Source organism: Arthrobacter sp. cf158, from assembly GCF_900106835.1.
Classification (GTDB): Bacteria; Actinomycetota; Actinomycetes; order Actinomycetales; family Micrococcaceae; genus Arthrobacter.
In genome coordinates this window covers 57,672-114,935 of sequence record NZ_FNNR01000004.1, presented here as the reverse complement: position 1 = coordinate 114,935, position 57,264 = coordinate 57,672, and the positions used below count along the sequence as shown (strand labels likewise).

Sequence of the window (57,264 nt, the reverse complement as noted above, 5' to 3'; positions counted from 1 at the left end):
ATTCGACACCGAAAATGACTTTCCTGTCGAGCCCTCCCCTAGCCAAGGAGGGGTGCCATCAACCATGCTTGCTTCATGTACTCAACGACGAGCCCATACCGCATCATTACGGTCTGCACGGGAAACATCTGCCGCTCCCCTATGGCAGCGCTCATGCTCACCGAAGCCTTCGACGCGGAAGGGCTCGGCCACCTCGTAGTGGTGGACTCCGCGGGCACCACGGGGTACGAGGTGGGGCACCCCATAGACCCCCGCGCCGCCCGCGTCCTGACGGCCCAGCACATTGCGTCGGAAAACCACATCGCACGCAAATGGCGGCGCGAATGGTTCGCCGAACGGGACCTGATCCTGGCCTTGGACGTAGATCATTTCGGCTGGCTGCAGGAAGGCGCGCCGGACCCCGCTTCGCTGGAAAAGGTGCGGATGCTGCGCAGCTTCGATCCGCACATGACCGGACGGAGCTCCCTGGACCTGGGCATTGAAGATCCTTGGTACGGCGGCCACACTGACTTCGACAACACGTGGGCCCTCATCAAGGCAGCCATCCCGGGCATCGTGACGCACGCCAAGGCAGCGATCACCGCGGCTGAGAACGCCCAAGCCCACGAGCCCCAGCAGGTAACCTCTATGTCATGACCCCTGCACCCGTGATCATCGCTGTTGACGGCAGGTCCGGCGCAGGCAAGACCACCCTGGCTGTTGAACTGGCGGCCCGGTTGCGGCAGCACCACAAGGTTTCGCTGTTCCATCTGGAAGACATCTACCCTGGCTGGAACGGCCTCATGCCGGGGATTGAGCGCTACGTCGCTACCGTCCTGGCTCCGCTCAGCACCGGCCAGGCCGCCGAGTGGATCAGTTGGGATTGGGAGAAGCACTACGACGGCGGCCTGAACGTCACGTTGCCGGCCGAAATCGTCATTGTTGAAGGTGTAGGCGCTGCGGCGGACGCCGCCCGTCACATGCTGGACGCCGTGGTGTGGGTCGAATCCCCCGGTGACGATCGCCGTCGTCGTGCTCTCACTCGTGACGGGAGCACCTACGAACCGTACTGGGACAGCTGGGCTGCCCAAGAGGACCAGTGGCTTGAGGCGGATTCGGTGATCAGCGCCGCAGACGTCCGTGTGCAGAACCGTGCAGACGGCAGCGCCCCGGACCACGTCCTGCAGGCCCTCATGTATCTGCCCTCGCTCGCGGCGATCCTGTCACCGGAGCTCAGCGCGCGGCGTGGCCTCCAATTGCGTGCCGAGCGCCTGGACGCGGCGCCGGACGCTGCCCACCTTTTTGACGCCCTGTACGGCCGCTCCTCGAACGCTGTGTGGCTCGATTCCTCCAACGCCTCGGCCGTGGCCGGCAGATCCCAAGCTGCCGCCCGCAGCCGCTTCAGCATCCTGGCGGACGACGGCGGCACGTACGGGCAGTCCGCCTTCCACCGGTCCGGGGCTACTCACGTAACGGCCGGATCCGCCACCGTGAGCACGTCCGGACCGTTTTTCCGCTGGCTTGACTCCGTCTGGGGCCGGCGGGCGGTCCGCGCGCCCGGAGGCTACGATTGCCAGTTCACGCTCGGCTGGCTCGGATACCTGGGGTACGAACTCAAACGGGAGACCGGCGGCAATGACGTCCGCTCCGACACCCCGGACGCGGCACTGCTCTTCGCCGGCCGGGCCGTGGTGCTGGACCACCGCGAACACACCGTTTGGATACTCGCCCTGGACGCGCCCGACGCCGATGAATGGTTCCGGGAGGCCCGCACCACCGTCGAAAGTGTTGCAATCGCCCCGTCTGGTGCTGTGCTGCCGGGGACCGTACTGTCTGGCGCCGTTCCGACGGCGTCCGTCCCCGACTTTGTCAGCCGCGACTCCGCGACGGACTACAAACGGAAAATCGCGGACTCACAACAGGAAATCACGGAAGGCAACTCGTACGAGGTCTGCCTGACAACCACGCTTGAGGCGGCCGCGGGGGACTTCGATCCCTGGGCCGCGTACCTGAACCTGCGACGCCGGAACCCGGCACCGTTCGCCAGTTACCTTCGCTTTGGCGAACTGGTGGTCACCAGCACATCGCCGGAACGCTTCCTTCGGATCCTGTCCGACGGCGGCATGCGGGCCGAGCCGATCAAGGGCACCCGGGGCCGGTCTGCTGATGCCTCCGAGGACGCTGCTTTGCGGCATGATTTGGAGACTTCGCTGAAAGACCGGGCCGAGAACATCATGATTGTTGACCTGCTGCGCAACGATCTCAGCCACTTCGCCATTCCGGGGTCCGTGACGGTCAGCCGGCTGTGTGCGATCGAAAGCTACGCCACCGTCCACCAAATGGTGAGCACCGTGGACGCGCACCTTCGTCCGGGTGCTCCGCGGGCCGAAGCCGTGGCGGTCGCTTTTCCGGCCGGATCCATGACTGGCGCGCCCAAGATCAGCACCATGGACATCCTCGATCAGCTTGAGTCAGGACCTCGCGGCATCTATTCAGGCGCCATTGGCTACTTCTCGTTGAACGCTGCCACGGACCTCGCCGTCGTCATCCGAACATTGGTGGTAAACCCCGACGGTCCAGGCGGCCGGACGCTGAGCCTTGGCGTGGGCGGAGCCATCACCGCCGATTCCGTGGCGGATGATGAGTACGAGGAAATCCGGACCAAGGCCTTCGGTGTGCTGTCCGCGCTGGGTGCTGACTTCCCTGCTTGAGTTTTTGTACAGCCAACGCCGTCAAGAGCGTCTCTAGAGGGCGTTAGCCGTCCACGAACTACTGGAGCGTGGCCGTCAATCTGGCCACGTTGTCCACATACTTGGCCAGCGGGGGCCTGTCCATCCAGTCTTCCAACATAAGCTCACGGGACACCTCGCGATATGTGGACTCCACAGCACGCATGAGGTCCACGGTTTCGGAGCCCAAAAGCATCACCGAAACCTCCATGTTCAGGGAGAAGGAGCGCATGTCCATGTTGCTGGAACCAAGAACGGCCACTTCGTCATCGATGGTGAAGTGCTTCGCGTGGAGAACGTACGGCGCCCGGTACAGGTAGATGCGCACACCGGCACCCAGCAAGGCTTCGTAGTAGGAGCGCTGGGCATGGTGGACCAGGAATTGATCGCCGTTCTCGGAGACGAAGAGTTCCACGTCCACGCCTCGCTGTGCCGCGGTAGTAATGGCATAGAGCAGGGAATCATCCGGAACGAAGTACGGGCTGCAAATGGAGATCCGGTGCTGCGCCGAGTAGATCAGGGTGTTGAAGAGGCGCAGGTTGTTTTCTGTGGAGAACCCTGGGCCGCTGGGCACCACTTGGGCTGTCACGCGGCCCGGGGCGGGCTTGGTTGGCAGCCGCAACTGGTCCTCAAGGGATTCGTCAGTTTCGCTCAACCAATCCGTCGCGAACACGACGTTGAGCGTTGCTACGATCGGCCCTTCAAGCCGGGACATGAGCTCCACCCACTTGCGGCCAATTTTGTGGTGCTTGGGGTTGTTGTACGAAGGCTCGATCAGGTTCTGCGAGCCAGTGAAGGCAACCTCGCCATCGATCACCATGATCTTGCGGTGGTTCCTGAGGTCCGGGCGACGCCATTGGCCATGGATGGGGAGCAGCGGGAGCATCCGCTTCCACTGGATCTTTCCTGCCTTGAGGCGGCGGATCAGGCGGCGGTAACCCTTAACCCGCAGCGTTCCAATGTGGTCGAAGAGCAGCCTGACCGTGACGCCACGTTCGGCAGCCCTCTCCAGTTCGGTCAGCAGTTCGTCAGTCACGGAGTCGCTGCTCATGATGTAGAACTCGGCGTTGACGTAGCTCTTGGCACCCTTAACCGCCTGGGCCATGGCCTTGATGGACTCTTCGTAGCCCGGAATCAGCTCCACCTTGTTGCCATCGACCATGGGCAATGATCCCAGCCGATGGTTCAACTCGCCCGCCGACTTCACCCATTCAGGCCCGGAGTAGACACTCACAGGATCGGAGAGATCGGAGGTGACAGCGCGGACGCGCCGGTTGACTTCCTCCTGCTGCTCGCGCCTGCGCCTGGACAACTTGAAATTGCCAAAGAGCAGGAACAAGACGAACCCCACCGATGGGATGAGGAACACAGCCAACAGCCAGGCCATCGCGGTGGTTGGACGGCGGTTGCCGGGAATGATGCCCAGCAGGACGATGCGCATAATGACTTCCGCAATGGCCCACGCACCCAGCAACCAGGTCCATTCCTGGCCAAACGGAAAAGGAAAGAGCACCCGACAACCCCCACAATTCAAGAACAACAGTGACCACAGCCTATCCGGCAAAGTCGCCTCCACCGGGTCCGCACTAAGCTGGGAGCATGACTTCACCTGCCCCCACGGTCCTTGTTTTCCTGGACCCCGCCTTCGAAAACGGCCGCATTGCAGACTCCAGCCAGCCACAACTCATGGCTACGGACTTGGGCGCCACTCGCGGCGATGGCGTTTTTGAGTCACTTCTGGCCGTCCAAGGACGCCCCCGTAAAGTCCAGGCCCACCTGAACCGGCTTGTCAGTTCCGCGGCGGCCTTGGACTTGGCCCTTCCGGAGCAGGATGCCTGGCGCAAAGCGATCGACACCGCCATCAACGAATTCCGCGACGTCCACCCCGCTCCCACCCCGGAGGAGGACGAGGTAGTCGTCAAGCTGATCGTCACCCGCGGCGTCGAAGGTGCCGCCAGCCCCACATGCTGGGTCCAGGCTTCGCCGTCCCCCGCGGGCAGTCGCCGGCAGCGGGAGACGGGCATCGACGTCGTCCTCTTGGACCGCGGCTTCGACACCGAAGCCGGCGAGCGCGCGCCGTGGCTGCTGCTGGGCGCCAAGACGCTCTCCTACGCCGTCAACATGGCCGCGTTGCGCTACGCGCACAAGCAGGGTGCCGATGACGCGATCTTCACGTCCACTGACGGCCGCGTCCTGGAAGGGCCCACCTCCACTGTGCTGTTGGCACACCTTGAAACAGTCGACGACGGCGAAGGTTCCGTCAGGACTGTTCGCCGCCTCATCACGCCGCAACATGACAGCGGCATTCTCCCCGGCACCTCGCAGGGCGCGCTGTTCGCCGCCGCCAAGGCTGCCGGCTGGGAGCTTGGCTACGGACCCCTTGTCCCGCAGGACCTGTTCGAAGCTGACGCCGTGTGGCTCATTTCGAGCATCCGCCTGATTGCACCCGTAAACCACATCAACGGCAAGGAAATCGGCACTCCTGCCGTGCGGAAACAACTGACCGCCGAATTGAACGAGTTGTTCGCGGGAATCGAGTAAATCACCCGGCTTCGGAGGCATCCGCCGACGGAGCTCCGCTTGGAACCTAGCAGGTGGCAAGTAGAGTAATCGCTCGCGTGACTCATTGATTAGGAACTCTTGGCCTCAACCGAGAGCTGTTTGTGCGTTCAATCGCATTTCTTATCCTCCTTGAAATGGTCATTCGTCATGTGATGAATCTAGTTCTCGTGTTAGTTGGATCACGTCCGGCTGGTACTACTTCAGACTTTGCTGGCTAACTTCCCGGAGGGAATATGGGACTCAGCTCCCCCACAGAAGCCGAAGCATCGGCAACCGAGGCGCACCCCAAGACTGGCGCCTCAACAACAGGTCTTCGCCGGTCCATGGAGGCCCGGCACCTGGTGATGATTGCCATGGGCGGCGTTATTGGCTCAGGCCTTTTTGTTAGTTCCGGCTACACCATTGCCACGGCCGGGCCGTTGGGTGCGGTGTTGGCCTTCCTCATCGGCGCCGTCGTGGTCTACTTGGTGATGGCCTGCCTCGGGGAGCTCGCTGTTGCGTTCCCCGTCTCCGGCGCCTTCCACATCTATGCAGCCCGGACCATCGGCCCGGCCACCGGATTCGCAACGGCGTGGTTGTACTGGCTGTGCTGGGCGGTGGCGCTGGGTTCTGAATTCACGGCAGCCGGCCTGCTCATGCAGCGCTGGTTCCCGGGCGTCGACGTCTGGATCTGGTGTTTCGTCTTCGCTACCGTCTTGTTCACGCTGAACGCCATTTCATCGCGCGTCTTTGGTGAATCGGAGTTCTGGTTCGCGCTCATCAAGGTCGCCGCCGTCGTCGGCCTCATCATCCTGGGTGGCGCCGCGCTGGCTGGCTTCCACCCCCTCGCCGCAGGGGGCTACCCCTCTTTCGGCGAGAACTTCGCAACACCCAACGGGCTGTTCCCCAATGGGTTCACCGGCGTCTTCGTCACCTGCCTGGCCGTGTTCTACGCGTTCTCCGGATCCGAGCTGATCGGTGTTGCCGCTGGCGAGACCGCCAATCCCGGCGCCAACATCCCCAAGGCCATGCGCACTACGGTCATCCGGCTCATGATCTTCTTCGTTGGTGCCATTACCGTCATCGCGGCCACCATTCCCTATGAGAAAGTCAGTGTGGACGAGAGCCCCTTCGTCACGGTCTTTTCCATGCTCGGCATTCCATTTGCCGCGGACATCATGAACTTTGTGATCATCACGGCGTTGCTCTCCGCCGGTAACTGCGGGCTATTCTCTTGTGCCCGCATGCTCTTCTCGCTGGCTGACGAAGGCCACGCACCCAAGGCCTTCCGCAAGCTCACCAAGCGCGGGATCCCGATGGTGGCGCTGTGCGTCAGCATGCTGGGCGGCCTGGCTTCGCTCATCAGCAGTGTTGTGGCTCCGGCCACCGTCTACCTGGTATTGGTCTCAGTGGCGGGCTTCGCCACTGTGGGAGTGTGGATGTCCATCGTGGCCTCGCACTTCATCTACCGGCGGACGTTCATCAGGAATGGTGGCGACCTGTCAACCCTCCCCTACAAGGCTCCGCTTTTCCCGCTGGTTCCGATCCTCGCCTTCGCGCTCTGTGTGGTGTCTCTGATCGGCATAGCTTTCGACCCCAATCAGGTGGCCGCGCTCCTGTTCGGGGTTCCGTTCGTGGGGGCCTGCTACGCATTCTTCTACTTCAAGTACGGACGACGCCGCTCGCTCAAGAAGGCTGTTGACGCTTAGCACCGCGGCTTCCTGACCTCTTTTGGCGATGGATCAGCCCTTGGCCAACCAATTGCGGTTGGCCAAGGGCTGATCTGCTGTGGAAGGGCGTTGGGAAGCTTCGGGCAGGCGCCTAGTTCCTGGCCGCGCGGACCGGGTGCTCGCTCAGGATGGACAGCCGGTTGAAGGCGTTGATCCCGATCGCCGCCATGCACAGGACGCTGATCTGCCCGTCGCTGTAGTGCTGCCGGGCCTGCTCAAAGAGCTCCGGACTTGGCCTTGACGTACTCATGCGGGTGATCTGCTCGGCCATCTCCATGGCCACCACTTCAGCGGGCTCAAAGAGTTGTACTTCCTTGTAAACGGCCACCAAGGACAGACGCTGCTCGGTCTCGCCATATTTCAGGGCCCGGCGGTGGTGGAGATCCAGGCAGAAAGCGCAGCCGTTAATCTGCGAGGACAGGTAGTTGATGAGTTCCAAGGTGCGGCGCGGGATGCCCAGCCGGTCAGCTTCATCTACGAGTTGCTGGGAATAGTGGCTCAGCGTGGCGTACAGATCCGGCTGCTGCTTATCCAGATAGCCGGCCAGACGTGGTTTTGTTTCCTGTTCGGGCATGGTTGGAGCCTAGCGCACCCCGCGCGCATGCCTTGGGTGAGGGAGCGTCCGCCCAAAACACGCGAAAGGTGAGAGAGCGTCCGCCCAAAACACGCAAAAGGTGAGAGAGCGTCCGCCCAAAACACGCAAAAGGTGAGAGAGCGTCCGCCCAAAACACGCAAAAGGTGAGAGAGGGTCCTACTCGGGGGTGTCGGCGGCGAGGCGGATGCCGTTCTCTGCCAACCACACCGGGTTGAAGGCCTTGCTGAGGTAGTTCGTGCCGGCGTCGGGAGCTATGGCAACCACCACCGAACCGTGAGGTGCGGCGCGGGCCACCCGCAGGGCAGCTGCCACCGCAAGCCCCGACGATGGGCCCAGCGCGAGCCCTTCCTCGTCGAGGAGCCGGTGGACGGTGGTGTAAACCTCGTCGTTGGGGATGCGCAGGAAACGGTCCACGATGGTGCGGTCAAAGATCTTGGGCCACTCGGCCTGGGGCCAGGAGTTGCCCACGCCGTCCACCAGGATCTCGCCGGGGTGTCCTCCGCTGTAGGCCGAACCGTAGGGGTCCGCGCCCACCACTTCCACGTGGCCGCCCGGCCGCGAGGCAGCCGCCCGTTCCTTCAAGAAACGGCCGTTGCCACTGATGGTCCCACCCGTTCCGATGCCCGCAACGAAGTGGGTTAACAAGCCACCGGTCTGTTCCCAGATCTCGGGCCCGGTGGTCTGGTAGTGCGCTGCGGGATTGGCCGGGTTGTCGAACTGCATCGGCCGCCAAGCGCCCGGAGTTTCGGCAGTGATGCGTGCGGCCACGGCCCGGGCATTCTCCGGCGACTCCGACGGCGCATTCCAATCCGTCAGGATCACCCGGGCACCATAATTGTGGAGCGCCGCGAGCTTCTCCTGGGAAATGGTGTCCCCGGTGACCACCACAACCGGATGCCCGGTCAGGTGCCCGATCAGCGCGAGCCCAATCCCTGTGTTTCCGGAGGTGCTCTCCACGATGGTGGCGCCCGGCTGAAGTTCGCCGGACTTCTCCGCAGCCCGGACCATACTCAGTGCGGTACGGTCCTTGATGGAACCCCCGGGGTTCTCGGACTCAAGTTTGATGTGGATTGAGCTGCCCAGGCCCCGGCCCAGTGACTCCAGCTTCACCAGCGGGGTGTTCCCCACTTTATCCAGGACCGAGGCGTCCAGACCGTCCGGCACCGGACCTGCCGCGTGCAGCCCGTGCTTGCGGATCGCCGTACTCATCTTGATGCCCCCGTCTCCACTGCTTCCTCAGCCACAGCACTCCTCAGCACAGCCCGCGCCCGTTCCACCAGATCCGGTGCCGACGGCCGCTCTGCCAACACATCAGCCAAACGCCCCGCGACGTCGCCCGTCCCCTTCCCGAGCGGCTGCGCGGCCCCCGCTTCGAGCAGCAAGTACGACGCCGTCAGGGCTTCAATCGCCAGGAGTTTCTCCAAGGCCTCCACCGATTTCTCCAACTGCTGCAAGGCAAGCGGCGCCAGCGTTGAATGGTCCTCGACGTCGGCCGAGAGGGTTGGTGCGCCAAGGGTCGCAGGAGCTGCAAGGAACTTGAGTTCGGCCAGGAGCCCAGCGGCGGCGTACCAGAGCAGCCCGGGCAATTCTTCCTGTGCCAAGCCAGAGTCCGACGATCCGGCCGCTTGCAAGTGTTTGGCCCGGATAGCCCGTTGCGGCGGATACAACTTGGCAGTGCGCCGTTCACTGGAGATGCCCACGTGCGCCACAGCCAATCGCAGGCCTTCAAACGCCAAGGCCAGTTGCATCGGCTGGAAGTTCCCGCCTGAGACCATCAGCCCTGACTCCACATCGGCCAAAGGGTTGTCACCACGGCCGTTCAGCTCCACCTCCAAGGCCACGCCAAGCTGGGCAACGAGTGCACGGAAAGCCCCGTGCGTCTGGGGCGCGGCGCGGAATGACAAAGCATCCTGCACCGATACCTCCGGCCGGACATCTTCCAACCACCCACCACTCAACAGGCGACGAACGGCAGCGGCCGAGTCCCGCTGGCCGTCCACCGCCTTGGCCGCTTGAATGGCTGGCGAGAACGGGCTGAGGTTGCCGCCGCCGTCGTACCTTGCGATGGTCTCCAGCGAGAGGGACAGCGCGACGTCGGCCAGTTCAGCCAGGTGCTGCAGCCGCACCAAAGCGAGAGTTCCTGCCCCCACCGAGTAGGCGTTGGCGCTGACCAGGGCCAGTGCTTCGCCAGGTGCAAGGACCAGCGGCTGGAGGCCGGCCTCAGCGAGCGCTTCGGCGCCCGGAACCAGGTGTCCGGCGGAGTCGAACGCTTCGCCTTCACCGATGGCAACAGCAGCGACGGCGGCAAGCTGGGTCAGGTCGGATGACCCCACCGAGCCTTCGCGCGGGATGGCGGGAAAGACGCCACGGTTGAACAGTTCGGCATAGAAGCGGGCTGTCTCCGGGCGTACCCCGGAGCCACCGCGACTGAAGCCGATGAGCCTGGCCAGGATCACGGATCGGGCAGTGGCACGGTCCAGATGCGAACCGACTCCGCTGTTGTGATACCTGACCACCTGGACTTGATACGTCAGGAGGGACTTTTCCTCCACAGCGGTGTCCCTGCCAGAGCCAAGCAAGGTGTTCAGCCCGTAGACCCGCTGGCCCAAGGCGGCAGCTTTCTCCACCACCTCCCGAGAGCGCGATAGTAAAGACAACGCATCTTGGTTGAGTTTCACGTGAAACGAGGGGTCAGAGGCGGCCCTCGCCACGTCCACGGCACGCACAGGTGCCACACCAATCGTCAACGGCTCGGCAACAGACATCAGAAGTCCAGAAGATTCTGTCGGAACCCACCGTTCCCGTAACTCTTCCTCAACAGGCCGCGTCGCCGAAGTTCGGGGGTGAGCTTGTCCAGCACACCGTGCACGGTGACCGGATCCACAAAGCCGGAGAACAGGAAGCCATCGCCTCCCACCTCAGCCCCGGTGGACTCCAGGTAATCGGCAATTTCACCCACCGTGCCAATGATCGAGTCCCCGGCGCCGCCGCTGCGGGCCTGCAGAATCTGGCGCAGGGTGGAGCCGGGAGGCGCCGCCTTGGCGAAGTGCTCCAAGGTGCCCTGGTTGCTGTTGGTGCTCAGCTCGGGAAGTGGGGCATCGAGGTCGAACTGCTTGAAGTCGATCACGGAAAGGTAGGAGATGGAGTTGAGCTGGCTATCGATGTCGCGCTGGGTAAGCTCCCTGCGTTGTGCCCGCAATTCCTCGGCCTCTGCCGCAGACCCAACCACGGTGGGCTTGAGCACAAAAAGTACCTTGACGTCGTCGGGGTCCCTGCCGGCCTTGGCAGCCTCGGCACGGATCGAATCGCGGTAGGACTTCATACCGTCAACGCCGCGGGCCAAGGCAATCGCCACATCCGCATGTCCGCCAGCGAACGCCTTCCCCCGGGGCGACGCACCGGCCTGGACCAGGACCGGTTCCTCCGGCAGCGGTGCCGTATTCAGTGGACCCCGAACCTTGAAGAAGTGGCCCTGGTGATTGATCGGATGCACTTTGTTGTGGTCCGCGAACACCCCGGCGTCCGCGTCCTCAAGCACCGCGCCAGGCTCCCAGCTCCGCCACAGCCGCCTGACGACGTCGACGAATTCCTCCGCTTTCTCATACCGCAGGTCGTGTTCGATCTGCTGGTCCAACCCGTAGTTCTGCGCGGCCAAATCGCTGCCGGACGTCACCACGTTCCATCCCAACTGCCCCTCCGAGAAGTGCTGCAGGGTAGCCAAGAGGCGGGCGGCCGTGAACGGCGGATAGAACGATGCACTGACCGTGGGCACAATCCCGAGGTGCTCCGTGGCGGAAAGGAGGTACGGGACCAAGGCCAACGGATCATGCTTCGGAGCGAAGGACGCATGCGCCAGCGAAACCTCAGCCGTGCCGCCATACGTGTCCGGAACGGTCAGCGAATCCTCGATGATGAACAGGTCCAGACCGGATTGCTCAAACGCGCGCACGGCCTCCTGGTACAGGGCAGGTTTCTTCCAGTCATAGCCCAGGCTGTAACCCGGAGTTCCCCAACCCTGGACTCCGAATCCGTGGCCCACAAACCATCCAAAATGAAGCATGGGCTTGAGTGTAGAACTGCTCTGTCCGTTCACTGCGACCTGATTTCATGCGAAGTTACAGGGGGACGTACTGCGTCAATTATGCTCCCGGGACGTCTTATTTGGAGGGGCTCAGCGGTGCCCCGGGTTCCGCAAACAGCAACGGTCGGCAATGATCGCTGTATGAGTGCGCCTACCGCCCGCCGATCCACCATGGACCGGCTTTCCGGCGTCTTGGCACTGAAGGGTTACAAGCGTGAATGGCTACGGCACGACGTCGTGGCCGGCTCTGCATTGTTCGCACTGCTGGTCCCCGCAGGTATGGCTTATGCGCAAGCCGCCGGACTGCCACCGGTCACCGGGCTCTACGCGACCGTGGTGCCCTTGCTGGTTTACGCCGTCATCGGGCCATCCCGCGTTCTGGTCCTGGGGCCCGATTCCGCTCTTGCTCCGCTGATCGCGGCCGCGATCGTGCCTCTTGCGGCCGGCAGCAGTGAGAGAACAGTGGCCCTTGCCGGGCTCTTGGCCATCCTGGTGGGCGTCCTCATGCTGGCGGGCTCCGCGCTTCGTTTAGGGACCATTACGGGGCTGCTGTCCAAGCCCATTCGCCTCGGGTACCTCAACGCGATCGCACTGCTGGTGGCGTTCTCACAGTTGCCGGCTTTCCTGGGGATTGAGGCAGACGGCGACGCCTGGCAGAAGCTCGCGAAGGTCACGTCCGGAGTTCTGAATGGCGCGGTCAGCCTTCCGGCCGTACTGCTGGGGATCGGCTCGCTGGCCCTCATCCGGGTCCCCCGACTCCTGAAATGGAAGGTTCCCGGCGTTTTGCTGGCGGTGGTTGGCTCGTGCATCGTGACGGCGGTCTGGGGCCTCGGCGACGCCGTTAAGGTCACCGGTGTCCTTCCACAGGGCCTGCCAATGCCAGCTCTCGGCGGAATCTTCTGGACCGATGCACTGCTCCTGCTGCCGGCCGCCGCGGGCATAGCACTCATGGCCTTCGCTGACACCGGCGTCTTGTCCCAATCGCTGGCCGCCAAGGAGGGCAGACGGGTCTCCGGCAACCGCGAGATGGCGGCACTCGGCGCGGCGAACGCGGCAACCGGCTTGTTGGGCGGCTTCCCCATGTCCGGAAGCGCTTCCCGAACCCCTGTAGCTGTTGATGCCGGCGCCAAATCCCAAATGACCGGTGTGGTGGGTTCGGTGCTGGTGCTGGCGTTCATGCTGCTGGCTCCCGGAGTGACCCGGTATCTACCGTCGGCGACCCTTGCCGCCGTCGTGATTGCCGCAGCCGTCGCCCTCGCGGAACCGGCAGGGGTGCGCAGGCTCCTGCGCATGAGCCGCAGCGAATCGGTGGTGATGCTGGCCGCGTTCCTTGGGGTCCTGACGGTGGGCGTCCTGCAGGGCATTCTGGTGGCCATCGCTTTGGCGCTTCTGGACTTCGTCCGCCGGGCATGGGACCCTTACCGGGCCGAGCTGGGCTCCGAAGAGGGGCTGCCCGGCTATCATGACCGAGCCCGTCACCCTAAAGCCATCCGCATTCCCGGGCTCCTGATCCTCCGTTTCGATGCCCCGTTGTTCTTTGGGAACGGGCACGTCCTGGGAGCCTTCGTCCGTGAGCTCCTGGACGAAAGTCCGGAGGGGATCTCCCACGTGGTCCTCGCCGCCGAACCCATCACGGGCATTGACACCACAGCTTTGGACGACTTGGTGACGCTCGACGAGTGGCTGTCCAGTAAGGGGGTGGGCTTGGTATTCGCCGAGCTCAAGGGACCGGTCAAGGACAAGCTGCTCCGCCTCGGGACGACGGCCAGGTTCACGCCCGACCACTTCTTTCCCACGATCGGTGCTGCCGTGCGTGCGCTCAGGAACGGCTAGCGCCAACAACCGCCGGTTACGCAACATGACGGCCTCGATACCCCCGCCACATGCAGCTCAACGGTCGTGGATGTTACGTTTTTCTTGAGTAATGAGAACCAGCGCAAAGCCCTGACTTGCTGGTCGGCAACCCTCTCTCCGGCGGGGTGCCTCAGGTGACTACTCGGCGTATCGACAACTCGAACTGCAAGCGTGACTGAGGAGCACCAGCAATGCCTGAACCCACTGAAGAAAAACTCTCCTACCGCCTGATTACAGGCCCGGACACCCGTGATTTCTGCGAGCGGATCCACAACGCCCTCGCCGAAGGCTACGTGCTCCACGGCAGCCCGGCCGCCACGTTCAACGGCACTGATGTGATCGTGGCCCAGGCCATCGTGCTGCCCGCCGCGATCGCCAACGCAGATGCCGCTGTGGCCAACGCCGTTGACCAGCTGGAGAACGACGACGAAGAAGCATTCGAGGGCCACGCATGAGCTACGCAGGTGACCTGACCCCGCAGGATGCGTGGGCAAAGCTTGAAGAAGGCGCCATTCTGGTGGACGTCCGCACCGAGGGCGAGTGGGCCCACATCGGCATTCCGGACACCAAAGCCACCGAGAACGATCCCCTGTTCATCCAGTGGAACCTCGCCGGCGGCATCCCGAACTCCCGGTTCATCGAGGACCTGCAGCAGCAGGCCCCGCAGGACGACAAGGTGGAGCTCGTGTTCATCTGCCGCTCAGGCCAGCGCTCCGTCTCGGCCGCTATCGCGGCAACGCAGGCCGGCTTTACCGCCTACAACGTCCTGGAGGGCTTCGAAGGCGAACCGGACCGCTACGGTGAGCGCACCGTGAATGGCTGGAAAAACCGTGGCCTGCCGACGAACCTGGGGACCGAGTAAGTGACTTTCAATCCTGACGCCGCCGGCTGGAGCCCTGACACCCAGGCCGTCCGTGGTGGCCTTGACCGCACCAATTTCCAAGAGACAGCTGAGCCCGTCTTCCTGAATTCCGGCTTCGTCTACGAATCCGCTGCTGCTGCCGAACGCGCTTTCACCGGCGAGGACGAACGCTTTGTCTACTCCCGCTACGGCAACCCGTCCGTGGCAACGTTCCAGGAGCGGCTGCGCCTGCTCGAAGGAACCGAAGCGTGCTTCGCGACGGCGTCCGGCATGTCTGCCGTGTTTACCGCCTTGGGTGCCCTGCTGGCTGCCGGCGACCGCGTTATTGCTGCACGCTCCCTGTTCGGCTCCTGCTTTGTGATCCTCAACGAGATCCTGCCGCGCTGGGGTGTGGAGACCGTTTTCGTAGATGGACCGGACCTGGAGCAGTGGCGTGAGGCCCTCTCCGAACCCACCACCGCTGTGTTCTTCGAGTCTCCGTCCAACCCCATGCAGGAGATCGTCGACATCGCGGCCGTCAGCGACCTGGCGCATGCCGCCGGGGCGACTGTCGTCGTCGACAATGTCTTTGCCACTCCCCTGCTGCAGCGCTGCGGTGAGCTCGGCGCTGACGTGATCGTGTACTCGGGCACCAAGCACATCGACGGCCAGGGACGGGTCCTCGGCGGTGCGATCCTGGGCACCAAGGAATTCATTGACGGCCCGGTCAAGCAGCTCATGCGGCACACAGGACCGTCCCTGTCAGCGTTCAATGCCTGGGTCCTCACCAAGGGTTTGGAGACCATCGGGCTGCGGGTGAACCACAGCTCGGCATCCGCGTTGAAGATTGCGGAATGGCTGGAGCAGCAGCCTGCCATCAGCTGGGTCAAGTACCCGCTGCTGAAGTCCCACCCGCAGTACGATTTGGCCGCCAAGCAGATGAAGGCCGGCGGCACCGTGCTGACCTTCGAGCTGCTCCCCTCCGCCGGACGATCCGCCAAGGACTCCGCATTCGCCCTGCTTGACGGCTTGCGCGTCATCGACATCTCGAACAACCTGGGCGACTCCAAGTCACTCATCACCCACCCCGCCACCACCACCCACCGGGCAATGGGTCCCGAGGGCCGCGCGGCGATCGGGCTCAGCGACGGCGTGGTCCGTTTGTCTGTGGGCCTGGAAGATGTGGACGATCTCATCCTGGATCTGGAGAAGGCCCTCAAACAGGTCTAACCTTGCTGCCATGAGCGGGAAGTATCCCTATCGCCGTGCCGGAGCGGTTATCGTTGCCGGCACGGTGGTGTGGTTTGTGGGAATCTCCCCCGTCAGCCGTGTTTATCTCACCCCGGACGCCCAGGAACGGCTGCGGATGCTGCTGGCCGGCCAACGCGGGTGGATCCTTGGGCAACACCTCGCAGCCGCGGGAACCGTAGCAGTGCCGGTAGGTTTCGCGGCGTTCGCGCGGGCTGTCCCGGGCAAGGACCCTTCGAGCGGACGGGCAAGGAAATGGGCTCTTGCCGCTGCCGGGGCGTTGCTCGCCGGAGCCCCGTTGTTTGTGTACAGCCTCTCCCGCCGTGCCTCTGACCTGGAGCGCTTTGCCGATTTCCGCGGATCCAACGCGCCCTTCCTGATGTACTCCGCGTTGCATGTCGTGGCCTTGGGCGCCTTGGGTGGGAGCCTTCTTTCCTCACCTGCCAAGCGCTGGATCGGTTGGACCGCCGCGGCCAGCGCTCCGCTGTTCGGCGGCATCCTCCTCGCCAAGAAGGACATCCCGCCGCTGGTGTTCTACCTGGTTGAAGGAACCACCGGGGCCTACCTGATGACGTGGGAAGAACCCAAAAACTAAGGCCGCCGGACCCGCGTCAGTGTTGGCGAGGGATCCCTGCGCGCATCGGCCGCGGCACCCTGCACAGTGACTCTCGCTGCGTGCCCAACCACCGCTGCCAAGGCTTCATGGTCCGGCGGACTTCCCGGCGGGTGGTGCCGCCTGTTGTTGTAGCGCACGGCAGCTGCACGTTGTTCAGTGGCCCCGTTTCCGCGCTCCAGAATCTCAGAGATACCCGCCTTGACGAGCTTGAGCTCGCCTTGGTCGTCCAACACTGGACTGAGGTAATCCACCAGCGCCCACACCACATCCGCGGCCGGCTGGGGCCGGAAATCGCCAAAATCCAGCAAATCTCCCCGCAGCCCTGAATTGCTGGCCTGCCAACTCGCCATCCGCAGGAGTGCCGTGGGCACGGCGGTGGGCTCAACGCCGTCGAGCATTTCCAAGGAAGCCGTCTCCACCAAAGCCCGCACCAGCACGGCAATCAATGCGGCGTCCTCGGATCGGAGGCAGACATCAGCCACGCGGACCTCCACGGTGGGATGGTTCCTGGAGATCCTGGCATCGAAGTAGATCATCCCCTCATCCAGGATCACTCCCGTCTCCAGGAGGCGCTTCACAATGCGACGGTAGGCGGTGAGCGAGCCGAAAACAGCCGATGGGCCTGACGTTGGCCATCTGTTCCAGGCCTGCGTCCGGTAGCTGTCGAAGCCGGTGGGGAGCCCGCGCCAGTACGGAGAGTTGGCGGTGAGGGCCGTCAGCACAGCCAGTTTGTCGCGGATATGGTCCAGCACCACTACCCCTTCCTCGGCTGACTCCACCGAGGTGTGTACATGGAATCCACAGGTCAGCTGCTCTGTGGCAATGATCCCGAAGCGGTCCAGCATCGCGGCATACCTGGGATCCGGGGTGGTGTGCGTGGTGGAGGCCAGCGGGGAGGTAGCGATCGCCGCCACCCGGGCACCATGCTGGCGGGCGGCCTGGTTGGCCATGGCCCTGCCCCGGCGGACCTGCTGCAGGAGTTCGGTGTAGCTGTGGCACGGGCGGGTCTGGGTTTCGATCTGCTCCAGTTTAAGTTCGTGGCTCAGACCCGTTCCGGCGGCGGGCTCATCATGATCGGCCAGCAGCGCATCCGCGAGAGCAAGAGGCCCGCCCGTCACAGGATCGACGATGAGCAGCTCTTCCTCAACCCCGAATGTCCGCATGCTCCATTTTGCGCCCCAGGACCCAGTGAGGACAGAGCTGCACCCGGCGCTGAAAATTCTGTTGGATCATCGCCGGGGGCACCAAGAGGAAAGCCCGGGATGATGGGCTTTCCTCTGCTTGGGCAGGCCGATGATCCAGCAGAAATTCCGGGTCCTTGTCCACATAGAGCAAAGTCCCAGCTCTGAACACCTCCACATCGTGGCTAGCTGGCTGCATGGACACCTTCGAATTCCTGATGTCAATGGGTGGAGTGGCAAGGGCCGGTCTCCTCAATCAATACGGCCATGCTCCGGCTGAGCTCCGAAAAATTGGTGCGTACCAACCCCGGCATGGCATTTGGGCCCTACAGTCAGCCGACCAGGAGTACCTTGTGGCGCTGGTGAACAACGGACAGCTGACCTGCGCCAGCGCCGCGGTCCGCTATGGGCTTTGGCTGAAGGACCGCCCAGTTGGACTCCATTTGGCAACCAAGCACAACAGAGGCCGGGGGTTTGTCCGGCACAGTGGACTCCGGTTGGGAGCCGAGGCTCTCTTGCCTGTTGCTTCCGTGGAAGACACCGTCATTCACGCGCTGACCTGTCTTCCGGACGTTGATGCCATTGCGGTAGCACAGTCGGCGATGCAAAAGCATGGAGTTGTTCGGAGCGTTCTGGAAGGCGAGCTGCGGGCCAACTACTTTGGGAACGCGAGGAAACTACTACGGATGGCCGATGGTTTGTCCGAGTCCGTTCCGGAGATCAGCGCACGCCTGCTCTTCGAAGCACAGGGACTCTCATTCCGCCGCCAAGTGCGTATCTCTGGAGTGGGCCGGGTGGACGCGCTGATTGACGGGTGGTTGATCGTGGAGGTCAACGGTTATCAATTCCACAGCTCACGGGCCGCATGGCGAAAGGACATGGACAGATTGAACGCCGCTCAGGCCAGGGGTTACCAGGTGTTGTCCTTTGCCCCGGAACAGGTGTGGAATTCCCCGGATGAGGTGATGGCCCAGATTCGCTGGCTCCTGGCACAAGGTAATCCGCACGCCCGGCGCTGAGAATTCTGCTGGATCATCGCCGGGGGCAATAGGAGGAAAACCCGGAATGACGGGCTTTCCTCCTATTGCGCGGGCGGATGATCCAGCAAAAAAGCGTGGAGCCTAGTCCTGGAAGTACTCGATCTTCGCGCCGATGGTGTTCAAGCGCTCGGCCAGGTCCTCGTAACCGCGCTCGATCACGTAGATGTTGCGCAGCTCAGACGTACCCCGGGCAGCCAGCATCGCCAGGAGCAAGCAGGCTGCGGGGCGAAGTGCGGGAGGGCAGCCGATTTCTGCGGCGCGCCACTTGGTTGGCCCGTTGACGTAGATCCGGTGCGGGTCCAGGAGCTGTACTTGTGCGCCGAGCTTGTTCAGCTCCGTCAAGTAGATGGCGCGATTCTCGTAGACCCAGTCGTGGATCATGGTCTGCCCCTCGGCGTTGCCCGCAATGACGGCGAAGAACGGCAGGTTGTCAATGTTGAGGCCCGGGAACGGCATCGGGTGGATCTTGTCCTGGGGGGCCCGGAGCTCGGATGGTTTGGTGGTCACGTCCACCAAGCGGGTACGCCCGTTGCGTGCCGTGTATTCGCCGGAGATCTCCAGATTCTGGCCCATCTGCTCCAAGGTGGCGAGCTCGATTTCCATGAACTCGATGGGGACCCGGCGGATGGTCACCTCGGAATTGGTGACAATGCCCGCAGTGATCAGGCTCATGGCCTCGATGGGGTCCTCTGATGGGAAGTACTCGATGTCCACGTCGATGGCCGGACGGCCCGTGATCTTCAGCGTGGTGGTTCCCACGCCTTCGATGTCAACGCCCAGGCCCTGCAGGTAGAAGCAGAGGTCCTGGACCATGTAGTTGGGGCTCGCGTTGCGGATGACCGTTGTACCTTCGCGGTGCGCGGCGGCCATGATGGCGTTCTCGGTGACGGTGTCGCCGCGCTCGGTCAGCACGAAGGAGCGGTCGTGGCCATCGGCGGGCGGAGCAGTGACGGAGTAGAAACCGGACCTGGCCTCCACGGACAGGCCGAACTGGCGCAGTGCCTGCATGTGGGGTTCAACGGTGCGCGTTCCCAGATCGCAGCCACCGGCGTATGGCAGCAGGTATTCGCTGGTCTCGTCCAGCAGCGGACCGAGCAGCATGATCACGCTGCGGGTACGGCGGGCCGCGTCCACATCCATGGATTCGAGGTCCAGGACCACGGGGCGGCGGATGCGGAGGTCGCTCCCGTTGAGCCAGGTGCACTCGACGCCAATGGACGTCAGCACTTCAACAATCCTGTTGACTTCTTCGATGCGCGCAAGCCGACGCAGCGTGGTGGTACCCCGGTTGATCAAGCTGGCGCACAGAAGGGCCACGCCAGCATTCTTGCTGCTGTTGACATCCACCTCGCCAGACAGGGTGCGGCCACCCTCCACCCGGAGGTGGGTCATTTGGGGTTTGCCCACTTTGACGATCGATCGGCCGAAGATCGCTTCAAGGCGTTCGATCATCCGGAGGCTGAGATTCTGTTTGCCCTGCTCCATCCGGGCGATTGCGCTCTGGCTGGTTCCCAGCTCAGTAGCCAACTGCCCTTGCGTCCAGCCTTTTTCACCACGGGCGTTGCGGAGCAGAAGGCCTACATGTTCGGCGGTAGGTTGCGTCATACCCAAGAAATATCACAAATGAGTTAGAAGTCGCGCTCAAAACGCCGTTACAGCGGCAAACATCACAGTGGAAGCATCCTGCGTGATATAAAAACCCGACGCCGGTCCTAGTCGGGGGCGTGACAGGCGCAGCCGTGCCTAGACCCGCCAGTACCCCAGAGCATCGATACGGTGCTTGTCCACGCCGAGTTCCTTGCGCAGATGTTTGACGATCGCACGCGTACTGGAGGCTTCGCAGGCGATCCAGAAGAAGTCCTCACCCACTGAAACAGTGTCCGCCGTGAGCGCACTGCAGACCTCCTCCACCAACGCAGCACCATCGCGTTTGCGCGGAATCCACGTGACCACGTCCTGACTGGACGTCCGCACTGTGAGTGAGGGGTCGGCGTCGTGCTGGTATTCAAGCCAGGCTGTCACGGGAGCCGCGCCGTGAGCGGAACGCTGCCGTTCATCCAGGAGGGAGTTGATGGCCGGGATGGACGCGGGATCCCCCACCACCCAGATCCGGCGCGGAGCGGGTTGCGGGAACGTGAAGGAACTCCCTTGGACTGTGGCGTCAATGGTGTCTCCGGGTTGCACAGAACGGGCCCAATCTGCGGCGACCCCCTTGTGCATCGCGAAGTCCATGCTGAACGTCCCGGCGGTCGGGTCGGCGTCCACCAGAGTATAGGCGCGCTGGTGGGCCTTGCCGGAATCGTCAAACCAGAGCCGGATCCACATGGTGGGATGCAGGCCGCTGCGCTCCAGGAGCCCACCATCGCGCACGTGGACGCGGAGGAAATCAGGCGTGATCTCCTCCCGCCCGGTGACTTCCAAGGTGAAGTCCTTGGCGCCCATCACTTTGAGGACGACGCCTTCCCAATTGCGCTTCAAGCAACACTCCTTCACGAACGGCCACGATTTGTGAACCGGGCCAAAGCCATTTATCTTGAGCTTAAGTAAGCCTAACCTAAGCTCGAAAGCGGCCTGAGATTATGACGCCTGCCCCGACGCACCATCCCGCCCCGGCAGGCGGCCCCGGCACGTACCGTGATCAGTGGGGGATCCCGCACCTGTGGGCCGAATCTGCCGATCAACTGGCCTTCCTGCAGGGCCACAATGCCGCCAGCGACCGGTCATGGCAGATCGAGTTGGAACGCTGGCGTTCAGAGGGCCGCACCGCTGAAATACTCGGTCCCGACGCTGTGGTCTGGGACAGGTTCGCCCGGCAAGCCCGGCTGGATGACACCGCGCGCCGCTGCTTCGAAAACCTCGACGACCCCACTCAACGCTGGTGCGGGCAGTACGTGGCCGGGGTCAACCAAGCGTTGGCAGAGGGCCTTCGGGGCGGCCCTGAGTTCGACGCCTCCGCCAGCGCGCCTGAGTCGTGGAATCCCTGGACTCCCTTGGGCGTCTTCCTGGTCCACCACGTCCTCTTCTCCACTTTTCCCAACAAGATGTTCCGGGCTCACGTCGCACGGACGTTGGGGGATGACGCCGTGGGTTTGTTCAGCATCGAGGCCCCCGTCTGGTCCGGCAGCAACGCCTGGGCGGTCCACGGTTCAAAAACAGTTAGTGGCCTGCCGCTGATCGCCGGCGACCCCCACCGCCTCATGGAACTCCCCGGCGTGTACCAGCAAGTGCGGCTGGCGTGCCCCGAATTCGACGCGATCGGGTTCGCGTTTCCTGGTGTGCCTGGGTTGCCGCACTTCGCCCACACCGGCCACACCGCCTGGGCCATCACCAACGCCATGGCCGACTACCAGGACCTCTTCGACGAAGAATTGCGCCGGGTCAGCGACGCCCACGGCAACCACGTTGAGGCGCGGGGAGCAGAAGGCTGGGAAACCGTCGTCGTGAGTTCCGAAACCATCACCGTCCGCGGCGGGGAGCCGGTGTCCGTTGAGATTATTGAAACCGCGCGTGGTCCGGTCATCTCCGAAACGCCCGACGGCGGCGCCTTGAGTTTGCGGTTTCCCGCCCGGGTTGAGGGCCGCTTGGGATTCGAAGCCCTCCCCGCACTGCTGCGGAGCCGGAACGTCTCCGCAGTGGAGGCCGCGTTCGATGCGTGGGTCGAGCCGGTCAACAGTGTGGTCGCCGCGGACGATTCCGGGGCTGTGCGGCACTTCGTGGCCGGGCTGGTTCCACAGCGGAATCCCGCCAATCGCCGGCTTCCGGCGCCCGCCTTCTCAGCCCGCCATGCCTGGGATGGCCAGTACGTGGTTTTGCCCCGCACGGAGGTCCAACAGTTTGCCGTCAGCGCGAACGACCGCGCCGCAGGGGGCGGCGACCCCGTGGCCATGGAGTTTGCACCGGCACACCGGGCATTGAGGATCCGGGAGCTGCTGGAATCCACCCCCACCGGAGCGTTGACGCTGGATCACATGCAGGCCATCCACACCGATACGCTGCTGGGTCCTTGGCCGCTGTTCCGCTCGCTCCTCGCCGGCCTGGACGCTGACGACCTGTCCCCGGAAGCCAAAGAGCTGCGCGCCCCACTGCTGCGCTGGGATGGCCGGATGGACGCCGCCAGCCGGGAGGCCGCCGTCTTCGCCGCATGGCGGGGTGCACTGGTCCAACGGATCGCCCGGCATTCCGCTCTTGCACCACTGGCCGAACCCACCGGATACTCCCCCTTGTTCGGACCTTGGTTGTCCGTGGCTTCACGGATCGGATTTGCACTTGAGACGCTGCTGGCGCGCGGCCCGGAACTTGGCATCAGCGTCACAGTGGAAGCCGCAGCAGCCTTGGAGGTGGTGGCGCTGGAGGAAGCCCTCCTCGACGGAGCCACCTGGGCGGACCGGCACCAACTTCTGGCCGTTCACGTCCTCCCGGGCATCCTGGCCGATGCAGCACCCACTGCCGGCCTGAGTGGAGATACCGGATGCGTGCTCTGCACCGAAAGCCTTCCCGGCGTGGATGATCGAAGTTTCCGCGGCCCCGTGGCGCGCTATGTCTGGGACCTGTCGGACGTGCGCAACAGCCGCTGGATCGTCCCCTTCGGTGCCGCCGGAACGCCCGGACACCAGCATTTCTCCGACCAACTGCCGCTCTGGACCGCGGGGCAGCTTGCCTCTGTGGTCACGGATTGGTCCGTTCTGATCAAAGACACCCCGTAATACATCCCGTTCGCAGTACCAGTCCCCGAAGGAAACCATGACTACCACCACCCAGGACTTCTCTGTCCGCACCACCGTCTACTCGGAAGAACTCGAAAGCTGGGGCGCCTTGCGGATTGTGCCGCTGATCCCCAGCGAGGACATAGGCCTCATCTATGAGTGGGTCACCCAGCCTCGCGCCAAGTTCTGGGGAATGACAGAGCATTCCCGCGAGCACGTCCAGGAGATCTACGAATTCCTTGACTCACTGGAGACCCACCACGCGTTCTTGGTGGTGCTCGATGGTGAGCCGCTGGCGCTGTTCCAGACCTATGAGCCCCTGCACGATCCCGTGGGCGAGGCATACCCGGCCCGCGAAGAAGACATCGGCATGCACCTCCTGTTGGCTCCAGCCACCCGGCCCATCCCGCACTTCACACCGAAGCTCGCAACATCGCTGATCAAATACATGTTCTCCCTGCCGGGTAAGGACCGGATTGTGGTGGAACCGGATTCCCGCAACGCCAAAGCACTCCGTCGCCTGGAGGCAACCTGCTTTGAGTTGGGACCCATCATTCAACTTGCCGAAAAAGAAGCCCAGCTGGGGTTCCTGACGCGGGCGGGATTCGACGAGATCCAGGAGCAGCGGGCCGTCTGAGCCCACCTCACACGCGGAGGCAAAGTGCCGCCGGCGGCCCCCAACGCTACCGGCGGCACGTCTTGGTGCCCAGCTCTTGGCGCAGGAGCGCTAGCGCCAGACGAAGCTCCAGGTCCCGGCGCCCACGGCCGTCAGGACGGCACCGGCTGCGATGAGCAAACCTCCAAGGACCACCCAGGCATCCAGCAGCGAGTACGTGGATTCGCGCGCCCACGTGCGTCGACCGCCGCCGAAACCGCGCGCTTCCATGGTCACTGCCAGTCGCGATGCCCTCCGAACAGCCTGAACCAGAAGCCCGAAACTCTGGCCGAGCGTAGCCTTCAGCCGCTGGAACGGGTTGCCTTGGGATCCCACACCCCGGGCACGGCGTGCCATGCCGATGGTCTGCCACTCTTCGGCCATGAGGCCCACCAACCGCATGGCGGCCAGGGAACCCAGGACAAACCGGTGCGGCAGCTTGGCCTTCTGCGCCAGGGCATCAGCCAAATCGGTGGGATCAGTGCAGGTCATCAGGAGGATCGCCGGGAGGGCGATCGCCAAGCCGCGCAGCATGAAACCCAGCCCCAGCTCAAGGGAGCCTTCGCTGATGGACCAGAGGCCGACGTCGAGCAGCACAGCGCCGCTGTCCGCCGCCACGATCGCCGTGCTCCAGCCGCCGATCGCCGCCGCGATGATCAGCGGCCACGCACGCTGCCACAGCAGCCGAAGGGTGAGACCGGCCAGCGGGAACAGGGCCAGCTCGGCAACAATCGCGGTGGATGCGGAGACCCAATCGATGGACAGGGCCAGCACCAGCGATATGAGGAAGACGGCCACAAACTTCGCCAAGGGGTTGGCTTTGGTCAGCAGGGCATGGTTTCCGCCGAGGTTCAGTTGGTTCCTCACACGGCACCTGCTTCCTGGCGGTCCGGCTGGGCCCGGTTTGCTGGATCCAACCGCAGCTCAGTCCCGCCAAGCACAGCGCTGAATTCCTGGTCGTGGGTCACAGAGACCACGGCCGTTCCGGCGTCCAGAAGCTCTGACAAGAACGAGGCCAACTCTGCCCAGGTGTTGGCATCCTGGCCGAACGTTGGCTCGTCAAGGACAAGGATTTTGGGGTGCGCGGCGAGCACCGTGGCTACAGACAACCGACGTTTCTCACCACCGGACAGGGTGTACGGGTTGGCATCCACAAGGTGGGTGAGCCGCAGCCGCTCCAGGAGCTCGTCCACGCGTTCTCCGCCGTGGCCAAGATGCTTCGGACCAAACATGAGCTCGTCCAGGACCTTGCCCGTGACGAACTGGTGCTCCGGCTCCTGGAAAACGGTTCCGATCCGGGAAATCAGCTGATCTGCTTTCCATCTGAACGGGTCAATGCCCGCACCTTCTGAAAGCTCGACGGCGGCGCTCACCTTGCCGTCCACCGGCGCCAGAAGGCCGGCCAACGTGAGCGCGAACGTGGACTTTCCAGCACCATTCGGACCCGTAATGGTCAGCGCCTGGCCTGCCCTGACCTGTGCACTGATACCCGTTTGAACAGGAATCGGCGGGATGGTCTTGAAGCCCTTCCTGCGCGGCTTCTCCCGCGAAACCGACAGGTCCTGGGCCGCCAGGAGGAGTTGCGCCGCAGGGGTTTCGTTGCTGCGCCCGCGTGTTGCCGGGACGTATCCGGGAACCCAAACACCGGCTGCCATCAACATGCTGCGGGCCTCGGACAGCACTTTGTCCGGCGGGCCGTCCAAGAGGACACCAGTACCTGGGCCTGTGCCCGATCCTGCGCCTGCCGAGCCCGGCTGCAGGACCACAATCCTGTCCACTACGTCCTTCCACACGGACACCCGGTGCTCAACCACCACCAGCGTGGCGCCCGTCTTGTCCAGGCACCGGTTCACGGCATCGCGGACTTCCAGCACGCCTGCAGGATCGAGGTTGGCTGTGGGCTCATCCAGGAGGATCAGCCCCGGCCGCATCGCCAGGATGCCGGCAAGGGCAAGGCGCTGCTTCTGGCCGCCGGAGAGTGCCGCCGTCGGGTGATCCAGCGCCAAACCTCCGCCAGCCGCCGTACGCAACCCAACGTCGTCGAGCGCTTCATGGACGCGGGCCCAGATCTCGTCCCGCGGCACGGCCAGGTTCTCGGCGCCGAAGGCGACGTCGTCACCCACACGTGAGAGGACCACCTGGGTTTCGGGGTCCTGCTGCATCAGGCCGGCGCGGCCACGCTGCTCGCGGGGAGTAGCGCCGTCGATCAGCAGGGAGCCTGTCTCGTCGGAGTCGTCTTCCTCGTCTCCCAGCACGCCCGCCAAGGCATGCAGGAGCGTCGACTTGCCGGCACCCGAAGGACCCAGCAACAACACCCGTTCGCCGGGTTCGATCCGGAGGTCGAGGCCCTGAATGGCAGGCTGGACCCGGCCGGCATGCCGCCAACCCCAGCCCTCGGCTGAGATGGCGGCGGGCCTCACCGTGCCGCTCGTGGTGGACGGCATCAGCTGAAGACTGGCTCCGAAGCGGCCTTGCGCGACGCGAAGGAGCTCAGGACGCCTGTCTTCGCCAGACCGCGGGTGGCGATCCAGGACAATGCGCCTGCGATGATCGCGCCGGAGATGGTGGTGAAGGTGATGTAGGCCAGCTTGTCGATTGCCTCGTAGGCGATGTTCCAGCCCCACGGCAGGAAGGAATCGTTAAGGCCGCAGAAGAGGCCTGCGCCCGCACCGGCAAGGAGTGCCGTGGGCAGGTTGAACTTCTTGTAGCGAAACGCGGCGAAGATGAGCTCTGCACCGAGGCCCTGGAGGATGCCGGAGATGAGCACTGTGGTGCCGTACTGCGAACCCATGATGAGCTCGCCGGTGGCAGCAACAGCCTCGCAGAACAAGGCTGCGCCGGGCTTACGGATAATGAGCATGCCCAGGACCGCCGGAATCATCCAGCCACCGGCAATCAGGCCGGTGAGCGGCGGATACGTCGCGTTCATGGGAATGGATACCAGCGCGGCACCCTGGGACCAGGCCCAGAAAATAACGCCGCCGGCGATGGCGATCAATGCCGCCACCACGATGTCTACTACGCGCCAGGTATAACCGGTCTTCTTCACGTTTACCGTGGTCATTTTTCTGCCTCCTGAGGTACAGGAGGGGAAAGTGCTACCCGGATATCCCAGCCGGCCTGCGCCGCCCGGATCCGGACACTCTGAGAAGCTCGACTCCCTTGCGCCGGTACTAACCGGATCAGGTTCGAGGGTCTGCGGCTGTCCGCACTCTCAGCGCCCTCGCGTCACCTGCATCGCTGCAAGGTCCGACGGCGGCGCTCCCCTGTCGTTATCAATCTGCCCTGATGGGCGGGTTCAGTTTACACCTGCGGGCGTGGCGGGCGCTGCTGTCCAGTCACAATCGCTTGCCGGTGCTTGCCGGGGGTGTCGGGGGCACGTTGCGGGGCGCCTTGCAGGGCGCCTTGCAGGGCCCATTCTGCGCCCCAAACCCACCCCCAACCACGCACACCGGGCCCCACAACCCAACGTGGGCACGTTGCGGGGCCCACTCTGCGCCCCAAACCCACCCCCAACCACGCAGACCAGGCCCCACAACCCATCGTGGGCGCCTTGCGGGGCCCACATTGCGCCCCAAACCCACCCCCAACCACGCACACCGGACCCCACAACCCCATCGGCACGCGTTGCAGGGCCCACTCCGCACCCCAAACCCACCCCCAACCACGCAGACCAGGCCCCACAACCCAACAGCACACCTTGCGGGGCCCACACTGCGCCCCAAACCCACCCCCAACCACGCAGACCAGGCCCCACAACCCATCGTGGGCACCTTGCAGGGCCCACACTGCGCCCCAAACCCACCCCCAACCACGCACACCAGACCCCACAACCTATCGTGGGCACCTTGCAGGGCCCACACCGCACCCCAAACCCACCCCCAACCACGCAGACCAGGCCCCACAACCTATCGTGGGCACCTTGCAGGGCCCACACCGCACCCCAAACCCACCCCCAACCACGCAGACCAGGCCCCACAACCGGACCTGAGAGAATGATCCAGCAGAATCCACGCGGCAAAGGGGCACATTTCTCATGACGGACCTACCCAAGCAGGAGTTTCCTAACCACACCCCCGTGGCGGAGCCGCGCCTTGCCGCCAGCGTAATCCTGCTTCGCGACGCTCCCGGGGGCCTCGAGGCCTTTGTCCAGCACAGGGTGAGCACCATGGACTTCGCCGCTGGAATGGTGGTGTTCCCGGGAGGCCGGGTGGATGCTGCTGACAAGTCCGGCTGGGACTACCCCACGGAACTGCTCCAACGCCACGTCGCCGACTGGCACCAGAGCTCCATCGGGGCGGACGCGAACGTTGCTGCAACGAGCGCCGGAACCGTGTTGGCGGCAGCAATCCGCGAAGTCAATGAGGAGGCCGGGCTGAGCATTGACGCCGACAACCTCCGTCCATGGGCCAACTGGATCACCCCCACGGACATGCCCAAGCGCTTCGACACCTACTTCTACGTCGCCAAGCCAGCCCCAAGGGCTGAACCCCAGCACCAGACCACTGAAGCCTGGAAATCATTGTGGATGCCGGTGGACGGAATTCTCGCTGCCGAGGCCGCCGGAACGCTGAAACTGATGCCGCCCACGTACTTCCTGCTGAAGGAAATCGCTGGGTTCACCTCAGTGGAAGCTGTCTGGTCCGCCCCGCACACGGTGGTTCCCGTCCTGGCGCCGGTGGGTTCCCTGGCCGCTTTTCTTAAGGAACGGGAAAGCCGCCGCTGACAATGCCGGCCAGCCTTTACAGCTAGGCTGGGCACATGAATCTCTTCCTCAAGCTACTGGGTACCGGAGTGAGCCTCGGAGCGGGCTTCGTCGGAACCAAACTCGTCAACAAAGGGTGGGAAAAAGCCACCGGCAACAAGCCACCCACAGGCAACGATGACATGGAGACGAGCCTTCGCTCGGCCCTGACCTTCGCATTGATTTCTGCGTTTGTGAGCACCCTTATCCAGGTCCTGGCCAACCGCGGAACGCAGCGCGCAATCGCCCGCTTCGCCAAATCCCAGGACATCGTCTAGGAAGCACCCGGACAACAGACAAGCGCGGGGCCACTGAGGTGGCCCCGCGCTTGTTTTGCTTCACCAGCCGTTCGGGTCGCACCAGCCGAACGGGTCGCACCAGCCGTTCGGGTCGCACCAGCCGAACGGGTCGCACCAGCCGAACGGGTCATGCAATCAGTTCAGCGATCGTCCCCGGGTTCTTGCCCCGCGGCCGCCCTCTGGACGACGGCCTCAAGTTCATCCTTGGTGAGCATCTCTCGGTGGCCGTGCTTGGTGCGGTAGGCGGAGCGGCCCACCATGTGGGCGGAGACGGGTGCCGTCAGCAGCTGGAAGATCCACGCCACCAGCAGGACCGGCCACACCCACCAGGTGCGCATCTGCAGACCGATGGCGGCAAGCATGAGGAACAGCCCAAGGACCTGCGGCTTGGTGGCAGCGTGCATGCGGCTCATGAGGTCAGGGAATCGAAGCAAACCGATGGCCGCTCCGAGGGACATCAAGGCACCTACCACCAGGAACACGGCTGTCACGGCATCAATGACGGCATCCACGCCCGTTGCGTCAGGACTCATTGTTCTGTTCCCTCCGCTCAGCAACGAACCGGGCAACCGTGACCGAGCCGATGAAGCCAATCACGGCCAGGGCTACCAGGAGCATGAGGTTGTTGAGGTGGTGGTTCAGCGCCATGTCAATCGCCAGTGCGGCGCCCAGGATGGCCAGCAGGACATCGGATGCCAGCACGCGGTCCAACAGGGATGGTCCGATGGCTATGCGAACAATCGCGCCTGCCGCAGCAAGGCTAAGGATCACTGCCGTGACAATAAGAACGATTTCCTTCACAGCGTTGCCCCTTCCATTCCGGGACGCTCTTCAGCTGTGAGCGCCTCAACTTCCTCGCGCGTGCCCATGATGCGGATCAGGCCCGCTTCAATGTTCTGGACTTCCTGACGGATCTTGTCGATGTCAGCTTCTTCGTAGATATTGAGCGCGTGCAGGTAGAGCGTGGACGTCGATCGGTCCACTTCCACCACCAGTGAGCCCGGGATCAGCGAGATGACATGACCTGTTGCCGTCACCATGAGGTCGGAGTGGCTACGCAAGGGAACGGCGACGACGGCGCTGCGCACCTTGGGCCCTTTGGTAACAGCCAGGAACAGCACGGCGAAGCTCGCTGCCACCACTTTCGCGAGGAACATCAGGGCGAAAGGAATGGCGCGCAGAATGTTGAACCTGCCGCTGAGCTCCACTGGCGGGAGGTAGAAGAACTTCGCCACCAACACCGCAATCAGGGCACCGAACAGCAGGTTGCCGGGGCTGAAGTCCCGCCACAGAGCGCCCCAAACAATGACCAGCCAGATGAGGAGCGGGAGCTCAGTGCGGAATGAAATCGGCTTGCGGCTCATTTGGCATCTCCCGTCTGCTCTTCAACTGTTTGTGCAAGCGGCGGCACCTGGACGGAGTCACCCAACACTGAATGGATGTAAGCCGAGCGGTCAAGCATGATTCCCGCAGATCCGTCGGCCACCCGGAAGAGCGGACCGGCGAAGACAGTCAACGCGACGCCGAATACCACCAGTCCCGCTGTCGAACCGACCATGGTCCGGGGCAGAACGCCAACATTTCCCTTGGCCAGAAGCACAGGATCCGGGTACTCGGCGTCTTCGGGCTTGCGCCAGAAGGCCCTGTTCCAAACACGCGCGATCGCCAGCAGCGTCAACAGGCTGGTGACCACACCGCCTACCACCAGCGTGATGGCCAGTGGTGTCCCCAGTTCCACGCCAGCCTGCAAGAGGCCCAGCTTTCCGAGGAAGCCGGAGAAGGGCGGAATGCCCGCAAGGTTCATTGCTGGAATGAAGAACAGCAGCGCCAGCAGGGGTGAGAGCTTGGCCAAGCCACCCAGCCGGTCAATGGAGGAACTGCCGCCGCGGCGTTCTATGAGACCTGTCACCAGGAACAAGCTGGTCTGGACGGTGATGTGGTGCGCTACGTAGAACACTGCGGCGCCCAGGCCGGCCACGGAACTCATCGCGAGGCCGAACACCATGTAGCCGATGTGGCTCACCAAGGTGAAGGACAGGAGACGTTTGATGTCGCTCTGGGCCAGGGCACCCAAAATGCCCACCACCATGGTTAGTAAAGCCACCACCATGAGAGGCACGTTCAGGGTGTCCCCTGGGAAGAGGAGCGTCTCTGTGCGGACCATGGCGTACACGCCAACTTTTGTCAGCAACCCGGCGAACACGGCCGTGACCGGGGCCGGAGCGGTTGGGTACGAGTCAGGGAGCCAGAAGGACAGGGGGAAGACTGCCGCCTTGATGCCGAAGGCTACCAACAGCATCACGTGCAGGAGGTTTTGTGTACCTTGGTCCAGTTCGGCCAGCTTGATGGCCAGATCTGCCATGGTGATGGTTCCAGTCGCCCCGTAAATCATGGCGATGGCAATGAGGAACAACACGGATGACACCACGGAAACCACAACGTAGGTGACTCCGGCCCGGATACGCGGACCTGTCCCGCCGAGGGTCATAAGGACGTAGCTTGCCGTCAGCAGGATCTCGAAACCAACGTAGAGATTGAAGAGGTCGCCGGTGAGGAACGCGTTGGATACTCCCGCCACCAGGATCAGGTATGTGGGGTGGAAGATTGAGACCGGCGCTTCATGGTCGCCGTCGGCCATGCCCTGACCGGTGGCGTAAATCAAAACCGCCAGGCTCACCACGGTGGAGACCACCAGCATGAGCGACGAGAACTGGTCCACCACAAGGACAACGCCCCAGGGCGGCAGCCATCCGCCCAAGGTGACGGACGTGGTGCCGCCATCCCACACGGACATCAGGAGCAGGCACTCGAGCAGCAGGGTGGCACTCAGGATGCCAATGCTGACCACCCGCTGGGCACTCTGGTGCCGGATCAAAAGGAAAGCCAGGGCAGCACCCAGAATTGGCAGGAGGACAGCTAGCGGCGACAGGTTTGCGAGATTCACGCGCTGCCTCCTTCCTGGGTTGTTGCCGTTTTGGGGGTCTCGGTGGAATCCGTGGTGTCCCGTTCCGCAGCGCTGGATGGGGTGATTGCGAACTCCGAGGTTTCCAGCGGCACAATGGCGTCATCCTCGGCGTCGAAACTCGGCGTCTTCGCCACGCGGACGTCCTCAAGGTCGTCCTGGATCTCATCCTGCCGGGCCAGGACCCACGTGCGGTAAATGATGCCGAGCATGAAGGCCGTTACGGCGAAGGAAATGACAATCGACGTCAGGATCAATGCCTGCGGCAGGGGGTCGCTGTACGCCTCAGGGTTTGTTTCCTTGGTGAACAAGGGCGCAAGGCCGGCGTAGCCGCCCGTGCTCAGGATCAGAATGTTGGTGGCGTTGGCCAGCAACATCAGGCCAAGAAGCACGCGCGTCAGGCTGCGTTCAAGGATCAGGTAAATGCCACAGGCGTAGAGCACACCCATAATGATCAGCAGGGTCAGGTTGATGCTCATGCGGTACCTTTCCCGGACGCAGCGGATTCGGCGGCTTCTTCAGCCAGCACGGAATGGTCAGCGGCATCTTCTTCTGCAAGGGGTGCGCCCTTGCCCTCAAAATGCTCGTCGATTTCGGCACCCAGGCTGCGGAGGACGTCAAGCGCCAATCCCACCACCACGATGTACACGCCGATGTCGAAAATGGTGGACGTGACGAACTTGATATCACCGAACACAGGCAGCCAGAACTCGATAATGGCGCTCTGGAACACCTGGCCGCCCAGGAAGAGCGGAACCACGCCGGACGCTGCCGCCGTCGCAAGTCCCGTCCCCAGAAGGGTTCCGGCGCTTACTGTCGCCGCCTCGCTCAACTCGAACCGGCCACCGGCCAGGTAGCGGATGGTCAGCGCCAGGCCTGCCGTGAGGCCGCCCGCGAAGCCGCCGCCGGGGAGGTTGTGTCCGGCGAGGAGGAGATAGATGGAGAAGACAATCATCGAGTGGAAGATCAGCCGGGTGACCACTTCGAAGATGATCGAGCGTCGCTCCGGGGCCAACGTACGGCCCGCCACCAGCCAGGCGTCACGGGTGACGTCAGTGAACTTCTTGGCCACCGCCAGTGTGGCTCCGTCGCGGGAACCGCGGTCGACGCCGGTGCGGCGCCCCACGCTGCCTTCAGGCACGGCGTCGGCGGTCTTGATGCGATCACCGCGGCTGCGGACGAAGATGAGACTGGCAACACCCGTGGCGGCGATCGCGAGGACGGATATCTCCCCGAAGGTGTCCCAGGCGCGGATGTCCACGAGCGTCACGTTGACCACGTTCAGGCCCCCGCCGCCTTCATAGGCCAGCCGCGGGAAGTCGAGTGAAATGGGGGTGGCGACGCGGGCTCCCATGGCATAGATGGCCACGAAAATCATGGTGACGCCAAAAGCTGCCCCGATGATCACGCGGATCACCCTGAGCCTGCCTCCGGTCCGGTCCCGCAGCTCCGCGGGCAGGCTGCGCATGGCGAGCACGAAGGCCACCAGCACGATGGTTTCCACCAGCATCTGCGTCAGGGCAAGGTCCGGAGCGCCCTGCAACGCGAACATGAGGGCAATGCCGTAGCCCGTAACGGACACCATGAGCACGGCCAGGAAGCGCTTGTTGGCGCGGACCGCAGCCAGCGCGCCCACCACGATTCCGGCGCCCGCCACCAACTGCAGCGGAGAGTTGGGGTCAATGAAGTAGATGCCTTCCGGCAATGGCTTGTTCGCCATGATCAGAGCCGTAGCCGGCACAGCAAACGCTACCGTCAGGATTACTGCCAGGTAGAAGTACAGCGAACCACGCTGAGTGCGGCCCGTGACCCACACGGCAACATCGTCCAGGGCACCAATAGTGTGCTGGTACGCGCGGTCGCCATCCACCCAATCCGGAACCAAGCCCTGGGCTCGGGACACGAGGTTGCGTCCGTAGAACATTGCCGCACCGGCCGCGAACGTGATGGCTGTCAGCCCCAGCGCTGGGGTGAGGCCGTGCCACAGAGCCAGGTGTCCGGCGTCGACCGCGTCCGGGCGGTCGGCGAACAACGCCGCATAGGGCTGGATCCAGGTATCCACAGGCGCCGGCCACAGGCCGTACACGATGGTCAGCACGCTGAGGATAGCCGGGGCGGCGAGGAACGCAGGCTTGATGGGCTTGAACGGCGTGGGTTCAACGCCCGGCTTGGTGGCGAACGCACCCCACATGAAACGGGCACTGTAGGCGAAGGTGAGGATGGAACCGATCACCAAGCCCACCAGAATCCAGATGCCCCACGCGGGAGCATCATGGCCCGTGCCGTAGTGGACGAAGGCCTCGAACACCGACTCTTTCGCTACAAAACCGGCCAACGGCGGCACGCCAGCCATGGAAGCGGCGGCAATTGCGGCCACAACACCCAGGGCTCGTGACGAGCGGAAGACGCCGGAGAGCTTTCGGATATCGCGTGTCCCCGACTGATGGTCGATGATGCCCACCACCAGGAACAGCGCGGCTTTGAACAAGCCGTGGGCCAGCAGCAATCCAAGCCCGGCCAGGGCAGCATCAGGACGGCCGAGCCCCACCACCATGGTCAGGAATCCCAACTGGCTGACCGTTCCGTACGCGAGGATCAGCTTGATGTCCGTCTGGCGAAGGGCCCTGTAGCCGCCCACAAGCATCGTAGCCAGGCCGAGTCCCAGGACCACCGGCAGCCAGAATTCCGACTCCGAAAAGCCAGGCGCCAGGCGCGCAACGATGTAGATGCCCGCCTTCACCATCGCTGCGGCGTGCAGATAGGCGCTCACAGGCGTGGGGGCTGCCATCGCTCCAGGCAACCAGAAATGGAACGGAACCAGCGCCGACTTGGTCACCGCACCTGACAGGACAAGCACGACGGCGGCAGTCACCGCCCCCTGCATGGGTCCGGTCATGAGCGTCCCGGCTTGGTCCAGGATCGTCGAGATCCTGTAGGTACCGGCGGCCTGCCCGAGGATGATGAGGCCTACAAGCATCGCCAGACCACCTGCCGTGGTGACCATGAGCGCCTGCAGGGCCGAGCGTCGTGCCGCCAAACGCGTGCGGGCATAGCCGATCAGCAGGTAGGACAGGATGGTGGTGAGTTCCCAGAAGATGAACAGCATCAGGAGGTCATCGGAAGTCACCAGGCCGAACATGGCGCCGGCGAAGGCCAGCAACTGCGCTCCGAAGCCCCCGAGGTCCGCGTCCTTGTTCTTGAAGTACCGGGCGCAATAGACCAGCACCAGGGACCCTACGCCAAGGATCAGCAGGGACATGACCCATGCCAAGGGATCCATCCGGAAGGCCAGCTCAAGTTTCAGGCTTGGAATCCATGGCAGAACTTCTTCTATGCCACCACCGGAATATACGGGTCCGTACTGGAAGAGCAACCAGATGAATGCGGCCGCGGGGACCGCTGCCAAAGCGTAGAACGCGTTCCGGCCCAGTTTGCGGAAGATCAAGGGCGCCACAGTTGCCGCTACAAAGGTGATGGCGAGAACTGTGATCACTGTTATCTCCGCAAAGTCAGGAACGAATTGTCAAAAGTTGGAGCAGGCGGTCATACGTTGGGTTCGGTTTACCTAGTTTATCAAGGGGGACAGACAGTTTTTGGCCACTTTTCCGAAGGACCCGTGACGTTTCAATCGGTGTTCTCCACAACGCGGTCTGTCATCTGCACGCTGTTCCCTCCGCCCCTATAGCATTCAAGCTATGAACGCGGCCGCAGTCCCCGAAGCCTCCCAACCCACATCCGAGCTCGCCTCTGGCCCCGTCGCCTCCAAAAAGGGACAAATCCTTGCCTGGGCATCCTGGGACTGGGGTTCCGCTGCCTTCAACGCGGTCATGACAACGTTCGTTTTCACCGTGTACCTCACGTCCAATGCCTTCGGCGGAGAAGATGCAGCCTCTGCAGCCCTCGGAGCCGCCCTCGCCATCGCAGGCCTGGCCATCGCACTGCTGGCTCCCGTGACAGGCCAACGCTCTGATGCCGGAGGGCGCCGCAAGCTGTGGCTGGGCGTCAATACGGCCGCCACCGCGGTGCTCACGGCCTTGTGCTTCTTCGTGTTCCCGCAACCCGAGTTCCTGCTGCTCGGTGTTTGCCTCATCGCCTTGGGCAACGTTTTCTTCGAGTTTGCCGGCGTGAACTACAACGCCATGCTGGCCCAAATCTCCACACCCCGGAACATCGGCAAGGTCAGCGGCTTCGGATGGGGCATGGGGTATCTGGGCGGGATCGTTGCGCTCCTCCTGGTGCTGCAGCTGTTCGTCCAGCCCTCTTTTGAGTGGTTCGGAGCATCAACACAGGACTCCCTGAACATCCGGCTGGTTGCCGTCTTCTCGGCCCTCTGGTTCTTTATCTTCGCGCTCCCCGTGATGTTCGCCGTTCCCGAAGTCTCCGTTAAAAAGGACACCGCTTCCCTGGGCTTCCTGGCCTCCTACCGGTTACTGATCCGCCGCATCGGCGCCATCTATCGAACCAGTCCGCACACCATCTACTTCCTGCTCTCCAGCGCCATTTTCCGCGACGGACTGGCTGCCGTATTCACCTTTGGCGGGGTCATCGCGGCCGGTACGTTCGGTTTCGAGCTCAAGGACGTCATCTTCTTCGCCATCTTCGGCAACGTCGTGGCGGCCGTCGGGGCCATCATTGGTGGCTTCCTGGATGACAGGATCGGCCCCAAGGCCGTTATCATCATTTCCCTGGTGGGCCTCCTGGTGGCAGGTACGTTCATCCTGGTCCTTGGCAACGGCGATTACGTCTTCTTGGGAAATGAGTGGCCAGGTGCAGCAACTTTCTGGATCTTCGGCCTGCTGCTGTGCCTGTTCGTGGGGCCGGCCCAGTCATCCTCGCGGGCCTACCTGGCCCGGCTTGCACCGGACGGCGAATCGGGCGAACTGTTCGGCCTCTACGCCACCACCGGGCGGGCCGTCAGCTTCCTGGCTCCCACCCTTTTCACGCTGTGCATCGCCATTGCGGCACCTCTTGTTGCTGAAGGTGAAGCGCAGCGCTGGGGCATCCTCGGGATCATGGTGGTCCTCTTGGCCGGGCTCTTGGTGATCCTGCCGGTTAAGCCTCCTGCCAAAGTGGAAATAGCAGTGGTACCAGAGCGTTAACTACATAGGACTGGCTTAGCATGAACGCCGTACCAGACCCATACAACAGAGTTAGGGTGTAGCAATGAACGTGGATGAGACTGAACTTCCGGGCCTCGGGATCCGCAAGGATTTCGTCACGGCTTCGGGCCGTCGCATCGGTGTAGTGGAACTTCGGGAAGGTGAGACCGAGCTGTTCGTCTCCACCTGGGATGACCCGGACACCTGCCAGGCCTCCATCCCGTTGACCGCCGATGAAGCGTCTACCTTGGGGAATCTCCTGGGTGGCCAACATATCGCCATGCGCTTGGCGGAAGAGCACCGTGAAATACCTGGCATTGTCACCAGACAGTTCTCCATTACGCCGGAGTCCCCCTTCGTGAACCAGCCCATGGGCAAGGCGCAGATCCGCACCCGGAGCGGTGTGTCCATCGTGGCGATCATGCGCGAAGGCGAGGTTGTCCCGTCGCCGGCACCCGACGTCGTACTTCACACCGGTGATTTGCTCGTAGCGGTCGGCACGCAGGAAGGTCTTGACTCGGCAGCCGGCATCCTCCGCAACGGCTGACCGGAATGGATCCGCTCGCACTAGCCCTCGTTGAACTGGGGGCCGTCGTCTTCTGCCTCGGTCTCCTGGCTCGATTAGCGGGCCGAATCGGCATGTCCCCCATTCCCCTGTACCTTGTGGGCGGCTTGGCCTTCGGTGCCGGCGGATTCGTCAAGCTGGACGGCATGCACGAGTTCGCCCATCTCTCCGGCGAAATCGGCGTCATCCTCCTCCTGCTCATGCTCGGTCTGGAATATACGGCGTCGGAACTCGTCACCGGGCTGCGACGGTCCTGGCAGGCCGGGGTTCTGGACTTCATCCTCAACTTCATTCCCGGGGCCGGCATAGCTGTGCTGCTGGGCTGGGGACTCGTGGGTGCCATCGTGATGGGCGGCGTCACGTATATTTCGTCATCAGGCATCGCGGCCAAGGTCATTACCGATCTGGGCCGCATCGGTAACCGTGAAACGCCTGTGGTCCTGTCCATCCTGGTTTTCGAAGACCTTGCCATGGCCATCTACCTCCCGATTCTCACAGCCATCCTTGCGGGCGTCGGGTTCCTTGGTGGATTACAGACTGTGGGCATCGCGCTGGCCGTGGTCACCGTGGTGCTGGTCATCGCCCTCAAGCACGGTCACCGGGTCTCGCAAGCGGTTCACAGTGAGAACTCCGAGGTTTTCCTTCTGAACGTCCTGGGGCTTGCTCTGCTGGTGGCCGGTATCGCCTCTGCCCTGCAGGTGTCCGCCGCCGTGGGTGCCTTCATGTTGGGCATCGCCATTTCCGGTGCGACGGCCCACAACGCCACCCGGATCCTGGAACCGCTGCGGGATCTTTTTGCCGCCATCTTCTTTGTGGCCTTCGGGCTGAACACCGATCCCACGTCCATTCCGCCAGTGCTCGGGTGGGCCCTTGTGCTGGCTGTCCTGACGTCCGCCACCAAGATGCTCACGGGGTTCTGGGCCGCCAAGCGGGCCGGGATCGCGGTACCGGGCCGTTTCCGCGCAGGTGCCGCCCTCATAGCCCGCGGTGAGTTCTCCATCGTCATCGCGGGATTGGCTGTTGCCTCCGGCGCAGTGCCCGACGAACTCGCTGCACTCGCCACGGCATATGTACTCATCATGGCCATCCTGGGTCCGCTGGCCGCTCGCTTCGTGGAGCCCGTGGTCAAAGCCTTCCGGCGAACCCCCAAAGCTCCCCCGCGAACCACCGAACGCGCCCCGGCTTAGCCCTCGGCAAAGAGAAGCAGCCCCTCGGCGCGACGCAGCAAGAAGGCTAGATGGACGTCCGGTGGAAGTTCTGGTGGCTGCGGCTGGCGGTGGGGCCGCGCTGGCCTTGGTAGCGGTTGCCGTATTCACCCGAGCCGTAAGGGTGCTCGGCCGACGACGTCAGCCGGAAGAAGCAGAGCTGGCCAATCTTCATGCCGGGCCACAGCTTGATGGGCAGGGTGGCCACGTTGGAGAGTTCCAGCGTTACGTGACCGGAGAAGCCGGGGTCGATGAAGCCAGCCGTGGAGTGGGTCAGCAGGCCGAGGCGGCCCAGGGAGGACTTCCCCTCAAGTCGGGCAGCAATGTCGTCGGCAAGGCTGACCGTTTCATAGGTGGAGCCCAAGACGAACTCGCCGGGGTGCAGGATGAAGGGCTCGTCGCCTTCCACCTCCACCAGCCGGGTCAGCTCAGGCTGTTCCTCGGCGGGGTCAATGTGGGCGTATTTGTGGTTGTCGAACAGCCGGAAAAACCGGTCAATCCGGACGTCCACGGAAGACGGCTGCACCATCGCGGGGTCGTACGGCTCAAGAACAATCCGTTGGGAGTCTATTTCGGCACGTATATCGCGGTCAGAGATCAGCACAGCATCAAAAATACCCCATGCCTCCAACACCGCATGCATTGTCCGGGCCGCCCCGTGGGACTATAGTTCCCGGACATGTAGAACCGCGCCCGTACCTGGGGGCAACGAGCATTCGCGGGGTAATTGTGAAAAAACTGGCAGTGCCGGCCGCTATTGTGCTGGCCGGAGCGCTGGCCCTTGGCGTGGCCGCCTCCAGCCAGATCCTGCCGGCCAACGACGCAGGCACGGGTGGCCTGACCTCCCCCTCTGCCGGCGTCCCGTCCGGTCTGACGGCACCGGAAGAGAGTACGACGACGGACCCCGCACCGTCCGCGGGCACGCCCGCGCCCAGTGACGCTTCCCACCCCGCCACGGTGCCGGCCCTGGAACCGGGAACTGAAAGCGAAGCGCCGAGTAGGCCCATCGCCGTGGATCCCATCATCGAGACACCGCCGCCTGTGCCGAACATTGGGCCGTCTTGGGGGCCGGATGATCCCTCGGCGGAAGGCACAGAACCAGAGGCACCTGGCACCAGCGCCCCGGTCGTTCCCGATCCCGTGGAGCCGGCTCCCCCGCAGCCTGAGTCGCCGGCCGCAATCCCGACGCCGTCAGCACCCGCCGCGGGACCACTTCCGTCGGCCTCCCCCTCAGCCTCGGCCTCAGCAACAGCCACCCCGGAACCCAGCGTCACCCCCTCGCCGTCGGCCTCAGCAACAGCCACCCCGGAACCCACCGTCGCCCCCTCGCCGTCGGCCTCAGCAACAGCCACCCCGGAGCCCAGCACAGCCCCTGCACCAACGCCCACACCGTTCCCCGGCAAGACCCCCAGCAGCGATCCGAACCTCGACAACGGCGCCCTGGCACTCCTGCCCGACAGCAACAGCGCCGCAATCCTCACTGTGTTCAACGCGATTAACAGTTACCGCGCGTCCCTGGGCCTGGCACCCGTGAAGTACCACGCAACGGTGGCCGGCCTGGCCCAGGAGTGGTCCAACAACATTGCGACCCGCGAGGTCATCCAGCACCGCGCCAACTTCTGGACAGACCCGCGTGCCCTCAACCCGAACAACGGCGCAGGCGAGGTCATCGCTGTGCGCTGGGACCGGGACGCGGCGCAGCTTGTTGAGTGGTGGAAGGGCTCGCCCGGCCATGATGCCCTTCTGCGCGATCCCCGTTTCAACGTCATGGGCATCGGCATCACCTACACGGACGGCAACTGGCAGACCACCCCCAACCGGTACACGCTCTGGGGCGTGGTGAATTTCTTTGGTTACACCACTCTCCCGGCCGGCACCACCAACAGCCCGGGTGGAACAGTGACGCCGCCTACGGATCCGGTGGCCGTTTGCCAGCCCGGCGACAAATACCAGCCACCAACTGTGAACCTGAGCGCCGCATCCATCCGCAGCGCCGCTGATCTTGTATCTGTCAGCTCGGACGGAACCGTGTACTCGTACCAGTCCTTGGGCAACGCGAAGTACGGCGCGGCCCGCAAGATCGGGATTGGTTTCACCGGACTCAAGGAGTTATTCGTTTCCGATTGGGATCGTGATGGCGTTTTCGATCTCATCGCCCAGCGCACAGATGGTGCCCTTTTGGTGTACCCGGGCCGGGTGTCAGGCGGTTTCGGTTCCCCCGGGGTCCTGGGCCACGGCTGGCAGTCGTTGAACATCGCCGTCGGCAACTGGTGTGCCAATAACCGCCTGCCACAGATCGTCGCCATGGATGCGTCGGGTGGGCTCTGGCTGTATAAGAACGCCGGTATGACGTACATCCGTTCTCAAGCCGCTATTGGTACGGGTAACAAGGCCATCCGCCTCAGCATGGTGGATTACAACGCTGATGGGTTCCAGGATCTCCTGACCGTGGAACCGAATGGCTCCTTGCGTTTGTACCGCGGCAGCGGCCTGGGCACTCCCAAGCAAGAGGCAAGGCCTGTGGTGGGCGCGGCCTGGACGGACTACTCCGGTCTGCGTTCCTTGCAAGGCGTCACCGGGTCAGGCACCACGGGCGTCGCCGGACTGGGAACCAACGGGGTACTCGAGTACTGGGATCTCACCTCTGGAAGGCTAACAACGCCGGTAACGGTTGGCGGCGGGTGGAGCGGCTTCAAGCTCGCCCAGTAGGGCTCACACCCTCGCCCAGTAGTGCTCACACCACCGAGCGCGACTCCATGACGGTTTTGAGCTGCTCCAGCTGCGCCACTTCGGCTTCCATGGTCTTCTGGATCATGGCGTTCATGAGCTTCTGAAGGCCCTTGGGATGGTATTCCAGGGCGAACCTGAGCCGGGTGGTCTGGCCCTCGGTGCTGAGGTAGTAGCCCCCGGTGGGTCGGGCCGGTCCCGCCACCACGGCGAAGCGTACTTCCGCGCCTGGCCGTGCTTCGGTGATCTGGAAGTCTGCGGCAATGGGACGTCCGCCGGGACCGATGATTGTCTGCTGGTAGAGCGCGCCTTTTTGACCACGGTTACCGGAGCGGAGTGAGATGCTGCGGATCCCGGACCGCCAGAGGGAATTGTTCATCCCGTCCATGAGAAATCCGTAGACGGTCATGGCGTCCCTGCCTATCACCACTTCGTAGTCTGCGAATGCCACGGAAACCTCTTTCGGCGTACGGTCCAATGTCGTAGCCCGGTTCCCCATACGCTGCAGCTAACATCTTCAGAATAGTCAGCGGACACCTCCCGGCACACCCAACTGACCAGCCTTGACCGAATGGTTATCTGGCGCTTCACAAAAGTCACGGCTGACACAAACGGCCCTGCACGGTAGAGTGCCCCAGGCTGGCAAAACCGAATTGGGGGCGTTATGCGGGTTCCGGAACATCAATCTTTTGCAGGAAAAGCTCGACGACGGGTGGCAGCGTGCGCGGTTTTCCTCGCCGTTGCGGTGGCTGGCGGCTTAATTTCCGCGGTTCCGGCCTCGGCCGTCGCAGCACCTGTTTCCGCCCATGCGGCCCTTGCTGAAACGGCCACCACGTTGGCCGTTCCCGCTACGGTGAACCCGCTGCCGAGCGTGGATCCCATTGGTGATCCCGCCAGCTTTTCGGTCCTTGTCAACAAATCGCGGCCACTGAATCCGGCGGGCTACGCGCCGTCGGACCTTATCAACGCGCGCGGCTCGGGTCAGTACATGCGCGCCGAAGCTGCCGCGTGGCTCAACGGCTTGTTCCAGGGAGCAGCCGATGCCGGTACGGGCGGCTTGTCGATCGTCAGCGGATACCGCTCGTACGCCCAACAACAGCAGGTCTATTCGTATTACGTCAGCATTTACGGCCAAGCGTACGCAGACACCATCTCGGCCCGGCCCGGTTACAGCGAACACCAAACCGGCCTGGCCATGGACATTGGCAACGCGGCCGGAAACTGCGGGCTCAGCACGTGCTTCGGCGATACTGCGGCGGGTAAGTGGGTTGCCGCCAACGCGCACAAATACGGCTTCATCGTCCGCTACCCCAACGGTTACACGGGCACCACGGGCTACAGCTACGAGCCTTGGCATTTGCGCTACGTGGGCGTTGCCCTGGCCACCGATATGAACAGGCGTGGCTTCCCAACCCTGGAGCACTACTTCGCCGGCAATACGGCGGCCGCGGCCAGCATCAAATCCGGCGCTGACCTGGTGGCCGCTGACGCTTCTGGGCGCTTGTTGCGCTACCCCGCGACGGCGGCGGGTGGCTATTCGGGAGCCATCCAGATTGGCTCGGGCTGGACAGCCTTGAAGCAGGCTTTCGTGGTGGACTGGGACATTGATGGCGTGTACGACATCCTTGCGCAGTGGAACAACGGAAGTCTGGGTGTGTATCGAGGCCTTCCGGGCGGCGGTTTTGCCGGCCAGGTTGTTGTGGGCAACGGCGGTTGGGACCGTATGACCATCACCGTGGGTAAGTGGACCCACGCGCATGGCCGGCCCGGCGTCGTCGGATACTTCCCCGATGGAGTGCTGCGCTACTACCCCAACACCTTTGGTGGCGCCCTGAGTGCACCGCAGGTTATCGGCAAGGGCTGGAACGGCATGGAACTCACCATTGCCGACTGGGAGGGCGACGGCGCCAACGATATTCTGGCGCGGACCCCGTCCGGTTCCCTGATCAATTACCGCGGCGACGGTTGGGCCGGCTTCTTCGGGCCGGCCACCACCGTGGGAACGGGCTGGCAGTACATGCGGGTCCTGGCCCCGGGCTTCGGACTGACCGGCGCCGGGACACGAGGCATCACGGCGCAAACGGCGGACGGCAACCTCTACAACTATGGCCTCGGCCGTGGCCAATGGACTACGTACGGCCAGGTGGGCTCCGGATGGAACAGTTTGAAGCTGTTCAAGTAGGCCGGCTCCTGCCAGCGGTGTGCCTGTCATGAGGGCCGCCGCAACTGCGCTAAGCTAGGACTCGCTCGGTGCAATTTTGCCGGGCATTGCGGGCGTAGCTCAATGGTAGAGCGCTAGCTTCCCAAGCTCGATACGCGGGTTCGATTCCCGTCGCCCGCTCCACGAAAACCCCGGATCCAACGATCCGGGGTTTTTTGCGTCCAGGACAAAATGCTCGACGGCGCCGCTCACCGCACGGGGCCGCGAACCCGTCGACCGGGAGGCCTCCCGAGCCTACACTCGTACGTACATCCACTTATCCGGGAGGTCCTCCAATGACTCTCACCGACGATGGTGAGGCGGGTCCGCTCGCCGTCATCAACCGCCTGCTGGAAGCCACCAACAAGCACGATCTGGAAAGCCTGGCGGCGTGTTTCGCTCCGGGTTACGTCAACGAAACACCAGCCCACCCCACCCGTGGCTTCACCGGCCGGGACACTATCCGCAACAACTGGGAACAGCTCTTTACGGGTGTCCCTGATATCAAGGCGCATCTCCTGGCGCACAGCGTCAGCGGCAGCACCATATGGACCGAACTGCAGTTGAAGGGGGCGTGGCGGGACGGCACACCCCACGAGATGACCGGCGTCATCATCTTCGGTGTGGACGGCGGCATCATCAACAGTGCCCGCTTCTATCTGGAGCCTGTGGAGAAGGCAGCCACCGTGGACGACACCGCCGATCGAGTGACCCACCGGGTCACGCATGGCCGCCCGGCGGCACAGCCGGCCCAGTGACCCCTGCCACTGCCTCTCCCGGGGAGGTGTATGGTCAGGAGTCAGGAGTCATGTCGACTCCGCTCTAAGGGAGCCATCATGGGCGACAAATCACCGCGCCAAACCGCATCGAAGAAATCCAGTAAATCCATCAAGGAAAAACGTGCGGATAAGCGGGCTTCCGAGTCCTCCGCCGCCGAGGCCGCAAAGCCCTCTACCGGCAACAAGAAGTGACCGTGCCAACTGGCCGGCAGAGCATAGGCGTCCTGGCTTCCTCGCTGAAACCCAACGAACAGCGCCTGCCGATTCATCCGCAGCACTTGGAGCGCATCGCCCCGGACGTGCGCCGGCAGCTGCGTTTCGAGTTGGGCTACGGCGAGCGCTTCGGCGTCGCGGACAGCACACTTGAATCGCTGGCAGGTGGTCTTGGCACGCGCCAGGAGCTGATCGCCACCAGTGACGTCATCCTCCTGCCCAAGCCGCAGGCCCAGGACCTCGCCGAACTCCGCGACGGCCAAACCTTGTGGGGCTGGCCGCACTGTGTGCAGGACCGGGCCATCACCCAATTGGCCATCGACAAGAAGCTCACGCTGATCGCCTTTGAGGCCATGAACCACTGGGCCGGAGACGGCGGCTTCGGACTCCATGTCTTCCATAAGAACAATGAGCTCGCCGGGTATTGCTCCGTGCTGCACGCGCTGGCTCTGACCGGTTCAACCGGCGACTACGGACGCAGGCTCAGCGCAGTGGTGATTGGTTTCGGGGCCACTGCCCGCGGTGCCGTCACGGCTCTGAACGCCCACGGTGTCCACGATGTCCAGGTCCTGACCAATCGGGGCGTCGCCGCCGTCGGATCCCCCATCCACTCGGTGCGGATCGTGCAGTTCGACCACGACAGCAATGCCCCTTATCTCAGCGAAGTCATCACCAACAACGGGCGCAAGCCGTTGGCACCGTTCCTCGCGGCGGCGGACATCGTGGTCAATTGCACCCTGCAGGACCCGAATGCTCCGCTGACATATCTTCGGACGGAGGACCTGACGGACTTCAAGCCGGACAGCTTAATCGTGGACGTTTCCTGCGACGAGGGCATGGGGTTCAGCTGGGCCCGGACAACTACTTTTGATGAGCCCATGTTCCGAGTGGGCGGGCACGTCAATTACTACGCCGTGGACCACAGCCCGTCCTACCTGTGGAACTCGGCCAGCTGGGAAATCAGCGAGGCCCTGCTTCCTTTCCTGGAAACCGTGGTGGCGGGACCGGCCGGTTGGGATGCCAACGAGACCATCTCCCGCGCCATCGAAATCCGCGACGGCGTGATCCGCAACCCGGACATCCTGCAGTTCCAGGGCCGTTCCGCGGAGTACCCGCATTTGGCGGCAACAGCGCGCATCTGAGAACGTGGCCCACCGCCATTCGGCGGGTAATTGGGTCAATTGGCCTGCGGTTGGCGGGTGTTGGGCAGACATCGTGGCTGCGAGACTTGTGTGACCTTCCACAGACAATGGAGTCACGAAAATGTTTCACGACACCCCGCCGCGGCCCCCGTTCGATCCTGAGTTGGCAGATGCCCTTATAGGACTCAGGCAAGCACAACCTCCCCTGACCGTTGAGACGTTGCCCCAGATGCGCGAAGCCTTCCGCACCGCAGTGGAGACCGGGGCATTTGGCACGGCCGATCTGACGGTCGGCGGCAAGGTAACAGTGGAGGACGTATCGGTTCAGCGCGGGGATGGCGAACCCGATGTACCTTTGCTGGTGCTCCGCCCGTCTTCCGGCACGGGAGCATGGCCTGCGATTTATCACACCCACGGCGGCGGAATGGTGGTGGGCTCACCCCGCACCACCGTCTCCGGCCTCCTGCCATACGTTGCTGAAGGGCTGGCCGTGGTGGTCTCGGTGGACTACCGACTGGCTCCGGAGGCTCCGGACCCTGCACCGGTAAACGATTGTTATGCGGGACTGGTTTGGGTGGCCGAGCACTCGGAACAGCTCTCGATCGATCCTGGGCAGATCCTGATCACCGGAGAAAGCGCTGGCGGCGGGCTGGCGGCAGGAACTGCGCTCATGGCCCGGGACCGCGGGTACCCGACACTTACCCACCAGATCCTGGTGTGTCCCATGCTCGATGACCGGCTTCAGACACCCAGCAGCAGGATGCTGGAGGGCGAAGGCATCTGGGACAGGAATGACAACCTGTTCGGGTGGACCGCCTTGCTCGGCGAGCGACGCGGCGGCCCTGGGGTTTCACCCTATGCCGCCCCGGCCCGGGTGGAGGACCCTTCGGGGCTCCCCTCGACGTTTATCGATGTGGGGGCAGTTGAGTCATTCCGTGACGAAGCACTCGACTACGCTCGACGCCTGGCCCGGGCCGGCGTGGACGTCTCTTTCCATATGTGGGGTGGCGGATTCCACGGCTTTGACGGGCTTGCCCCGCACGCCGCTGTGAGTCAGGCTGCAACATGGGTGCGGGACAACTACTTCCGGCGTGCACTGACCGCCGGAAGCATGGCCACAGCGCGGTGACTTACACAGTGCGGTGACTTAACCGGCTCCGTCCCCTGCTGCGGACAGGGACGGAGCCGTTCACTGTGCTCCGTGATTCAATGGAAAATCATGGGGTTGGTGACGTGAGGAGCCCGGATGAGAGAACTTATCGGTCGTCTTGCAGTCACCGATGGCGATGCTGCCAGTGCTTTGCGGGTCATCGCGCATTTCGACGCCCTCTCTGATCAACGTGCCCCAGCCATCTCCTTTCTGAGGGCTGCAGCCGCACTTGCCGATTGTTCGGTTGGCCTACGGGATGCGGCCCAAGGGTTGGCGTCACGCGTCGCATCGACAGGATCGGCGTTGCCGGATATACCGGCGGAACTGGCCAGCAGCTGGCCGCGCATCCTGGTTGACCAAAACCGCGCCGCGACTGTTTGGCTGGAGCGTTCCAGCGATCCTGGACCGCTGGATCAGTTGATCCTTGAGCGCTGCGCCCATGGTCTGCGACCACTGCTCCGCGGTGCCGGGCACCAGCGGCCTGACTCCGCGGCTGCCGTGAGAATCGCCTGTGACCGGCACGTGTCCGGGGATGAACGCAGGGCCGCTCTCCGGAGCCTGGGTGTGGGCGAGGCACCCTTGGTGGTAGCCGCCCCGGCCTCCCATCCGCCCACGTCCGGACCTCGCGCACTCATCGGCGCAAGTTGGGCGTTGCTGCTGCCAGGCCACGCCACCGTGGACGACGTCCTTGCGCCGGGCTCAAGGGCTGGCCTGGCCCATGCCAGAGGCGGTGATGTGCCTGAGGCGTGGTTGAACGCGGCGAGGGCGCTCAGCCTCGCTGTTGACGAAAGCGCTGGAGGCCCCCACCAGGTCCGGTTCGAGGACCTTGGCGACCTTGTAGTGTTGGCGGAGGTGGTGGGCAAGGCTGACCTCACGGGCGCAGCGGACGCCCAGACGGTCGAAAGACTGCGTCAATCGCATCCTTGGGTTCCGGCCACCATCTACCAAGTGGTTGGGCACCAGAGCGTGCGGTCCGCCGCTGTGGGGCTGCATGTTCACCACTCCACCCTTCAACAGCGGGTGGAGTGGTTGGAACGCGAACTGGGTTACTCGCTTCGCGAACCTGCGGGCAGGTTCCGGGCCGCCACCGCGTGGACACTCTGGCGTTGCTCCGGCGCGGGAGCCCAGGCCCCACACCGGGGCCGGTGACCTAAGCTGCCGGTGACTTAGGCTGCCTGTGCCCGGTCCACAATCCGCAGCACCCGGCGCCGGTCACGCAGGTCCACCTTGAGGTGCAGGGAAGACTTACGGGCCAGAACGACGGCGACTACCGCAGCTGCGATGGCCGGCACACCGCCGGACACCAGGATGGCCAGGTGCGGACCCAGGTGCTCGGCCAGCCACCCCATCATGGGACCGCCGATCGCCTGGCCACCGATGAGCACCACCAAGTAGAGGCTCATGACGCGGCCGCGGATGCTCATGTTGGAACTGGTCTGCACCATTTGGTTTGCTGCCGTGAGGAACATGAGGCACCAGAAGCCGGCCAGGACCATGGTGACGCTGAACCACACCATGGACGGCATGAGCGAGGATACGCAGAGCATCAGGCCATACAACCCGGCGGACGTCACTACTGAGCGCAACCGCAACTGACGACGGCGGGTGGACGCCACCGCGCCGGTCAGTGCACCGAGCGCAACCATCGCGTTCAGCAGGCCGTAGCCTCCGGCACCGGCGTCGTACACGTGGTCCGCGAAGGCGGCCAGCAGCACGGGCAAGCTCATGGCGAAAACTGCCACGAAGCCGGCCATTAACCATGGCCAGTAGATGGTGGGCTTGCTGAGCGCGTAATTGAGACCTTCGCGCAGCATTCCCTTCTTGCGGGGAGTCGGCTGGCTAAGGTGCAGCTGGTCCTTGCGGAGAATCAGCAGCATGGCCACCGTGGAGCAGCATGCCACCGCGTTGGCGGCGAAGGCCCAGCCGGCACCCACTGCGGTGAGCAGCACACCGGCAAGGGCGGGCCCAATCAGGCCGCCGAGCTGGAAGGTGGTGGAGTTCACGCTGATGGCGTTCCGCAGGTACTTGGGGCCCACGAGTTCGTTGACGAACACTTGCCGGGCCGGCTGGTCCAGAACTGTCACGAAGCCCAGGACCAAGGCAATGACGTAAACGTGCCACACTTCAACGCGACCACTCAGGGAGAGCACTGCCAACACTGCGGCCAGCACAGCCGCCGCGGATTGGCAGATGATGAGGATCTTTCGCTTGGCGAAGCGGTCGGCGATCATTCCGCCCCAGGGGCCAAGGAAAAGCGACGGCATGAACTGCAGCGCCACCGTAATTCCGACGGCGGTGACGGAACCGGACAGCTGGAGCACCATCCAGTCCTGGGCGATGCGCTGCATCCAGATGGCGATCACCGCGATGAAGTGGCCCAGAGCGAAGATCCTGAAGTTGGGCACCTTCAGGGAGATGAAGGTATGCCGCCAGGGCAGCTTTTCACTCACGACGGCGAGTGGCTGGGTGACGGTGTCCGCGGGCTGAGGTGCGGAGAGGGAATCAATGACGGGCTGGCTGACGTTTGCCGCTGCAGGCGGTGGGGGTGCCAAAAGTAGTCCTCGGATCGAGAGTTTCGGTGGGATGCGTTTAACGCTATGGTTGCCAGCAGCAATTATGGAAGCGTATTGCGCCTATAACTAGCATTGCGGAACGCAATGAGCTGCTTGCAGCACGAGGGGAAGCGGCGCAGTACCTCGGCCCGGCGCTGACCTGCGCCTGAGGAGTTTCGTGTTCGAACCTGTCCAGCTCCGCTCCTTCCTGGCCGTGGCCGAAACGTTGAGTTTCACCAAAGCGGCGGACCGCCTGGGGCTCGCCCAACCAACCGTCAGCCAGCATGTCCGGAAGCTGGAAGCCGCCGCCAAGCGCGTCCTCGTAGCCCGCGATACGCGCGAAGTCAGGCTCACCGATAATGGCGATGCCATGGCCGGCTTTGCCCGCAGCATCCTGGCCGCCCACGATTCCGCCGCCCGCTACTTTTCCGGTTCGGCAATGCGTGGGCGGCTTCGCTTTGGTACCGCGGACGACCTCGCCATTACGGGCCTCCCCCGGATCCTCCGCGAGTTCCGGCAGCTGTACCCGCAAATCAACCTGGAGCTCACGGTCAGCCAGAGCGACCAGCTCTACAAGCGGCTCAACGCCGGGCAACTGGACCTGGTATTCGTGAAATGGGTGGCCGGCGCCAAGGAAGGCACCGTGGTCCGGCACGACAACTTCGCCTGGGTTGGCGTCGAGCAGACCGTTTTGGAGCCCGGCGCCCCCGTCCCGCTCATCGCCTACCCGGCGCCCAGCCTGAGCCGAAAACTGGCTATCGACGCCTTGGAAGCAGAGGGCCGGACGTGGCGGATCACGTGCAGCACCAAACAGATCAGTGGTGTGCTTGCAGCAGTCCGGGCAGGCATTGGCGTGGCGGTGATGCCGGCGTCGCTGGTTCCCGAGGACCTGAAAGTCATCACCCAGCGGTTTGGCCTGCCACCCGTGGGGGACGTCGACTTCACCCTCATCCGCAACCCGCTGGCCAACGCCGAAGTGATCGATGCCTTGACGCAGGCCATCATGGGCAGGACCTTGAGTAAATCGACCTAGTGGCCAGATGTGCCCGGCCCGTTAAGGCGACGCCGCCTGGTCCACCACCTGACAAGCCGGAGGTCCGCGAGGACAAATCGTCCATCGGGCAGCGCAGCGCGGATTCGTTCGTCATCGAAAGGAAGCACCGGACGGAGGACATCGGGAAGCCCGGGGGCAAACGGCGCAGGCTCGCTGACCCCTTCAGCGAGCATCTGCGCTTGGGCCTTCGCCACGAGCGGCACCACCATCGTCCACTCCGTGAGGCGCGCCAGCACCCGAATGGCCCACACCGGGACGGGGACAAACAGGGGTTGCCTGCCCGCCACGCGGGCGATCCTGCGTACAGCCGATCCAAGTTCAAGCTCTTCGGCTCCGACAACAGCGACCGTCGGGGTGGGTACGCGACCCTCAAGGGCGGCGATCAGGGTATTGACAGCCTCTTCCACCGGTATGGGTCGAACAGTCCGCTCCCGGTAACCAACCGTTGCGAAAACCGGAAAAGTCCGCACGGCCTTGGTTACGTGATCCACCATATGGTCGCCCGGGCCATAGATCATTCCGGATTTGAGGATCGTGTAGGCACTGCCGGATTGGCGCAGGAGTTCCTCGGCAGCCCACTTGGTCTCGTGATAGGCCGAACCGCAGCCGGGCCTGGCCCTGAGGAAGCTCAACATGACGATCCGCTGGACGCCCGCCCTTCGGGCGGCCTCTATGACAGCGCGGGTGCCGTCGACGTGGACACGATCGAAGGTCTGGTCACCGATTTCCCGATTGATGCCGGCACAATGAGCCACCACGTCACAGCCACTGAAGGCAGCCGCCAAGGCATCCACATCATTGATCTGCACGCCCGTCCGCCTGGAGACGATGACAGTGTCCTCGCTGTTGAGCCGCTCTGCAAGGTGACGTCCCACAAAGCCCGTACCGCCGGTGATAGCTACACGCATGATCTTGCTCCTTCGCTTATTAGCAATGAAGCTAAACTGTATATAGCCACTGTGCTATATTGCAAACATGGCAGATACAGCATCAGACATCTTCGCCGCACTTGCGCACCCCACCAGGCGTCAGATTCTGCAGGACCTCAAGGATGGCGAGTTGGCCGCCGGCCAGATCGCTTCGAGGTTCAATGCCACAGGTCCCACCATCTCGCGGCACTTGAGCGTGCTGCGCCAGGCCGGCCTGGTCACGGAGCGCCGCGACGCAAACCGCATCCTGTACTCCCTTGCAGGTGAACGCCTGGCCCTTTCAGTCGGCGACTTCTTGTCAACCGTCTGCCCCGAGCAGATAGTGCTGCGTGAGGTCCGGAAGCGCACCACCACCCGCCCGGCCGCCCCTTCCTCAGAGGCGTGATTCACGGCCGTAATACGCTCACCCAATGGAATCAGGCCCAGCGCCAGGGGGCCGGAGCCTGGCCAAGCTGGCCCTCAGAGGCGCCCTCCAGGAGGGCGCACCCTCGGATTGGAGCGCGTCTTGGTGACGTGCAAAGAATCCAACCCCGCCTCAGCCCGCACCATCGAAGCTTGCGGCGGCGCGCTGGAGAGTGTCCGCCCGCCCCAGAGTTTCCCGCCGGAGCTGGGAGTGACCGAGCCGATCCGTCGATACTGGATAGCTCTGTAAACCAGTAGCGTTCATTTGTGTTCAACAGACGATACACCCTTACCGGGTAAGCGCATTCCCGGTATCCTGTGAAGCATGATCGACCTCACCACTCCGGCTGACCTCACGCCCGGCATTTGTTCCGTCACCCTGCGATCACGCGGGATTGACGACGTCGTCCGCATTTCCTCGGACGCCGGCCTGGCTGGCATCGAATGGGGCACTGACGTCCACGTCAGCGATGCTGAATCAGCCGCGCACGCCAAGAGCGCCACGCAAGCCGCTGGGCTGACGGTCCTATCCCTCGGCTCGTACTACCGCTGCGGCGCCTTTGGAGACTTCGGCCGCGTCCTGGACCTCGCCACCCCGCTTGGCGCCCCAAGGATCAGGGTATGGGCCGGGGAACTCGGTTCGGCTGGCGCCAGCCGGGAACACTGGGACGCAGTGGTGAAGGACACCCGTCGCATTGCCGATCGGGCTGCCGAACGCGGAATCGCCATCGCTTTCGAGTATCACGGGAACACCCTCACCGACTCTCCTGCTACCACCCTGGACCTCTTGAACCGGGTTAACCACGCCAACGTCGGCACTTACTGGCAGCCCGCCGTCGGGCTTTCCGATCAGCAAGCACTGGACTCGCTCCACCACGTCCTCCCGCATGTCATGGGCGTGCACTGTTTCTCGTGGGGGCCCGAGGCCGAGCGCTTTCCGCTGCGGAACCGGAAGCTGCTGTGGCAGACCGTTACCGATGTCCTGCGGGGCAATGGCAAGGACATGGACATCATGCTGGAATTTGTGGAGGACGACCTTCCGGACAACGTGCTCAACGACGCCGCCTTCCTGCACACGATCACGCTGGGCGAAGACTAGGCCCACCTTCGGCTGAGCCACGCGGTACAGAGAGCCGTCCACTGCTCCGCGCCCGGCGCCCCAACAGCCATGCCGATGCCGTGAACACCATGCGGGAACACATGCAGCTCCGCAGCAACTCCGGCCCTGCTGAGCGCTCCTGCGTAGAGGAGACTGTGGCTGACAGGAACGGATTGGTCATCGGCCGTGTGCCAAACGAAGGCGGGCGGAGTCTCCGGGGAAACGTGCAGCTCCGCTGACAATTCCTGCAGTACATCCCTGCCTGCATCCACGCCCAGCAAGTTGTCCACAGACCCCTGATGTGCGGAGTCCACCAGGGAAATCACTGGATAGCAGAGGATACTGAGGTCCGGCACAGCCGCGGAAACGTCCAACGCGGTGTCGCCGGTGGACACCGCCACGGACAGGCTGGCAGCAAGGTGCCCGCCTGCGGAAAATCCCAGGACACCCACGCGCGACGAATCAACAGCAAGGCCGTGCCCGCCAGAGCGGATCCACAACATGGCTTGCTTCGCGGCGGCCAGCGGCGCCGGGTGTCGATGCGGCGCCACCGGATATCGCAGCACGAACGCGTGGATTCCCAGCGAGGCGAGCCATTCAGCCACGGGCTCGGCCTCATGGCCGGCCACTTTTGCGTAGCCCCCTCCGGGCAACACCAGCACAGCGGGCGCCACCGCGCCGGAACGCCCGACGGCGGGAATGACCGTGAGTGCCCCGGGCGCCGTGATGTGCGGCAGAGTCATGCCTGCGATTCCACCGGCGTTTCCGTGCTGCGGCGGAGCTTGACCACGCCGCTGACGGGAGGGGTGTCGGGATCTCCGGCAGCAAGACGCCCGATGTCCTCGAGTGGCAGGTGGACGGTAGACAAGGCCGGCCGGAAGTCGCGCAGGGTTTCAATATCGTCAAAGCCGGCAATCGTGGCATCGCGGGGTATCCAGACACCCTCGGGGCGCAGGGCCGCCGTGACGCCAATGGCCATGACGTCGTTGACGGCGAAGATGCAGAGCCGTTCCGCGGAAGCCTTGATCCGGTCTGCGAGCGCCAATCCGGCCTCGTAGCCCCCGGCACGGTTGAAGCCGGTGCGAATCACCTCTGCAGCGGGCTTCCCGGCGTCGGCGAGTCCACGTTGGAAGCCGCGGACCCGGTCGTCGGAGGTGTACAGGCCCTCCGGGCCGGCAATGATCAGGAAGTCACCGTGGTGCGTGGCGGCCAAATCGGCAGCAAGGCCGGCGGCGAGTTCCTCATTGGGGACCTTCACCACGTGGTAACCCTCGGTAGTCGAGGCCCCAACTACCGGGTGGCCAACAACCCCCACGTGTCCGCCATTGCGGCAGTAGCGATCCAACTCGGCGGCGAGCTCGATGTTGCCCTGCTTGTCCTCGGCGCGCACGGAACGCGAGCCGGCGATCACGATGGAATCGGCACGCCGGGCGGCAAAGGCGGCCACTGCCTCTTTCTCGTCCTGCGCGGCGCCGGATGTACTGGCCAGCAACACCATGCGGTTCTGCTGGCGGGCTGCTTCCTGGACGCCACGGGCGATGGCCGCGAAGTAGGGATCGGCGATGTCGTGAACAATGAGGCCGATCAAGCCCGAACTGGACTTTGCGAGCGCCTGTGCCTGCGCGTTGGGAACATAGCCGAGCTTGTCGGCGGCTTCCCGGACGCGCTCTGCGATGTCCTCAGCCGGCTTTCGGGATGAGCCGTTCAGGACTCGGGACGCCGTGGCCAGGGAAACCCCGGCCAAACGGGCAACTTCACTCAGTGTGCTGGCGGCCACGGGGGCCCTCCTTTTCTGCAAGCGTCGGGACTGGCGCTAAGGAAATTATGGCAGTTCCCTTCCGATTTTCGGGAAAGCGCTTGCCAACCCGGCGCGCCATGGTGCATGATCGATTGCAACGGGAATGCGCTTTCCCACATGACATCAGCAAGCACCGGCATCCGCACAGCGACCGGCACACAAGGCACTGGAGAAAACATGGGCTTCGAAACAAAGACGATCCGTATCGCCATGAACGGCATCACCGGCCGTATGGGCTACCGCCAGCACCTGCTGCGGTCCATCCTCCCCATCCGCGACGCCGGCGGCTTCACCCTGGAAGACGGCACCAAGGTTCAGGTTGAACCCATCCTGGTTGGCCGCAACGAAGCCAAGATCCGCGAGCTCGCCGAGCTCCACAAAGTCTCCGAATGGTCCACCGACCTGGACGCAGTCATCGCCGACCCCACCGTGGACATCGTGTTTGACGCTTCCATGACCAGCCTCCGGGCCGCCACCCTGAAGAAGGCAATTCGCGCCGGCAAGCACATCTTCACCGAGAAGCCCACGGCCGAAACCCTGGAAGAAGCAATCGAGCTCGCCCGGATCGGCAAGGAATCCGGCGTCACCGCAGGCGTCGTGCATGACAAGCTGTACCTCCCCGGCCTGGTCAAGCTCCGTCGCCTGGTGGACGAAGGCTTCTTTGGCCGCATCCTGTCCATCCGTGGCGAATTCGGCTACTGGGTCTTCGAAGGCGACGTCCAGGCTGCACAGCGCCCGTCCTGGAACTACCGCAAGGAAGACGGCGGCGGAATGACCACGGACATGTTCTGCCACTGGAACTACGTCCTTGAAGGCATCATCGGCAAGGTCAAGAGCGTCAACGCCAAGACCGCCACCCACATCCCCGCACGTTGGGACGAGGCCGGCAAGGAATACAAGGCCACCGCCGACGACGCCTCCTACGGCATCTTCGAACTCGAAACCCCGGGCGGCGACGACGTCATCGGCCAGATCAACTCCTCCTGGGCCGTCCGCGTCTACCGCGACGAATTGGTTGAGTTCCAGATCGACGGTACGCACGGTTCCGCCGTCGCCGGTTTGAACAAGTGCGTTGCGCAGCAGCGTGCCCACACCCCCAAGCCCGTCTGGAACCCGGACCTGCCCGTTACCGAATCCTTCCGCAGCCAGTGGCAGGAAGTCCCCGCCAACGCTGAACTGGACAACGGCTTCAAGCTGCAGTGGGAAGAATTCCTGCGCGACGTCGTCGCTGGCCGCGAGCACCGCTTCGGCTTGCTCTCCGCAGCCCGCGGCGTTCAGCTGGCCGAGCTCGGCCTCCAGTCCTCGGCCGAGCGCCGCACCATCGACATCCCGGAGATCAGCCTCTAATGACGTCACTGATTCTTCCCACTGACGACGGCGGCACCCGCGAGTACCGCCTCCAGCCCGCCACTGCGTGGGTCAAGCCCACAGCCCCGCTGACTGCCCGCCGCGCCTACGCCGCAGCGCACGTCATCCCCGAGGTCGCTGCGGACAACACCCCCGGCGCCCCGGCGCAGCTCGACTGGGATGCCACCCTGGCTTACCGGCACGAATTGTGGTCCTATGGCCTGGGCGTCGCCGATGCCATGGATACGGCGCAGCGCGGCATGGGCTTGGACTGGGCCGCTACCCAGCAGCTCATTAAGCGCACCGGCGCAGAGGCCGCTTCCGTCGTGGCAGCGGGCAACGCCGCTATCGCCGGTAAGTCCGTTCGCGACCTCGTGTCCTGCGGCGCGGGCACCGACCAGCTGGACATTGCGACGCTCCCTGAGGGTGCGGCCGGAATCCAGGCCGTCATCGACGCTTACCGTGAGCAGATCGCCGTCGTCAGTGAGGCCGGACCCAAGGTCATCCTCATGGCCTCCCGCGCCCTGGCCAAGGTTGCCAACGGTGCCGACGACTACCTGCACGTCTACTCGACGCTGCTTCAGGAAGTTGACCAGCCCGTGATCCTGCACTGGCTCGGCACCATGTTTGACCCCGCACTGGCTGGCTACTGGGGCTCCGACGACGTCTCCGTCGCCACCGAAACGTTCCTCAGCCTGATCCGTGAACACGCGGACAAGGTTGACGGCGTGAAGGTTTCGCTGCTGGATGCCTCACACGAGGTCGCCCTCCGCGCCAACCTGCCGGAAGGCGTCCGCCTCTACACCGGCGACGACTTCAACTACCCGGAATTGATCGACGGCGACGAAACCCACCACTCGGACGCTCTGCTGGGCATCTTCGCGGCCATCTACCCGGCCGCTTCGGTCGCCTTGCAGAAGTACGACGCCGGCCAAGGTGCGGAAGGGCGCGCCATCCTGGACTCCACCCGCGAGCTCGGGAAGCACATCTTCAGCGCACCCACGTTCTACTACAAGACCGGCATCGCCTTCATGTCCTGGCTCAACGGCAAGCAGCCCGGTTTCCAGATGGTGGGTGGCCTGCACTCGGGCCGCTCGGTACTGCACTTGGCCAAGACGTTCGAACTGGCAGACCAGGCCGGCCTGTTGAAGGATCCGTCACTTGCCGCGTTCCGGATGTCTGACTTCCTGCGGATCAACGGGGTG

Annotated in this window: 52 protein-coding genes, 1 tRNA gene, 1 pseudogene and 2 riboswitches (1 of these 56 cut by a window edge); of the genes and pseudogenes, 31 read left to right on the top strand and 23 right to left on the bottom strand. The window is 63.8% G+C overall.

Going from position 1 to position 57,264, the window contains the following annotated elements; genetic code table 11:
• The first annotated feature begins 75 nt into the window (after positions 1-75).
• A complete protein-coding gene (locus BLW08_RS09335; RefSeq protein ID WP_091324656.1) occupies positions 76-636 on the top strand; it encodes a low molecular weight protein-tyrosine-phosphatase in 561 nt (186 codons plus the stop codon).
• The gene (pabB, locus tag BLW08_RS09330; RefSeq protein ID WP_091324654.1) at positions 633-2,690 is read left to right on the top strand and encodes an aminodeoxychorismate synthase component I; all 2,058 of its coding nucleotides are present in this window, start codon (positions 633-635) and stop codon (positions 2,688-2,690) included. Before BLW08_RS09335 ends, pabB begins: the two co-directional genes overlap by 4 nt.
• Positions 2,691-2,748: 58 nt before the next feature.
• Here pabB and cls read toward each other — a convergent pair whose 3' ends face one another.
• Positions 2,749-4,221: a cardiolipin synthase gene (gene cls / locus BLW08_RS09325; protein ID WP_091324653.1), complete on the bottom strand. Its 1,473-nt coding sequence runs from the start codon at positions 4,219-4,221 to the stop codon at positions 2,749-2,751.
• An 86-nt stretch (positions 4,222-4,307) separates the two neighbouring features.
• Between cls and BLW08_RS09320 the strand changes: the two genes are divergently transcribed.
• Together BLW08_RS09320 and BLW08_RS09315 are read left to right on the top strand one after the other, a co-directional pair.
• Complete coding sequence (locus BLW08_RS09320) at positions 4,308-5,249, top strand: aminodeoxychorismate lyase (RefSeq protein ID WP_091324651.1); 942 nt, start codon at positions 4,308-4,310, stop codon at positions 5,247-5,249.
• A 254-nt stretch (positions 5,250-5,503) separates the two neighbouring features.
• Positions 5,504-6,958: an amino acid permease gene (locus BLW08_RS09315; protein ID WP_091324649.1), complete on the top strand. Its 1,455-nt coding sequence runs from the start codon at positions 5,504-5,506 to the stop codon at positions 6,956-6,958.
• Between the two features lie 112 nt (positions 6,959-7,070).
• Here the strand turns inward: BLW08_RS09315 and BLW08_RS09310 are convergent, their stop codons facing one another.
• From BLW08_RS09310 to BLW08_RS09295, 4 genes are all read right to left on the bottom strand, one after another.
• A complete protein-coding gene (locus tag BLW08_RS09310; RefSeq protein WP_091324648.1) occupies positions 7,071-7,553 on the bottom strand; it encodes a carboxymuconolactone decarboxylase family protein in 483 nt (160 codons plus the stop codon).
• Between the two features lie 177 nt (positions 7,554-7,730).
• On the bottom strand, positions 7,731-8,783 hold the full coding sequence (locus tag BLW08_RS09305; protein WP_091324646.1) for a PLP-dependent cysteine synthase family protein: 1,053 nt from the start codon (positions 8,781-8,783) through the stop codon (positions 7,731-7,733).
• Positions 8,780-10,339 (bottom strand): aromatic amino acid ammonia-lyase, encoded by a 1,560-nt coding sequence (locus BLW08_RS09300; protein ID WP_091324644.1) that lies wholly within the window; start codon positions 10,337-10,339, stop codon positions 8,780-8,782. Before BLW08_RS09300 ends, BLW08_RS09305 begins: the two co-directional genes overlap by 4 nt.
• Complete coding sequence (locus BLW08_RS09295) at positions 10,339-11,667, bottom strand: NtaA/DmoA family FMN-dependent monooxygenase (protein WP_091324642.1); 1,329 nt, start codon at positions 11,665-11,667, stop codon at positions 10,339-10,341. Before BLW08_RS09295 ends, BLW08_RS09300 begins: the two co-directional genes overlap by 1 nt.
• Before the next feature lie 129 nt (positions 11,668-11,796).
• Here BLW08_RS09295 and BLW08_RS09290 point away from each other — a divergent pair, with 129 nt between their 5' ends.
• The 5 genes from BLW08_RS09290 (at position 11,797) to BLW08_RS09270 (ending at position 16,193) form a co-directional block, all read left to right on the top strand.
• Positions 11,797-13,488 (top strand): SulP family inorganic anion transporter, encoded by a 1,692-nt coding sequence (locus BLW08_RS09290; RefSeq protein ID WP_091324641.1) that lies wholly within the window; start codon positions 11,797-11,799, stop codon positions 13,486-13,488.
• Positions 13,489-13,575: 87 nt separating this feature from the next.
• Positions 13,576-13,687, top strand: a riboswitch (SAM riboswitch).
• 13 nt (positions 13,688-13,700) lie between these two features.
• A complete protein-coding gene (locus BLW08_RS09285; RefSeq protein ID WP_090822850.1) occupies positions 13,701-13,964 on the top strand; it encodes a DUF1737 domain-containing protein in 264 nt (87 codons plus the stop codon).
• Positions 13,961-14,371, top strand: a complete 411-nt coding sequence (locus tag BLW08_RS09280; protein ID WP_090822848.1) for a rhodanese-like domain-containing protein — start codon at positions 13,961-13,963, stop codon at positions 14,369-14,371. Before BLW08_RS09285 ends, BLW08_RS09280 begins: the two co-directional genes overlap by 4 nt.
• A complete protein-coding gene (locus BLW08_RS09275; RefSeq protein ID WP_091324638.1) occupies positions 14,372-15,580 on the top strand; it encodes an O-succinylhomoserine sulfhydrylase in 1,209 nt (402 codons plus the stop codon).
• A gap of 10 nt (positions 15,581-15,590) precedes the next feature.
• Entirely contained in the window at positions 15,591-16,193 is a 603-nt protein-coding gene (locus BLW08_RS09270; protein ID WP_091324637.1) for a hypothetical protein, read from the top strand.
• Here the strand turns inward: BLW08_RS09270 and BLW08_RS09265 are convergent.
• The gene (locus BLW08_RS09265) at positions 16,190-17,377 is read right to left on the bottom strand and encodes a glutamate--cysteine ligase 2 (RefSeq protein ID WP_091324635.1); all 1,188 of its coding nucleotides are present in this window, start codon (positions 17,375-17,377) and stop codon (positions 16,190-16,192) included. The two genes, BLW08_RS09270 and BLW08_RS09265, sit on opposite strands and share 4 nt — an antisense overlap.
• A gap of 215 nt (positions 17,378-17,592) precedes the next feature.
• Here BLW08_RS09265 and BLW08_RS09255 point away from each other — a divergent pair, with 215 nt between their 5' ends.
• Positions 17,593-18,414 (top strand): endonuclease domain-containing protein, encoded by an 822-nt coding sequence (locus BLW08_RS09255; protein ID WP_091324632.1) that lies wholly within the window; start codon positions 17,593-17,595, stop codon positions 18,412-18,414.
• A 102-nt stretch (positions 18,415-18,516) separates the two neighbouring features.
• Here the strand turns inward: BLW08_RS09255 and BLW08_RS09250 are convergent, their stop codons facing one another.
• Positions 18,517-20,040: a UDP-N-acetylglucosamine 1-carboxyvinyltransferase gene (locus BLW08_RS09250; protein ID WP_091324630.1), complete on the bottom strand. Its 1,524-nt coding sequence runs from the start codon at positions 20,038-20,040 to the stop codon at positions 18,517-18,519.
• Between the two features lie 138 nt (positions 20,041-20,178).
• Positions 20,179-20,913 (bottom strand): siderophore-interacting protein, encoded by a 735-nt coding sequence (locus tag BLW08_RS09245; RefSeq protein ID WP_090822836.1) that lies wholly within the window; start codon positions 20,911-20,913, stop codon positions 20,179-20,181.
• Positions 20,914-21,014: 101 nt separating this feature from the next.
• Here BLW08_RS09245 and BLW08_RS09240 point away from each other — a divergent pair, with 101 nt between their 5' ends.
• Positions 21,015-23,138, top strand: a complete 2,124-nt coding sequence (locus BLW08_RS09240) for a penicillin acylase family protein (RefSeq protein ID WP_091324628.1) — start codon at positions 21,015-21,017, stop codon at positions 23,136-23,138.
• 37 nt (positions 23,139-23,175) lie between these two features.
• Positions 23,176-23,775, top strand: a complete 600-nt coding sequence (locus BLW08_RS09235; protein ID WP_090822832.1) for a GNAT family N-acetyltransferase — start codon at positions 23,176-23,178, stop codon at positions 23,773-23,775.
• A 90-nt stretch (positions 23,776-23,865) separates the two neighbouring features.
• On the opposite strand, the gene BLW08_RS09230 is transcribed toward BLW08_RS09235, so the two are convergent.
• Genes BLW08_RS09230 through BLW08_RS09220 form a run of 3 tightly spaced genes read right to left on the bottom strand, consistent with a single transcriptional unit; the run spans position 23,866 to position 26,857 of the window.
• Positions 23,866-24,660 (bottom strand): energy-coupling factor transporter transmembrane component T family protein, encoded by a 795-nt coding sequence (locus BLW08_RS09230; protein ID WP_090822830.1) that lies wholly within the window; start codon positions 24,658-24,660, stop codon positions 23,866-23,868.
• Positions 24,657-26,237 (bottom strand): ABC transporter ATP-binding protein, encoded by a 1,581-nt coding sequence (locus BLW08_RS09225; protein ID WP_091324626.1) that lies wholly within the window; start codon positions 26,235-26,237, stop codon positions 24,657-24,659. The genes BLW08_RS09230 and BLW08_RS09225 overlap by 4 nt, the downstream gene beginning before the upstream one ends.
• A complete protein-coding gene (locus BLW08_RS09220) occupies positions 26,237-26,857 on the bottom strand; it encodes an ECF transporter S component (RefSeq protein ID WP_091324624.1) in 621 nt (206 codons plus the stop codon). Before BLW08_RS09220 ends, BLW08_RS09225 begins: the two co-directional genes overlap by 1 nt.
• Before the next feature lie 77 nt (positions 26,858-26,934).
• Positions 26,935-27,071: riboswitch (TPP riboswitch) on the bottom strand.
• Between the two features lie 758 nt (positions 27,072-27,829).
• On the opposite strand from BLW08_RS09220, the gene BLW08_RS09215 reads away from it, so the two are divergent.
• Positions 27,830-28,519 (top strand): NUDIX hydrolase, encoded by a 690-nt coding sequence (locus BLW08_RS09215; RefSeq protein WP_090822824.1) that lies wholly within the window; start codon positions 27,830-27,832, stop codon positions 28,517-28,519.
• Positions 28,520-28,554: 35 nt separating this feature from the next.
• The gene (locus tag BLW08_RS09210) at positions 28,555-28,815 is read left to right on the top strand and encodes a DUF4235 domain-containing protein (protein WP_090822822.1); all 261 of its coding nucleotides are present in this window, start codon (positions 28,555-28,557) and stop codon (positions 28,813-28,815) included.
• Between the two features lie 161 nt (positions 28,816-28,976).
• On the opposite strand, the gene mnhG is transcribed toward BLW08_RS09210, so the two are convergent.
• Genes mnhG through BLW08_RS09180 form a run of 6 tightly spaced genes read right to left on the bottom strand, consistent with a single transcriptional unit; the run spans position 28,977 to position 35,291 of the window.
• On the bottom strand, positions 28,977-29,369 hold the full coding sequence (gene mnhG, locus BLW08_RS09205) for a monovalent cation/H(+) antiporter subunit G (protein WP_090822820.1): 393 nt from the start codon (positions 29,367-29,369) through the stop codon (positions 28,977-28,979).
• The gene (locus BLW08_RS09200; RefSeq protein WP_090822818.1) at positions 29,359-29,637 is read right to left on the bottom strand and encodes an MrpF/PhaF family protein; all 279 of its coding nucleotides are present in this window, start codon (positions 29,635-29,637) and stop codon (positions 29,359-29,361) included. Before BLW08_RS09200 ends, mnhG begins: the two co-directional genes overlap by 11 nt.
• On the bottom strand, positions 29,634-30,200 hold the full coding sequence (locus BLW08_RS09195) for a Na+/H+ antiporter subunit E (RefSeq protein ID WP_091324621.1): 567 nt from the start codon (positions 30,198-30,200) through the stop codon (positions 29,634-29,636). The genes BLW08_RS09200 and BLW08_RS09195 overlap by 4 nt, the downstream gene beginning before the upstream one ends.
• Positions 30,197-31,780 carry a Na+/H+ antiporter subunit D gene (locus BLW08_RS09190; protein ID WP_091324619.1) on the bottom strand — a complete coding sequence of 528 codons (1,584 nt, stop codon included), beginning with the start codon at positions 31,778-31,780 and terminating at the stop codon, positions 30,197-30,199. The genes BLW08_RS09195 and BLW08_RS09190 overlap by 4 nt, the downstream gene beginning before the upstream one ends.
• Positions 31,777-32,277 (bottom strand): Na(+)/H(+) antiporter subunit C, encoded by a 501-nt coding sequence (locus BLW08_RS09185; protein ID WP_090822811.1) that lies wholly within the window; start codon positions 32,275-32,277, stop codon positions 31,777-31,779. The genes BLW08_RS09190 and BLW08_RS09185 overlap by 4 nt, the downstream gene beginning before the upstream one ends.
• A complete protein-coding gene (locus BLW08_RS09180) occupies positions 32,274-35,291 on the bottom strand; it encodes a Na+/H+ antiporter subunit A (RefSeq protein WP_091324617.1) in 3,018 nt (1,005 codons plus the stop codon). The genes BLW08_RS09185 and BLW08_RS09180 overlap by 4 nt, the downstream gene beginning before the upstream one ends.
• Before the next feature lie 202 nt (positions 35,292-35,493).
• Here BLW08_RS09180 and BLW08_RS09175 point away from each other — a divergent pair, with 202 nt between their 5' ends.
• The 3 genes from BLW08_RS09175 to BLW08_RS09165 all read left to right on the top strand — a co-directional run bounded on the left by BLW08_RS09175 (position 35,494) and on the right by BLW08_RS09165 (position 38,649).
• A complete protein-coding gene (locus tag BLW08_RS09175) occupies positions 35,494-36,897 on the top strand; it encodes an MFS transporter (RefSeq protein ID WP_091324615.1) in 1,404 nt (467 codons plus the stop codon).
• Positions 36,898-36,961: 64 nt separating this feature from the next.
• On the top strand, positions 36,962-37,444 hold the full coding sequence (locus BLW08_RS09170) for a cation:proton antiporter regulatory subunit (RefSeq protein WP_090822806.1): 483 nt from the start codon (positions 36,962-36,964) through the stop codon (positions 37,442-37,444).
• Between the two features lie 5 nt (positions 37,445-37,449).
• Complete coding sequence (locus BLW08_RS09165) at positions 37,450-38,649, top strand: cation:proton antiporter (RefSeq protein ID WP_090822804.1); 1,200 nt, start codon at positions 37,450-37,452, stop codon at positions 38,647-38,649.
• 46 nt (positions 38,650-38,695) lie between these two features.
• On the opposite strand, the gene dcd is transcribed toward BLW08_RS09165, so the two are convergent.
• Positions 38,696-39,271 carry a dCTP deaminase gene (gene dcd, locus BLW08_RS09160; RefSeq protein ID WP_011776299.1) on the bottom strand — a complete coding sequence of 192 codons (576 nt, stop codon included), beginning with the start codon at positions 39,269-39,271 and terminating at the stop codon, positions 38,696-38,698.
• Positions 39,272-39,411: 140 nt separating this feature from the next.
• Here dcd and BLW08_RS24110 point away from each other — a divergent pair, with 140 nt between their 5' ends.
• Entirely contained in the window at positions 39,412-41,376 is a 1,965-nt protein-coding gene (locus tag BLW08_RS24110) for a CAP domain-containing protein (RefSeq protein WP_254779798.1), read from the top strand.
• A 25-nt stretch (positions 41,377-41,401) separates the two neighbouring features.
• Here BLW08_RS24110 and BLW08_RS09150 read toward each other — a convergent pair whose 3' ends face one another.
• Positions 41,402-41,845, bottom strand: coding sequence for an SRPBCC family protein (locus BLW08_RS09150; RefSeq protein WP_090822802.1), 444 nt, complete (start codon positions 41,843-41,845; stop codon positions 41,402-41,404).
• Between the two features lie 261 nt (positions 41,846-42,106).
• On the opposite strand from BLW08_RS09150, the gene BLW08_RS09145 reads away from it, so the two are divergent.
• From BLW08_RS09145 to BLW08_RS09120, 7 genes are all read left to right on the top strand, one after another.
• Positions 42,107-43,576 carry a M15 family metallopeptidase gene (locus tag BLW08_RS09145; RefSeq protein WP_254779797.1) on the top strand — a complete coding sequence of 490 codons (1,470 nt, stop codon included), beginning with the start codon at positions 42,107-42,109 and terminating at the stop codon, positions 43,574-43,576.
• An 88-nt stretch (positions 43,577-43,664) separates the two neighbouring features.
• Positions 43,665-43,738: transfer RNA gene (locus BLW08_RS09140), tRNA-Gly, on the top strand.
• A 152-nt stretch (positions 43,739-43,890) separates the two neighbouring features.
• Positions 43,891-44,352 (top strand): nuclear transport factor 2 family protein, encoded by a 462-nt coding sequence (locus tag BLW08_RS09135; protein ID WP_091324611.1) that lies wholly within the window; start codon positions 43,891-43,893, stop codon positions 44,350-44,352.
• A gap of 78 nt (positions 44,353-44,430) precedes the next feature.
• Positions 44,431-44,565, top strand: a complete 135-nt coding sequence (locus tag BLW08_RS24255; protein WP_256212738.1) for a hypothetical protein — start codon at positions 44,431-44,433, stop codon at positions 44,563-44,565.
• Positions 44,562-45,728 (top strand): N(5)-(carboxyethyl)ornithine synthase, encoded by a 1,167-nt coding sequence (locus BLW08_RS09130; protein WP_090822795.1) that lies wholly within the window; start codon positions 44,562-44,564, stop codon positions 45,726-45,728. The genes BLW08_RS24255 and BLW08_RS09130 overlap by 4 nt, the downstream gene beginning before the upstream one ends.
• 121 nt (positions 45,729-45,849) lie before the next feature.
• Positions 45,850-46,857, top strand: coding sequence for an alpha/beta hydrolase (locus tag BLW08_RS09125; RefSeq protein WP_091324609.1), 1,008 nt, complete (start codon positions 45,850-45,852; stop codon positions 46,855-46,857).
• 117 nt (positions 46,858-46,974) lie between these two features.
• Complete coding sequence (locus BLW08_RS09120; RefSeq protein ID WP_091324608.1) at positions 46,975-48,027, top strand: helix-turn-helix domain-containing protein; 1,053 nt, start codon at positions 46,975-46,977, stop codon at positions 48,025-48,027.
• 17 nt (positions 48,028-48,044) lie between these two features.
• Here BLW08_RS09120 and BLW08_RS09115 read toward each other — a convergent pair whose 3' ends face one another.
• Entirely contained in the window at positions 48,045-49,430 is a 1,386-nt protein-coding gene (locus tag BLW08_RS09115; protein ID WP_091324606.1) for an MFS transporter, read from the bottom strand.
• 178 nt (positions 49,431-49,608) lie between these two features.
• Between BLW08_RS09115 and BLW08_RS09110 the strand changes: the two genes are divergently transcribed.
• Positions 49,609-50,463: a LysR substrate-binding domain-containing protein gene (locus BLW08_RS09110; RefSeq protein ID WP_090822787.1), complete on the top strand. Its 855-nt coding sequence runs from the start codon at positions 49,609-49,611 to the stop codon at positions 50,461-50,463.
• Here BLW08_RS09110 and BLW08_RS09105 read toward each other — a convergent pair.
• On the bottom strand, positions 50,460-51,392 hold the full coding sequence (locus tag BLW08_RS09105; protein WP_091324604.1) for an NAD(P)H-binding protein: 933 nt from the start codon (positions 51,390-51,392) through the stop codon (positions 50,460-50,462). The two genes, BLW08_RS09110 and BLW08_RS09105, sit on opposite strands and share 4 nt — an antisense overlap.
• Before the next feature lie 67 nt (positions 51,393-51,459).
• Here BLW08_RS09105 and BLW08_RS09100 point away from each other — a divergent pair, with 67 nt between their 5' ends.
• The 3 genes and pseudogenes from BLW08_RS09100 (at position 51,460) to BLW08_RS09090 (ending at position 52,914) form a co-directional block, all read left to right on the top strand.
• Positions 51,460-51,798 (top strand): metalloregulator ArsR/SmtB family transcription factor, encoded by a 339-nt coding sequence (locus tag BLW08_RS09100; protein ID WP_091324603.1) that lies wholly within the window; start codon positions 51,460-51,462, stop codon positions 51,796-51,798.
• Positions 51,799-51,903: 105 nt separating this feature from the next.
• Positions 51,904-52,065, top strand: a pseudogene (locus tag BLW08_RS24105) (GNAT family N-acetyltransferase); the annotation flags it as partial.
• Between the two features lie 75 nt (positions 52,066-52,140).
• On the top strand, positions 52,141-52,914 hold the full coding sequence (locus tag BLW08_RS09090; protein ID WP_091324601.1) for a sugar phosphate isomerase/epimerase family protein: 774 nt from the start codon (positions 52,141-52,143) through the stop codon (positions 52,912-52,914).
• Here BLW08_RS09090 and BLW08_RS09085 read toward each other — a convergent pair.
• Complete coding sequence (locus BLW08_RS09085) at positions 52,911-53,657, bottom strand: alpha/beta hydrolase (protein ID WP_091324599.1); 747 nt, start codon at positions 53,655-53,657, stop codon at positions 52,911-52,913. The two genes, BLW08_RS09090 and BLW08_RS09085, sit on opposite strands and share 4 nt — an antisense overlap.
• Complete coding sequence (locus BLW08_RS09080; protein WP_091324598.1) at positions 53,654-54,691, bottom strand: LacI family DNA-binding transcriptional regulator; 1,038 nt, start codon at positions 54,689-54,691, stop codon at positions 53,654-53,656. The genes BLW08_RS09085 and BLW08_RS09080 overlap by 4 nt, the downstream gene beginning before the upstream one ends.
• 198 nt (positions 54,692-54,889) lie before the next feature.
• Between BLW08_RS09080 and BLW08_RS09075 the strand changes: the two genes are divergently transcribed.
• Both BLW08_RS09075 and BLW08_RS09070 read left to right on the top strand, forming a co-directional pair.
• A complete protein-coding gene (locus tag BLW08_RS09075; RefSeq protein WP_091325064.1) occupies positions 54,890-56,059 on the top strand; it encodes a Gfo/Idh/MocA family protein in 1,170 nt (389 codons plus the stop codon).
• Positions 56,059-57,264 carry the 5' portion of a dihydrodipicolinate synthase family protein gene (locus tag BLW08_RS09070; protein WP_091324596.1) on the top strand. Its footprint extends 9 nt past the window's final position, so the window shows 1,206 of its 1,215 coding nt (coding positions 1-1,206); its start codon is at positions 56,059-56,061; the stop codon falls past the right edge of the window. Before BLW08_RS09075 ends, BLW08_RS09070 begins: the two co-directional genes overlap by 1 nt.

Bases quoted from the DNA above. Each gene is read 5' to 3' on its own strand.
- BLW08_RS09335 (WP_091324656.1), top strand. From the start codon at position 76: ATGTACTCAACGACGAGCCCATACCGCATCATTACGGTCTGCACGGGA.
- BLW08_RS09120 (WP_091324608.1), top strand. From the start codon at position 46,975: ATGAGAGAACTTATCGGTCGTCTTGCAGTCACCGATGGCGATGCTGCC.
- BLW08_RS09075 (WP_091325064.1), top strand. From the start codon at position 54,890: ATGGGCTTCGAAACAAAGACGATCCGTATCGCCATGAACGGCATCACC.
- BLW08_RS09320 (WP_091324651.1), top strand. From the start codon at position 4,308: ATGACTTCACCTGCCCCCACGGTCCTTGTTTTCCTGGACCCCGCCTTC.
- BLW08_RS09250 (WP_091324630.1), bottom strand. From the start codon at position 20,040: ATGACGCAACCTACCGCCGAACATGTAGGCCTTCTGCTCCGCAACGCC.
- BLW08_RS09300 (WP_091324644.1), bottom strand. From the start codon at position 10,339: ATGTCTGTTGCCGAGCCGTTGACGATTGGTGTGGCACCTGTGCGTGCC.
- BLW08_RS09135 (WP_091324611.1), top strand. From the start codon at position 43,891: ATGACTCTCACCGACGATGGTGAGGCGGGTCCGCTCGCCGTCATCAAC.
- BLW08_RS09165 (WP_090822804.1), top strand. From the start codon at position 37,450: ATGGATCCGCTCGCACTAGCCCTCGTTGAACTGGGGGCCGTCGTCTTC.
- BLW08_RS09085 (WP_091324599.1), bottom strand. From the start codon at position 53,657: ATGACTCTGCCGCACATCACGGCGCCCGGGGCACTCACGGTCATTCCC.
- BLW08_RS09090 (WP_091324601.1), top strand. From the start codon at position 52,141: ATGATCGACCTCACCACTCCGGCTGACCTCACGCCCGGCATTTGTTCC.
- BLW08_RS09210 (WP_090822822.1), top strand. From the start codon at position 28,555: ATGAATCTCTTCCTCAAGCTACTGGGTACCGGAGTGAGCCTCGGAGCG.
- BLW08_RS09265 (WP_091324635.1), bottom strand. From the start codon at position 17,377: ATGCGGACATTCGGGGTTGAGGAAGAGCTGCTCATCGTCGATCCTGTG.
- BLW08_RS09175 (WP_091324615.1), top strand. From the start codon at position 35,494: ATGAACGCGGCCGCAGTCCCCGAAGCCTCCCAACCCACATCCGAGCTC.
- BLW08_RS09215 (WP_090822824.1), top strand. From the start codon at position 27,830: ATGACGGACCTACCCAAGCAGGAGTTTCCTAACCACACCCCCGTGGCG.
- BLW08_RS09220 (WP_091324624.1), bottom strand. From the start codon at position 26,857: ATGACCACGGTAAACGTGAAGAAGACCGGTTATACCTGGCGCGTAGTA.
- BLW08_RS09100 (WP_091324603.1), top strand. From the start codon at position 51,460: ATGGCAGATACAGCATCAGACATCTTCGCCGCACTTGCGCACCCCACC.
- BLW08_RS09125 (WP_091324609.1), top strand. From the start codon at position 45,850: ATGTTTCACGACACCCCGCCGCGGCCCCCGTTCGATCCTGAGTTGGCA.
- BLW08_RS09305 (WP_091324646.1), bottom strand. From the start codon at position 8,783: ATGAGTACGGCGATCCGCAAGCACGGGCTGCACGCGGCAGGTCCGGTG.
- BLW08_RS09105 (WP_091324604.1), bottom strand. From the start codon at position 51,392: ATGCGTGTAGCTATCACCGGCGGTACGGGCTTTGTGGGACGTCACCTT.
- BLW08_RS09255 (WP_091324632.1), top strand. From the start codon at position 17,593: ATGGACACCTTCGAATTCCTGATGTCAATGGGTGGAGTGGCAAGGGCC.
- BLW08_RS09290 (WP_091324641.1), top strand. From the start codon at position 11,797: ATGAGTGCGCCTACCGCCCGCCGATCCACCATGGACCGGCTTTCCGGC.
- mnhG (WP_090822820.1), bottom strand. From the start codon at position 29,369: ATGAGTCCTGACGCAACGGGCGTGGATGCCGTCATTGATGCCGTGACA.
- BLW08_RS09170 (WP_090822806.1), top strand. From the start codon at position 36,962: ATGAACGTGGATGAGACTGAACTTCCGGGCCTCGGGATCCGCAAGGAT.
- BLW08_RS24255 (WP_256212738.1), top strand. From the start codon at position 44,431: ATGGGCGACAAATCACCGCGCCAAACCGCATCGAAGAAATCCAGTAAA.
- BLW08_RS09240 (WP_091324628.1), top strand. From the start codon at position 21,015: ATGACGCCTGCCCCGACGCACCATCCCGCCCCGGCAGGCGGCCCCGGC.
- BLW08_RS09285 (WP_090822850.1), top strand. From the start codon at position 13,701: ATGCCTGAACCCACTGAAGAAAAACTCTCCTACCGCCTGATTACAGGC.
- BLW08_RS09185 (WP_090822811.1), bottom strand. From the start codon at position 32,277: ATGAGCATCAACCTGACCCTGCTGATCATTATGGGTGTGCTCTACGCC.
- pabB (WP_091324654.1), top strand. From the start codon at position 633: ATGACCCCTGCACCCGTGATCATCGCTGTTGACGGCAGGTCCGGCGCA.
- BLW08_RS09270 (WP_091324637.1), top strand. From the start codon at position 15,591: ATGAGCGGGAAGTATCCCTATCGCCGTGCCGGAGCGGTTATCGTTGCC.
- BLW08_RS09195 (WP_091324621.1), bottom strand. From the start codon at position 30,200: ATGAGCCGCAAGCCGATTTCATTCCGCACTGAGCTCCCGCTCCTCATC.
- BLW08_RS09225 (WP_091324626.1), bottom strand. From the start codon at position 26,237: ATGCCGTCCACCACGAGCGGCACGGTGAGGCCCGCCGCCATCTCAGCC.
- BLW08_RS09280 (WP_090822848.1), top strand. From the start codon at position 13,961: ATGAGCTACGCAGGTGACCTGACCCCGCAGGATGCGTGGGCAAAGCTT.
- BLW08_RS09315 (WP_091324649.1), top strand. From the start codon at position 5,504: ATGGGACTCAGCTCCCCCACAGAAGCCGAAGCATCGGCAACCGAGGCG.
- BLW08_RS09235 (WP_090822832.1), top strand. From the start codon at position 23,176: ATGACTACCACCACCCAGGACTTCTCTGTCCGCACCACCGTCTACTCG.
- BLW08_RS09310 (WP_091324648.1), bottom strand. From the start codon at position 7,553: ATGCCCGAACAGGAAACAAAACCACGTCTGGCCGGCTATCTGGATAAG.